This is a genomic window from Streptomyces sp. MJM8645, assembly GCF_001625365.1.
Classification (GTDB): domain Bacteria; phylum Actinomycetota; class Actinomycetes; order Streptomycetales; family Streptomycetaceae; genus Kitasatospora.
In genome coordinates this window covers 1-54,207 of the sequence record NZ_LJJF01000003.1, presented here as the reverse complement: position 1 = coordinate 54,207, position 54,207 = coordinate 1, and the positions used below count along the sequence as shown (strand labels likewise).

62 protein-coding genes (1 of these 62 only partly in view) are annotated in these 54,207 nt (G+C 73.8%); 27 read left to right on the top strand and 35 right to left on the bottom strand.

Translation table 11 applies throughout. From position 1 onward, the window contains the following. Nucleotides 1–246 carry the 5' portion of a helix-turn-helix domain-containing protein gene (locus A6F73_RS37215; RefSeq protein ID WP_063352883.1) on the bottom strand. It extends 201 nt beyond the left edge of the window, so 246 of the gene's 447 nt are visible here — the first part of the coding sequence; the start codon lies at nt 244–246; its stop codon lies beyond the left edge, outside the window. A gap of 357 nt (nt 247–603) precedes the next feature. Between A6F73_RS37215 and A6F73_RS37210 the strand changes: the two genes are divergently transcribed. The 5 genes from A6F73_RS37210 to A6F73_RS37190 all read left to right on the top strand — a co-directional run bounded on the left by A6F73_RS37210 (nt 604) and on the right by A6F73_RS37190 (nt 4,960). Next, nucleotides 604–1,257 carry a hypothetical protein gene (locus A6F73_RS37210; protein WP_063352882.1) on the top strand — a complete coding sequence of 218 codons (654 nt, stop codon included), beginning with the start codon at nt 604–606 and terminating at the stop codon, nt 1,255–1,257. Nucleotides 1,258–1,415: 158 nt separating this feature from the next. Beyond that, a complete protein-coding gene (locus A6F73_RS37205; RefSeq protein ID WP_063352881.1) occupies nt 1,416–1,964 on the top strand; it encodes a hypothetical protein in 549 nt (182 codons plus the stop codon). 121 nt (nt 1,965–2,085) lie between these two features. Next, entirely contained in the window at nt 2,086–2,916 is an 831-nt protein-coding gene (locus A6F73_RS37200; RefSeq protein WP_063352880.1) for a serine protease, read from the top strand. Nucleotides 2,917–3,059: 143 nt separating this feature from the next. After that, the gene (locus A6F73_RS37195) at nt 3,060–4,058 is read left to right on the top strand and encodes an aldo/keto reductase (RefSeq protein WP_063352879.1); all 999 of its coding nucleotides are present in this window, start codon (nt 3,060–3,062) and stop codon (nt 4,056–4,058) included. 89 nt (nt 4,059–4,147) lie between these two features. Then, entirely contained in the window at nt 4,148–4,960 is an 813-nt protein-coding gene (locus tag A6F73_RS37190; protein ID WP_063352878.1) for a DUF4253 domain-containing protein, read from the top strand. A 60-nt stretch (nt 4,961–5,020) separates the two neighbouring features. On the opposite strand, the gene A6F73_RS37185 is transcribed toward A6F73_RS37190, so the two are convergent. Both A6F73_RS37185 and A6F73_RS37180 read right to left on the bottom strand, forming a co-directional pair. Continuing rightward, nucleotides 5,021–5,905, bottom strand: coding sequence for a helix-turn-helix transcriptional regulator (locus A6F73_RS37185; protein WP_208869276.1), 885 nt, complete (start codon nt 5,903–5,905; stop codon nt 5,021–5,023). A 36-nt stretch (nt 5,906–5,941) separates the two neighbouring features. Further along, a complete protein-coding gene (locus tag A6F73_RS37180) occupies nt 5,942–6,748 on the bottom strand; it encodes an SDR family oxidoreductase (RefSeq protein WP_063352876.1) in 807 nt (268 codons plus the stop codon). 410 nt (nt 6,749–7,158) lie between these two features. On the opposite strand from A6F73_RS37180, the gene A6F73_RS40130 reads away from it, so the two are divergent. The 3 genes from A6F73_RS40130 (at nt 7,159) to A6F73_RS42705 (ending at nt 8,350) form a co-directional block, all read left to right on the top strand. Next, nucleotides 7,159–7,359, top strand: a complete 201-nt coding sequence (locus tag A6F73_RS40130; RefSeq protein ID WP_079136650.1) for a hypothetical protein — start codon at nt 7,159–7,161, stop codon at nt 7,357–7,359. A 121-nt stretch (nt 7,360–7,480) separates the two neighbouring features. After that, entirely contained in the window at nt 7,481–8,050 is a 570-nt protein-coding gene (locus A6F73_RS37175) for a GNAT family N-acetyltransferase (RefSeq protein ID WP_063352875.1), read from the top strand. Between the two features lie 126 nt (nt 8,051–8,176). After that, nucleotides 8,177–8,350: a hypothetical protein gene (locus tag A6F73_RS42705; protein WP_208869273.1), complete on the top strand. Its 174-nt coding sequence runs from the start codon at nt 8,177–8,179 to the stop codon at nt 8,348–8,350. A gap of 217 nt (nt 8,351–8,567) precedes the next feature. On the opposite strand, the gene A6F73_RS37170 is transcribed toward A6F73_RS42705, so the two are convergent. From A6F73_RS37170 to A6F73_RS37150, 7 genes are all read right to left on the bottom strand, one after another. Next, nucleotides 8,568–9,332, bottom strand: a complete 765-nt coding sequence (locus tag A6F73_RS37170; protein WP_063352874.1) for a maleylpyruvate isomerase family mycothiol-dependent enzyme — start codon at nt 9,330–9,332, stop codon at nt 8,568–8,570. A gap of 254 nt (nt 9,333–9,586) precedes the next feature. Then, nucleotides 9,587–10,393 carry a methyltransferase domain-containing protein gene (locus A6F73_RS37165; RefSeq protein ID WP_063353010.1) on the bottom strand — a complete coding sequence of 269 codons (807 nt, stop codon included), beginning with the start codon at nt 10,391–10,393 and terminating at the stop codon, nt 9,587–9,589. Nucleotides 10,394–10,746: 353 nt separating this feature from the next. After that, nucleotides 10,747–10,959, bottom strand: a complete 213-nt coding sequence (locus A6F73_RS37160; RefSeq protein WP_063352873.1) for a DUF397 domain-containing protein — start codon at nt 10,957–10,959, stop codon at nt 10,747–10,749. Between the two features lie 78 nt (nt 10,960–11,037). Further along, the gene (locus tag A6F73_RS40120) at nt 11,038–11,238 is read right to left on the bottom strand and encodes a DUF397 domain-containing protein (protein WP_244293870.1); all 201 of its coding nucleotides are present in this window, start codon (nt 11,236–11,238) and stop codon (nt 11,038–11,040) included. A 231-nt stretch (nt 11,239–11,469) separates the two neighbouring features. Beyond that, nucleotides 11,470–11,682 carry a DUF397 domain-containing protein gene (locus A6F73_RS37155; RefSeq protein ID WP_063352872.1) on the bottom strand — a complete coding sequence of 71 codons (213 nt, stop codon included), beginning with the start codon at nt 11,680–11,682 and terminating at the stop codon, nt 11,470–11,472. Between the two features lie 64 nt (nt 11,683–11,746). Continuing rightward, nucleotides 11,747–11,947: a DUF397 domain-containing protein gene (locus tag A6F73_RS40115; RefSeq protein WP_079136648.1), complete on the bottom strand. Its 201-nt coding sequence runs from the start codon at nt 11,945–11,947 to the stop codon at nt 11,747–11,749. After that, nucleotides 11,928–12,776 carry a helix-turn-helix transcriptional regulator gene (locus tag A6F73_RS37150; protein WP_063352871.1) on the bottom strand — a complete coding sequence of 283 codons (849 nt, stop codon included), beginning with the start codon at nt 12,774–12,776 and terminating at the stop codon, nt 11,928–11,930. Before A6F73_RS37150 ends, A6F73_RS40115 begins: the two co-directional genes overlap by 20 nt. A 147-nt stretch (nt 12,777–12,923) precedes the next feature. Here A6F73_RS37150 and A6F73_RS37145 point away from each other — a divergent pair, with 147 nt between their 5' ends. The 3 genes from A6F73_RS37145 to A6F73_RS37135 all read left to right on the top strand — a co-directional run bounded on the left by A6F73_RS37145 (nt 12,924) and on the right by A6F73_RS37135 (nt 13,921). Continuing rightward, complete coding sequence (locus A6F73_RS37145; RefSeq protein WP_063352870.1) at nt 12,924–13,127, top strand: hypothetical protein; 204 nt, start codon at nt 12,924–12,926, stop codon at nt 13,125–13,127. A 23-nt stretch (nt 13,128–13,150) separates the two neighbouring features. Then, the gene (locus A6F73_RS37140) at nt 13,151–13,378 is read left to right on the top strand and encodes a hypothetical protein (RefSeq protein ID WP_159398750.1); all 228 of its coding nucleotides are present in this window, start codon (nt 13,151–13,153) and stop codon (nt 13,376–13,378) included. 75 nt (nt 13,379–13,453) lie between these two features. After that, nucleotides 13,454–13,921, top strand: a complete 468-nt coding sequence (locus A6F73_RS37135; RefSeq protein ID WP_063352868.1) for an NUDIX domain-containing protein — start codon at nt 13,454–13,456, stop codon at nt 13,919–13,921. A 126-nt stretch (nt 13,922–14,047) separates the two neighbouring features. On the opposite strand, the gene A6F73_RS37130 is transcribed toward A6F73_RS37135, so the two are convergent. Further along, on the bottom strand, nt 14,048–15,001 hold the full coding sequence (locus A6F73_RS37130) for an RICIN domain-containing protein (RefSeq protein WP_063352867.1): 954 nt from the start codon (nt 14,999–15,001) through the stop codon (nt 14,048–14,050). A gap of 279 nt (nt 15,002–15,280) precedes the next feature. Here A6F73_RS37130 and A6F73_RS37125 point away from each other — a divergent pair, with 279 nt between their 5' ends. Then, complete coding sequence (locus A6F73_RS37125; RefSeq protein WP_063352866.1) at nt 15,281–15,604, top strand: DUF1330 domain-containing protein; 324 nt, start codon at nt 15,281–15,283, stop codon at nt 15,602–15,604. Between the two features lie 13 nt (nt 15,605–15,617). Here A6F73_RS37125 and A6F73_RS37120 read toward each other — a convergent pair whose 3' ends face one another. Beyond that, nucleotides 15,618–16,571, bottom strand: coding sequence for an NAD-dependent epimerase/dehydratase family protein (locus A6F73_RS37120; protein ID WP_063352865.1), 954 nt, complete (start codon nt 16,569–16,571; stop codon nt 15,618–15,620). Nucleotides 16,572–16,783: 212 nt separating this feature from the next. On the opposite strand from A6F73_RS37120, the gene A6F73_RS37115 reads away from it, so the two are divergent. Continuing rightward, nucleotides 16,784–18,133, top strand: coding sequence for an ALF repeat-containing protein (locus tag A6F73_RS37115; protein ID WP_063352864.1), 1,350 nt, complete (start codon nt 16,784–16,786; stop codon nt 18,131–18,133). Nucleotides 18,134–18,194: 61 nt separating this feature from the next. On the opposite strand, the gene A6F73_RS37110 is transcribed toward A6F73_RS37115, so the two are convergent. Beyond that, nucleotides 18,195–18,488: a hypothetical protein gene (locus A6F73_RS37110; protein ID WP_063352863.1), complete on the bottom strand. Its 294-nt coding sequence runs from the start codon at nt 18,486–18,488 to the stop codon at nt 18,195–18,197. Further along, nucleotides 18,478–18,732 (bottom strand): hypothetical protein, encoded by a 255-nt coding sequence (locus A6F73_RS37105; RefSeq protein WP_208869272.1) that lies wholly within the window; start codon nt 18,730–18,732, stop codon nt 18,478–18,480. The genes A6F73_RS37110 and A6F73_RS37105 overlap by 11 nt, the downstream gene beginning before the upstream one ends. Before the next feature lie 258 nt (nt 18,733–18,990). On the opposite strand from A6F73_RS37105, the gene A6F73_RS37100 reads away from it, so the two are divergent. After that, complete coding sequence (locus tag A6F73_RS37100; protein ID WP_063352861.1) at nt 18,991–19,824, top strand: hypothetical protein; 834 nt, start codon at nt 18,991–18,993, stop codon at nt 19,822–19,824. A gap of 23 nt (nt 19,825–19,847) precedes the next feature. Then, nucleotides 19,848–20,369 carry a peptidylprolyl isomerase gene (locus tag A6F73_RS37095; RefSeq protein WP_063352860.1) on the top strand — a complete coding sequence of 174 codons (522 nt, stop codon included), beginning with the start codon at nt 19,848–19,850 and terminating at the stop codon, nt 20,367–20,369. Between the two features lie 40 nt (nt 20,370–20,409). Here the strand turns inward: A6F73_RS37095 and A6F73_RS37090 are convergent, their stop codons facing one another. The 5 genes from A6F73_RS37090 to A6F73_RS37070 form a co-directional block, all read right to left on the bottom strand. Further along, complete coding sequence (locus A6F73_RS37090) at nt 20,410–21,018, bottom strand: response regulator transcription factor (RefSeq protein WP_063352859.1); 609 nt, start codon at nt 21,016–21,018, stop codon at nt 20,410–20,412. After that, nucleotides 21,015–22,238 (bottom strand): histidine kinase, encoded by a 1,224-nt coding sequence (locus A6F73_RS37085; RefSeq protein ID WP_244293869.1) that lies wholly within the window; start codon nt 22,236–22,238, stop codon nt 21,015–21,017. The genes A6F73_RS37090 and A6F73_RS37085 overlap by 4 nt, the downstream gene beginning before the upstream one ends. 11 nt (nt 22,239–22,249) lie before the next feature. Further along, nucleotides 22,250–22,672 carry a hypothetical protein gene (locus tag A6F73_RS37080; protein ID WP_063352858.1) on the bottom strand — a complete coding sequence of 141 codons (423 nt, stop codon included), beginning with the start codon at nt 22,670–22,672 and terminating at the stop codon, nt 22,250–22,252. Between the two features lie 188 nt (nt 22,673–22,860). Further along, complete coding sequence (locus A6F73_RS37075; RefSeq protein WP_063352857.1) at nt 22,861–23,964, bottom strand: RICIN domain-containing protein; 1,104 nt, start codon at nt 23,962–23,964, stop codon at nt 22,861–22,863. Between the two features lie 73 nt (nt 23,965–24,037). Then, a complete protein-coding gene (locus A6F73_RS37070) occupies nt 24,038–25,153 on the bottom strand; it encodes an alpha/beta hydrolase-fold protein (RefSeq protein WP_079136646.1) in 1,116 nt (371 codons plus the stop codon). Between the two features lie 276 nt (nt 25,154–25,429). On the opposite strand from A6F73_RS37070, the gene A6F73_RS37065 reads away from it, so the two are divergent. Further along, a complete protein-coding gene (locus A6F73_RS37065; protein ID WP_079136645.1) occupies nt 25,430–26,500 on the top strand; it encodes a LuxR C-terminal-related transcriptional regulator in 1,071 nt (356 codons plus the stop codon). A gap of 51 nt (nt 26,501–26,551) precedes the next feature. On the opposite strand, the gene A6F73_RS37060 is transcribed toward A6F73_RS37065, so the two are convergent. Then, nucleotides 26,552–29,299 (bottom strand): M4 family metallopeptidase, encoded by a 2,748-nt coding sequence (locus A6F73_RS37060; protein WP_063352856.1) that lies wholly within the window; start codon nt 29,297–29,299, stop codon nt 26,552–26,554. Nucleotides 29,300–29,548: 249 nt separating this feature from the next. Between A6F73_RS37060 and A6F73_RS37055 the strand changes: the two genes are divergently transcribed. Then, nucleotides 29,549–30,202, top strand: a complete 654-nt coding sequence (locus A6F73_RS37055) for a class I SAM-dependent methyltransferase (RefSeq protein ID WP_063352855.1) — start codon at nt 29,549–29,551, stop codon at nt 30,200–30,202. A gap of 107 nt (nt 30,203–30,309) precedes the next feature. Here the strand turns inward: A6F73_RS37055 and A6F73_RS37050 are convergent, their stop codons facing one another. The 5 genes from A6F73_RS37050 to A6F73_RS37025 form a co-directional block, all read right to left on the bottom strand. Next, a complete protein-coding gene (locus A6F73_RS37050) occupies nt 30,310–30,786 on the bottom strand; it encodes a hypothetical protein (RefSeq protein WP_159398749.1) in 477 nt (158 codons plus the stop codon). Between the two features lie 10 nt (nt 30,787–30,796). Next, on the bottom strand, nt 30,797–31,540 hold the full coding sequence (locus A6F73_RS37045; protein WP_063353006.1) for an AraC family transcriptional regulator: 744 nt from the start codon (nt 31,538–31,540) through the stop codon (nt 30,797–30,799). A 59-nt stretch (nt 31,541–31,599) separates the two neighbouring features. Beyond that, entirely contained in the window at nt 31,600–32,253 is a 654-nt protein-coding gene (locus tag A6F73_RS42045) for a hypothetical protein (protein WP_159398748.1), read from the bottom strand. A gap of 113 nt (nt 32,254–32,366) precedes the next feature. Beyond that, nucleotides 32,367–33,509: an ATP-grasp peptide maturase system methyltransferase gene (gene tgmC / locus A6F73_RS37030; RefSeq protein WP_063352851.1), complete on the bottom strand. Its 1,143-nt coding sequence runs from the start codon at nt 33,507–33,509 to the stop codon at nt 32,367–32,369. Then, nucleotides 33,506–33,838 (bottom strand): hypothetical protein, encoded by a 333-nt coding sequence (locus A6F73_RS37025; RefSeq protein WP_244293867.1) that lies wholly within the window; start codon nt 33,836–33,838, stop codon nt 33,506–33,508. The genes tgmC and A6F73_RS37025 overlap by 4 nt, the downstream gene beginning before the upstream one ends. 116 nt (nt 33,839–33,954) lie before the next feature. On the opposite strand from A6F73_RS37025, the gene A6F73_RS37020 reads away from it, so the two are divergent. Continuing rightward, complete coding sequence (locus A6F73_RS37020; protein ID WP_063352850.1) at nt 33,955–34,953, top strand: NAD(P)H-dependent glycerol-3-phosphate dehydrogenase; 999 nt, start codon at nt 33,955–33,957, stop codon at nt 34,951–34,953. A 126-nt stretch (nt 34,954–35,079) separates the two neighbouring features. Further along, on the top strand, nt 35,080–35,541 hold the full coding sequence (locus A6F73_RS37015) for an SRPBCC family protein (protein WP_063352849.1): 462 nt from the start codon (nt 35,080–35,082) through the stop codon (nt 35,539–35,541). 44 nt (nt 35,542–35,585) lie between these two features. Here A6F73_RS37015 and A6F73_RS37010 read toward each other — a convergent pair whose 3' ends face one another. The 4 genes from A6F73_RS37010 to A6F73_RS36995 all read right to left on the bottom strand — a co-directional run bounded on the left by A6F73_RS37010 (nt 35,586) and on the right by A6F73_RS36995 (nt 39,631). After that, nucleotides 35,586–36,263: a response regulator transcription factor gene (locus tag A6F73_RS37010; protein ID WP_063352848.1), complete on the bottom strand. Its 678-nt coding sequence runs from the start codon at nt 36,261–36,263 to the stop codon at nt 35,586–35,588. Continuing rightward, nucleotides 36,260–37,633 (bottom strand): histidine kinase, encoded by a 1,374-nt coding sequence (locus A6F73_RS37005; RefSeq protein ID WP_063352847.1) that lies wholly within the window; start codon nt 37,631–37,633, stop codon nt 36,260–36,262. Before A6F73_RS37005 ends, A6F73_RS37010 begins: the two co-directional genes overlap by 4 nt. 181 nt (nt 37,634–37,814) lie before the next feature. Beyond that, on the bottom strand, nt 37,815–38,666 hold the full coding sequence (locus tag A6F73_RS37000) for an ABC transporter permease (protein WP_063352846.1): 852 nt from the start codon (nt 38,664–38,666) through the stop codon (nt 37,815–37,817). Beyond that, a complete protein-coding gene (locus tag A6F73_RS36995) occupies nt 38,663–39,631 on the bottom strand; it encodes an ATP-binding cassette domain-containing protein (RefSeq protein ID WP_063352845.1) in 969 nt (322 codons plus the stop codon). Before A6F73_RS36995 ends, A6F73_RS37000 begins: the two co-directional genes overlap by 4 nt. 335 nt (nt 39,632–39,966) lie before the next feature. Between A6F73_RS36995 and A6F73_RS42040 the strand changes: the two genes are divergently transcribed. The 4 genes from A6F73_RS42040 to A6F73_RS36975 all read left to right on the top strand — a co-directional run bounded on the left by A6F73_RS42040 (nt 39,967) and on the right by A6F73_RS36975 (nt 43,802). Further along, a complete protein-coding gene (locus A6F73_RS42040; RefSeq protein WP_063352844.1) occupies nt 39,967–40,890 on the top strand; it encodes a hypothetical protein in 924 nt (307 codons plus the stop codon). A 97-nt stretch (nt 40,891–40,987) separates the two neighbouring features. After that, nucleotides 40,988–41,869, top strand: a complete 882-nt coding sequence (locus A6F73_RS36985) for a hypothetical protein (protein ID WP_063352843.1) — start codon at nt 40,988–40,990, stop codon at nt 41,867–41,869. Further along, entirely contained in the window at nt 41,866–42,753 is an 888-nt protein-coding gene (locus A6F73_RS42700) for a hypothetical protein (protein ID WP_063352842.1), read from the top strand. The genes A6F73_RS36985 and A6F73_RS42700 overlap by 4 nt, the downstream gene beginning before the upstream one ends. Further along, on the top strand, nt 42,750–43,802 hold the full coding sequence (locus A6F73_RS36975) for a hypothetical protein (RefSeq protein WP_063352841.1): 1,053 nt from the start codon (nt 42,750–42,752) through the stop codon (nt 43,800–43,802). Before A6F73_RS42700 ends, A6F73_RS36975 begins: the two co-directional genes overlap by 4 nt. Nucleotides 43,803–43,839: 37 nt before the next feature. Here the strand turns inward: A6F73_RS36975 and A6F73_RS36970 are convergent, their stop codons facing one another. Together A6F73_RS36970 and A6F73_RS36965 are read right to left on the bottom strand one after the other, a co-directional pair. After that, nucleotides 43,840–44,949 (bottom strand): endonuclease/exonuclease/phosphatase family protein, encoded by a 1,110-nt coding sequence (locus tag A6F73_RS36970; RefSeq protein WP_244293866.1) that lies wholly within the window; start codon nt 44,947–44,949, stop codon nt 43,840–43,842. A 9-nt stretch (nt 44,950–44,958) separates the two neighbouring features. Beyond that, nucleotides 44,959–45,609 (bottom strand): M15 family metallopeptidase, encoded by a 651-nt coding sequence (locus A6F73_RS36965; RefSeq protein WP_079136642.1) that lies wholly within the window; start codon nt 45,607–45,609, stop codon nt 44,959–44,961. 200 nt (nt 45,610–45,809) lie between these two features. Between A6F73_RS36965 and A6F73_RS36960 the strand changes: the two genes are divergently transcribed. Both A6F73_RS36960 and A6F73_RS36955 read left to right on the top strand, forming a co-directional pair. Then, nucleotides 45,810–46,481 (top strand): response regulator transcription factor, encoded by a 672-nt coding sequence (locus A6F73_RS36960; RefSeq protein WP_063353004.1) that lies wholly within the window; start codon nt 45,810–45,812, stop codon nt 46,479–46,481. Beyond that, complete coding sequence (locus A6F73_RS36955) at nt 46,478–47,611, top strand: HAMP domain-containing sensor histidine kinase (RefSeq protein ID WP_063352839.1); 1,134 nt, start codon at nt 46,478–46,480, stop codon at nt 47,609–47,611. Before A6F73_RS36960 ends, A6F73_RS36955 begins: the two co-directional genes overlap by 4 nt. A gap of 40 nt (nt 47,612–47,651) precedes the next feature. Here A6F73_RS36955 and A6F73_RS36950 read toward each other — a convergent pair whose 3' ends face one another. The 3 genes from A6F73_RS36950 to A6F73_RS36940 all read right to left on the bottom strand — a co-directional run bounded on the left by A6F73_RS36950 (nt 47,652) and on the right by A6F73_RS36940 (nt 50,415). Continuing rightward, nucleotides 47,652–48,374, bottom strand: coding sequence for a hypothetical protein (locus A6F73_RS36950; protein WP_159398747.1), 723 nt, complete (start codon nt 48,372–48,374; stop codon nt 47,652–47,654). Nucleotides 48,375–48,529: 155 nt separating this feature from the next. Further along, nucleotides 48,530–49,135: an SGNH/GDSL hydrolase family protein gene (locus A6F73_RS36945; protein ID WP_063352837.1), complete on the bottom strand. Its 606-nt coding sequence runs from the start codon at nt 49,133–49,135 to the stop codon at nt 48,530–48,532. 176 nt (nt 49,136–49,311) lie between these two features. After that, a complete protein-coding gene (locus tag A6F73_RS36940) occupies nt 49,312–50,415 on the bottom strand; it encodes an NADH:flavin oxidoreductase/NADH oxidase (protein WP_063352836.1) in 1,104 nt (367 codons plus the stop codon). Nucleotides 50,416–50,690: 275 nt separating this feature from the next. Here A6F73_RS36940 and A6F73_RS36935 point away from each other — a divergent pair, with 275 nt between their 5' ends. Further along, nucleotides 50,691–52,016, top strand: coding sequence for a cytochrome P450 (locus A6F73_RS36935; RefSeq protein WP_063352835.1), 1,326 nt, complete (start codon nt 50,691–50,693; stop codon nt 52,014–52,016). Between the two features lie 98 nt (nt 52,017–52,114). Here the strand turns inward: A6F73_RS36935 and A6F73_RS36930 are convergent, their stop codons facing one another. Beyond that, on the bottom strand, nt 52,115–52,390 hold the full coding sequence (locus A6F73_RS36930) for a hypothetical protein (protein ID WP_063352834.1): 276 nt from the start codon (nt 52,388–52,390) through the stop codon (nt 52,115–52,117). A gap of 318 nt (nt 52,391–52,708) precedes the next feature. Here A6F73_RS36930 and A6F73_RS36925 point away from each other — a divergent pair. Beyond that, nucleotides 52,709–54,207, top strand: a 1,499-nt coding sequence (locus A6F73_RS36925; RefSeq protein ID WP_159398746.1) for a BTAD domain-containing putative transcriptional regulator, incomplete at its 3' end; no start/stop codon positions are given.

Genomic DNA, 54,207 nt, shown 5'->3' with positions numbered 1-54,207 from the left:
GACCTGGAAGAACTGGGCGAGCGCCTCCAGGTGGCGCTTGGTCGGGTTGTCCCGGCGCCCGGTGCGCAGCTGCCACAGGTAGGTGGTGGAGAACGACTCCCCGGTCGCCTCGCGGCAGGCCCGGGCCACCTCTTCGTTGGTGTACTGCTCGCGGTCGGGCCTGCGGACGGTGTGGAACAGCGCCTCGATCCTGGCCGCGAGCCCGGACAGTTCCACCGGTCCGTCCTCCCGGTTCGATTCCGCCATGGCCCGCCCTCCTCACCGGGGCCCCGCGCGTCTCCTCCTGGCGGGCGGGCAGGGCCGGCCAGGTCACGATAACCCAACGGCATCAGCTGGCGTGGATCACAAGATACCGCCAATCAACGTCAGTTGACCCCTCCACCGGTGGCTGACATCCTGGACCGCAGGCCGGCCTGTCGAACTGACTGACCATCAAGTCCGTTCGCATTAAAGACATTTGACGTTTCCCCCGGATCATCCGAATGATCTCGGCAGGCCGGTAGTGTGACCGACTCCCCTGGGACCACCAGGCATCGACACCCGAGACGGGACCGGCCGGACCGGCCGGCCCCACCGACGGCACGACATGGGAAGGGAGCGCCCGTGAACACGGCGCCGCGACACCAGACGGTGCGGCTGGGCTTCCTGTGGCGAGCCGCCGGCGCCCCCGTCGGCTGCGTGCTCGCCCTGGCGATGGGCGTCGTGCTCGCCGACACCGGGGCCGCCGGCCGGATGGGCGCCGTCCCCGCGCTGCTGCTGTCGAGCGCGGCCGTCCTGGGCGTGGCCCTGCCCGTCCCGTACGGCTTCTGGCTGCGCGCCGACGACCACGGCCTCACCCTCGTCCGGGCGTTCGTCCCGCGCCGCTACCGGTGGCGCGACATCCAGGGCCTCACGATGGACGCCGGGCAGGACGCCGACTCCGGCGCCCACCGGCTCGTCCTGCTGCTGCGCCTGACCCCGGCACCCCGCCGGACCGCCCGCGCCGCTCGCATCGCCCGCGGCGCCCGCCTGTACGGGCCGGTCCTCGGCATCCTGGGCACCACCCGCGACGGGCTGCCGCGCGGCACCGAACACCGCCGCCTCGCCGAACTGTTCGACCTGCTCCGGCGCCACGGAGTCCCCTTCGACGACCGCCGCTACGCCGACCTCGTCCTCACCGCGCACGGCTACCCGGCGCTCGCCCACACCGCCCCCGGCGAGCGCGTCCCCGGCGAGCCCCTCCCCGCCCGGCCCGCCGCCCGCCCCGACGCCGCCTGAACCGGGCCCGAACCGCCCGAGCCGGGTCCGCGCCGCCCGCCCCGGCCGGCCCGGCCCTTTGAGCCGCCCACCGCTGAGCCGCCCACCGCCCCGCAGCCGTTGACCCCGACGGAAGCGCGCCCGCCCGGACGGCGCGCCAGGACGTCAGGAGTGCGGCGATGCTCAGGTTCCACGGCGCGTGGCGGATCACCGTGGTCGGCAAGAACGCCAGCTTCGACCAGCGCGCGGTGGTGCGCGGCCCCTACGGCACCCGGATTCTGCCCGGCCGGGTCGGCGCCACCCTGGAAGTCGACGAGGACAGCTGGACGTTGACCCTGGAACACCACCTGTGGGGCCGCAGCTGGCAGCCGAACCTGCGCGTCACCCCCGGACCCGTCACCGAACGCGATGGCGTCCGCAGCCGCCTGCTGACCAGCAACGACTGCCACTGGCCCGACAAGCCCCTGGACTACGTCAACTTCGTCGTCCGCCTCGACCAGAGCCTCGCCCCGGCCCCCGCCCTCGCCCCCGTCCGGGCCGTGCGCGCCGCCGACTCCCTGCAGCCCTCCGCGCCCCGGGCCATCCGCACCTCCTCCTCCGACGACGTCGGCGACTTCGGCGCCCCCGCCACCCGGCCCGCGCCCGCCTCCCGGCCCACAGCCAACCCCGCGCCCAGGCCGGCGCAGGCCCCGGGCACCAACGCCCGGCCCGCCGCGACCCCCTGGTAGCCCGCCGCCGCGCCCGGGGGACAGCCCCCGGGCACGGCGGCCCGCTGCCCGGATGTCCCGGCCGGGCGCCGCAGGGTTGGCTGGACGCATCCGAACCAACCGATCCGAAAGGCCGTCACCCGTGCTCCTGCGCAAGACCGTCCGCCGCCGCGCCGCCCGCGCCACCGCCGTCGCCGCCCTCGCCGCCGCCCTGGGCGCCACCGCCATGACCGGAAGCGCCCAGGCGATCGTCAACGGCCACGACTCCACCGAGCGCTACCCGTTCATGGCCACGATCCCGATGAGCGCCAAGCAGATAGCCGACGGCACCTGCGGCGCCACACTGATCGACCCCCAGTGGGTCCTCACCGCCGCCCACTGCGTCCAGGGCTACCCGGGCAGCGAGCTGACGCTCGACGGCACCGTGCGCATCGGCAGCGCGCACCGCAAGAGCGGCGGCACCGTCCGGGCCATCACCCGCACCGTCGTCCACCCCGGCTTCAGCTTCGGCGACGGCCAGACCCGCCCCAACTACGACGACCTCGCCCTGGTGCGCCTGGACCGCCCCGTCGCCCAGCGGCCCGCCCCCGTCGCCCAGCGCCCCGGCCCGCCCGGCACCCCGACCCGGCTGCTCGGCTTCGGCACCGTCCTCGACACCCCCAAGTACGAGGACATGGTCTTCCCGGACCGCCTCCAGGAACTCGACACCCGCCGCGCCGCCGCGGCCGACTGCGCCCCCGGCTTCGCCGGCCCCACCCGCCTGTGCACGACCAGCCCCACCCCGAAGGCCATGGCCTGCTTCGGCGACTCCGGCGGCCCGCAGATCCAGCGCGGCCGCGGCGGCCGCTGGGAGCTCATCGGCACCACCTCCGGCCCCGGCGCCCCGGGCGTGCCCTGCTCCGAAGGCCCGGGCCTGTACACCGACGTGCGCGCCTACGCCGACTGGATCCGGGCCACCATCGCCGCCGGCTGACCCGGCTGACCGGCCTTGGCCTGACTGACTGACCGGCCTGGCTGACCGGCGCATCCGACCGCCCGACCCCGGCGGCCGGATGCGCCGGCCGACCCGACGGTAAAGTCCCAGGTGAGCACCGTCGCGCCCGAGGAGACCCCGCCATGCCGACCGACCCCGCCACCGGAGCCGCCGCCGACCGCCCGCCGATCGCGCGGTACGGCCTGGGCACCGCAGCCGTCGGCCGGCCCGGCTACATCACCCTCGGCCGCGACGGCGACCTGCCCGCCGAACGCACCGTCGAGGCACTGCGCGACCGCACCCACGCCCTGCTCGACGCCGCCTACGCCGCCGGCGTGCGCTACCTCGACACCGCCCGCTCCTACGGCCGCGCCGAGGAGTTCGTCGCCCAGTGGCTCGCCGAACACCCCCAGGCCGCCGCCGAGGTGACGGTCGGCAGCAAGTGGGGCTACACCTACACGGCCGACTGGCAGACCACCGGCGTGGCCGCGCACGAGGTCAAGGAGCACTCCACAGCGGTGTTCGACCGCCAGATCCACGAGACCCGCTCCCTGCTGGGCCCGCACCTGGACGTCTACCTGGTCCACTCCGTCACCCCCGACAGCCCCGCCCTGACCGACACCGCCCTGCACGCCCGCCTGGCCGACCTGGCCGGACAGGGCGTGCGGGTCGGCCTGTCCACCAGCGGCCCGGCCCAGGCGGACACCATCCGTGCCGCCCTGGCCGTCACCGTGGACGGCCGCCCGCTGTTCACCGCCGTCCAGGCCACCTGGAACCTGCTCGAACCCTCCGCCGCCCCCGCCCTGGCCGAAGCCCACGCCGCCGGCTGGCTGGTCGTCGTCAAGGAGGCCATGGCCAACGGCCGCCTCGCCGGACGCAACGCCACCGGGAACGACACCGCCGCACTGCGCGCCCTCGCCGCCCGCACCGGCGCCCCCCTCGACGCCCTCGCCCTGGCCGCGGCCACCGCCCAGCCCTGGGCCGACCTCGTCCTGTCCGGCGCGGCGACCGTCGACCAGCTCGCCTCCAACCTCACCGCCGCCACCCTGCACCCCGACCCCGACGACCTGGCCGCCCTCGCCGCCCTGGCCGAACCCGCCCCGGCGTACTGGCGCACCCGCGCCGCCCTGCCCTGGGCCTGAACCGCCCCCGCCGCACCGAGGGCCCGAACCCCGCCGCCCGGCCCCCCTGCCCGAACTCCCTTGTCAGTGACCGCCCCTACGGTGGCCCCATGACCTCGGACCTGTCCCGTCTCCTGCCCGCCACCCTCCCGCCCGGCCGCCTGGTCGGCGGCGAGGACGGGCCGGAGCCGCTGCTGTGGATCAGCGACGCCCCCGCCCCCGCCGGCCTGTGGCAGCAACTCCACCGCGCCCACCCGCAGTCCGGCCTGTGGCCGCTGCTGCTCGTCCCCCTCGGCGACGGCGCCGACTACCGCCCCTGGCTGTCCGGCGAACTCTTCCCGGCCTCCGCCTCCGACCCCACCCTCTACGACCCCGACGCCCTGCTGCGCCGCTGGTGGCAGCAGCTCGGCGGCACCGACGAGGACGCGCCCGAGGGCCCGCTCGACACCGAGGACGCCGCCGAACTCCACGCCGCCCTGGCCCCCTTCGGCCCCGCCTGGCCCGGCACCGCCCCCGCCGCGGCCGTCCCCGACGGCGCCCCCGGCATCGAGGCCCGCGGCCTGGCCGACGTGCTGCTGTCCGTACGGGACGCGCGCCTGGGCCTGGTCGAGGCGGGCAGCGGCGCCGAGGCGCTGGCCGCCTGCGGCTGGAGCGGCCCGCTCAACCACGAGGACGACACCGCCAAGATCGCCGCCGTGCTCGCCGACTGGGAACGCCGCTTCGGCGCCCAGGTCGTCCAAGTCGGCTTCGACACCCTGGAGTTGAGCGTCGCCGTCCCGCCCGCCACGCTCGCCGAGGCCCTCCCGCTGGCCGCCGAGCACACCGCCCTCTGCCCCGACCTCGTCTTCCAGGGTACCGGCACCCTGACCGCCTACGCCGAAGGCCTCGTCGCCGCCCACCAGTGGTCGTTCTGGTGGGACTGACCCGGCACCCGCTCCCGCCACCGGGCCCGGGTCCACCGGACCAGTACTGAAGGGGCCGGACTATCCGTTGTGTGCTTCGAGCTCGGTCGCCGGCGCCTGCTGGGTGGCCGCCCACGACGCCAGGAGCGCCAGATTGTCAGCGGTCGGTGTGCCCGCGGGTGCGGTGTAGACGTTGAGGTGCAGGCCGGGTTCGGCGGGCAGTCCCAGGGACTCGACGTCCAAGTCGAGCCGGCCCACGATCGGATGGCGCACACGCTTGCGGCCGGACCGGTGCAGCCGCACGTCCTGAGATGCCCACCGCTGCCGGAACAGCTCACTGGACGTCGACAGTTCGCCGACCAGGGTGATCAGCTCCCCGTCGTGCGGATCGCGGCCGGCTTCCATGCGCAGCTTCGCGGCCACGCCGCCGGCAATGTGGTCGTAGTCGACAAAGAAATCCCTGGCCGCCTCGGGGTTCAGATAGACGAACCGCGCCGTGTTCGCGGGCCGTCGCGAGTCGGCCAGCACCGGCGAATACAGCGCGCGAGCGAGTCGGTTCGTGGCGAGCACGTCGTAGCGGCCGTTACCGATCCAGGCCGGCGCACCGGAGATCGCATCGAGCACCTGCTGCAGCGTCGAGCGCACCGTCACGGCAGGCCTGCGCCGGCGCGGGCCGCTGGGCGCCGTGGACTGGCGCGCGAGGTGGAACAGGTGGTCGCGCTCGGCCTCGTCGAGTTGCAAGGCAGAGGCCAACGCGTCGAGCACGCCATCGGAGGCACCGGCGAGCCTGCCGCGCTCCATGCGCACGTAGTAGTCGACCGATACCCCCGCCAGCAGCGCCACCTCCTCGCGGCGCAGACCCTTGACCCGACGGTTGCCGCCGTAAGCGGGAAGGCCCGCCTGCGCGGGTGCGACGCGGGCGCGACGCGAGCTGAGGAACTCCCGGATCTCGGTGCGCAGATCCATCGTGGCCATCCCCTCACCGTAAGCCGGTCCCGCAGTCTAAGGGGTGCCCGATGCGGTCGTCGCGATGCCGCCGTCCACCGGGATGACGGTGCCCGTGAGGTAGGACCCGGCCCGGCTGGCGAGAAACACGGCGATACCCGCCATGTCGTCGTCGCGGCCGATCCGGCGCAGAGGGGCCGCCGCCGCGATCGTGTCGCCGACGGCATCGAGCGTGGACGCCGTCATCCGGGACGGGAACATTCCCGGTGCCACCGCGTTCACCGTGACGTGCTGTGGGCCCAGCTCCCTGGCAAGCACCCTGGTGAGTTGATGGAGAGCCGCTTTGCTGCTGGCGTACGAGTAGTTGGGCGACTGGGCGACGTGGATGGCGGCGATACTGCCGATGTTGATGATCCGCGCGGGATCATCCGCGGTGCCCGCCCTGCGAAGTGCCGGGAGCAGCGCCTGCACCAGCCAGAACGGCGACTTGAGGTTGAGGTCGATCACCGCGTCCCAGGCCTCGTCCGGGAACGTCGCCAGCGGCTCGCGCCACATCGCCCCCGCGTTGTTGACAAGGATGTCCAGGCGTTCCGAGCCGGCCTGGACGAGATCGGCGAGGCGCTGACACTCGTCGTGCCTGGACAGGTCGGCGGGGATCGCTTGAACGTCGCCGAATTCGGACAGCAGATGCTGTGCCTCCGCGCACGCGTCCGCCTTGCGCGAGCTGATGACGACGCGGGCGCCCGCCTGGAGAAGGCCGCGCGCTATCATCAGCCCGATTCCCCTGGTGCCGCCGGTGACAAGGGCGTACTTCCCGCTCAGATCGAAAAGTTCCGCGTGAGCGGTGAATTGATTGTCCGCCATTGGTCTCCGTCCCTTCTGCCGTCGAAGAACGCGCCGATACGGTCGCGCATTCGGGGCAGCTGAATTGAACTGATGGGGGTGAAGCTGCAGCGTGTGTCCATGGTGACAGGCGTTTTGAACGTCCGGGAGACCCTGGTGATACAGGTACTGCGAGAGCCCCCCTTGCCTGATGCGCTGACCCCGGCACCCGTTCCCACCGCCGAGTTCGGGGCCGTCGGGGACGTCGAGCCACCGCAGGCCGTGCCTCGCCAGGCTCGCCCACCGTCTGGGCAGATGTGGTTCAGCGTCGGCTCGTCATCCAGAGCGACACCGTCAGGCGCCGCCGCCCCCGGACCGTCTGAAAGAGGCTCTGCCCGCGCTTTCGTGAATGATCTTCGAGGCGCTTGCTGCGGATTGAGTAGCCTCTCGCCATGACCGAGATCAAGCCGACCAGTCCTCAGACCGAAGCCGACCGTGGGCGCGTGGCACTCTGGCTGGATCCTGGCGATCTGGCCTGGCTGGCTCGGCACTGCTGCTGCCCGGACGACGCGACCGAGGAGGTGAAAGACCGCTGCGGCCGTATCCGCTTCCGCGCGAGCGCCGCGCTGCACAAGAGTGGTCGAACGAGCTGACCACAGCCCTCGCGGCCCACCTGAAGATCATTCACGGAACTGCGGTCAGAACGCCACCCGGTGACAGACGCGGCCCGAAAACTCCCTGGACCGTCCGACCCGTCTCGGCCATGATCCTCACGTGGCCACCTACCTCGAGTCCGAGCGCCTGACCCTCCGCCCCTTCGCCGCCGCCGACGCGGACCTGCTGATCGAGCTGGACAGCGACCCGGCGGTGATGCGCTACCTGAACGGCGGCGCTCCAACCCCGCCAGAGGAGGTCCGCGACCTCGCCATCCCCAGCATCCTCGCCGGCTACGAGCGCTGGAATCATGACCTCGGCCTGTTCGCCGCGCACGAGAAGGACGGCGGCGCGTTCGTCGGCTGGTTCTGCCTGCGTCCGCGGCGCAGCGGCCCGCGTGAGGAGGCCGAACTCGGCTATCGCCTGCGCCAGGCGGCCTGGGGCCGGGGCTACGCCACCGAAGTCTCGCAGGCGCTGCTGGCGAAGGGGTTCGCCGAGCTCGGCATCCGCATGGTCTGGGCCGAGACGATGACCGTGAACCGCCCTTCGCGTAACGTCATGGAGAAGCTCGGGATGACGCTCGCGGAGAACATCCCCACGCCGGACTACATGATGGCGGTCGAGGGTTCCGAGCACGGGGGTGTGCGGTACGAGATCACGAAGGAGCAGTGGGAGCGGCGGCAGGCGTAGGCGGCGCGAGGCGCGGCGCCCGTGGATGTGAAGTCATCGGCCCGCGCGGCCTTGTCTCATCACGCCCTATCGGGCATATCCCGGCAGCATCTTGCCGAGCAACTGCGCTGCCGCCCCGGCGTCAAGGTGCATGTCGACGAGGGCTACCGGGGCCTCGCCAACCAGTTCCCACGCCAGGTCACCGCCCCACCCCGCAAGCCGAAGAAGGACGCGACCCTCGGCGAGCAGCACGCCTGGCGGCACGAACGCCGAGCGCAGTCCTCCAACCGGATCTGCGTGGAACACGCCAACGCCGAGTAGAAGCAGTGGCGCAGCGCTACACCGGTCGCCGCGAATACTTCGCCGAGACCCAAGCCGCCATAGCCGGCTTGGTCTCCGACCGGTCAGCCCGCCGGGCCACCCGCAAGACGAGCAAAGAACTCGTCCTCGCCGCCGACGCCCGCCCGACGTCCTGCTGATCGATCCCAGGCGGATTGCTCAGCCGAGCCTGCCCGGATTCTTATCGCTCCCCAAGCCGTTAGCCCCCGTTCTGCAGCTGCTGGAGCAGGTCGGCGTCGCCCTCCATCCGCAGCGAGCCGTTCGGGATGCGCATGTACATGAGCAGGGCCATCTCGCTCGCCGTGCCGTAGATGGCGGCGGTGGGCTTGCTCTCGGCGGCCTCCGCCGCGGTGAGGCGGGTGAAGCGGGAACCGGCGGCGTCCACCGTCTGGCGCCAGGAGCCGGCCTCGGCTGCGTGGTAGTCCATGGTGGCGGGCTCGTGCGGCCACGGGACGGTGACGGTGCAGACGGTGGCCAGGAACTCCTCGATGGCGTCGACCGCCTCGGTCGTCGGCAGCTCCTGCGGCGTACCGGAGGCCAGCTGGGCGTCGTAGGTGTGGATCAGCGACTCGTGGACGCGGCGGCGGGCCACGGCGGCCCCCGTGTGCGGCGAGGCCAGCGGCTCCCACCAGGCCCAGCAGGCCCGGTCCGGGCCGGCCTCGCGCAGAGCGGCAAGCAGCTGCTCCGTCGAGTCGGCCAGCCAGGCTATGAGGGCCTCGCGCTCCCTGGGCGCCGCCAGCCCGTCCTTGCTCGGCCGCTCGTCGCCCGGCGCGGTGTTCAGCACGATGTAGGCCCAGAAGCGGTCCCCCTCACTGAGGTGGTTCGCCAGGTCGTACAGCGTCCAGCCCGGGCAGGACGGGACGTCGGCGTCGAGGCTGGGGGCAGCGGCGACGGCGGCGCGGAACGCGGCGGACCGCTCGTCGATCATCTGCAGCAGGGTGGGGAAGGAGAATTGCTCAGTCACGTAGACCTTGTATCACCCGGACCGGAACTCTCGCACTCGATTTAAAGGCCCCCAAATGAGATGTCCTCTTAACTCCACTGCCAGCATGGCCAATTCACGACAACCTAATACGCGATGCCATCAGTACACCTTGGGTAGCCTGAAGTTCTAACCTGGTTCGGTGTTCGAGGGCGCCGGGCCGGGCCGGCTGGGTTGCGGAAGTGCAAGGGCTGCGGGATCCGACTGAGGTCGGAAGGTTTGGCCGGGGTGGCACTTCAGCGTGCGGTGACCCAGTACGCCGCGAGCGGGCGGTTGCCATGCGGTGCGGCGACGGCCCGCAGGACGTCGCTCTGGCTGAGGACGAGTTGCCGTACCGGTTCGGGCAGCGCGGCCAACCGTTCTCCTCCGGTGATCAGGTCGAGACAGGCGGCGATCTCCCAGTCCGCGTCCTGGAGTGCGTCGGTGTCGACCGGCCCGTCGCCGTCCGCTGTCCAGCCCGCCTCGGGCAGGAGCCGCAGCAGCGCCTCGCGGGAGAAGGACGTGCGGATGTTGCCCTCGCCGTGTGAGCCTGCAGCCTCGATCTGGCCCTGGATCAATACTGCGAGCAGGTGCGCGAGCTGGTCGCCGCAGGAGGGCGTCAGGTCCCACTCGGTGAACCACAGCCGCCGCGCCCAGGGCCGCACCCGGGCCAGCGTGTCGCGCAGCTGCCCGAGCGAGGCGAAGTACCAGGAGCAGTGGGTGAGCACGACGTGGTCGAAGGTGTCGGAGGGGAAGTCGACCGACGGGTCGCGGACATCCGTGCTGAAGCGGAAGTCGATGCGCGGCCCGACCGGGCTCGCCGCGATCCGGGCCGCCGATTCCCCGAGCGTGACCGGCGCCCCGTAGGTCGGATCGGCGACATCGACGGCCACCACGCGTCCCTGGGGTCCGACAGCCTCCGCGAGGACGGCGGTCATATCGCCCTGCCCGCAACCCAGTTCGAGGACGGTGGATCCGGGCTCGATGTCCCAGCTCTCCACGAGTGAAGCGCGGTGGCGTGTCTGTGTCAGCTGAGCGTCCGGGCTGTGGTCGGCAGCGGCCATGGTCTTCACGAGCAACGGAATCCTGGCGTGGAGATCGAAGTGCTTCACACAATCCTCAGTGGCTATTCGGCGAACCGGTGAGGACGAGGGTACGAGACGCCCCTTGGCGGCGCCTGCGATTTCTCGCTCGAGTCCTGCTCACGACAACAGCAGATCCGATCAGACTTCAGTGAGAATCGGTCTACCTTCGGCGAGCGGGGACAGCGGCCGGCGAGCGGCAACACCCACTGCAGCCTCGATGAGTTCACCGCTCCGTGCCCCTTCTTCCCAACCAAGCAAAGGACTGCCGGATCCAGAGCGAGAGTGTCAGGTGCCGCCGCCCCGGCCCGGGTCGGCGGCACCGTCGAGCAGCATCAGTTGGTGCCGAATTCGCCTGCGCGGACGGCGGTGACGAAGGCCTGCCAGGCGTCGGCGGGGAAGACGAGGGCCGGGCCGTGAGGGTCCTTGGAGTCGCGCACGGGCATGACGCTCGGGAAGCCGGGCGCGATCTCGACGCACTGACCCCCGTCAGTGCTGTGGGAGGACTTGACCCAGTGGGCAGAGGACAGGTCGGGGCGGAAGCTCATGGTGCCAGTCCTTCCGGATGCTTGGGGTCCTGGGTTGTGCGGCGCAGCCATCCGCGATGGCTGCGCCGCGCAGGTGGATCAGTTGGTGCTGAACTCCCCGGCTCGGATGGCGGTGATGAATGCCTGCCAAGCGGTTGGTGGGAAGTTGAGGCGGGGCCCGTCGGGGTCCTTGCTGTCCCGCACGCGACCTGGCTGGGCATCGTCCACCTCAATGCACATGCCGCCGTCGTTGTTGCTGTGGCTACTCTTCCGCCATCTCTCCTGGTTCCCTGCTGGCACGACCGAACTCCTGTGAGATGCGCCTGATCATCGCCCTGGAGCCCCGGGGCGACCGGGCCGTGGCCCTGAGGAGATCGTATGACCTGCGGCGAGCGGCAACACCCTCTGCACCCTCGATGAGTTGACCGCTCCGTGCTCCTTCTTCCCATGCAAGCGAAGGGCTGCCGGATCCAGAGCGAGAGTGTCAGGTGCCGCCGCCCCGAGCCGGGTCGGCGGCACCATCGAGCAGCGTCAGCCGGTGCCGAATTCGCCGGTGCGAACGGCGGTGACGAAGGCCTGCCAGGCGTCGGCGGGGAAGACGAGGGCCGGGCCGTGAGGGTCCTTGGAGTCGCGCACGGGCATGACGCTCGGGAAGCCGGGCGCGACCTCGACGCACTGACCCCCGTCGGAGCTGTGGGAGGACTTGACCCAGTGGGCAGAGGACAGGTCGGGGCGGGAGCTCATGGTGCCAGTCCTTCCGGATGCTTGGGGTCCTGGGTTGCGCGGCGCAGCCATCCGCGCAGGTGGATCAGTTGGTGCTGAACTCCCCGGCTCGGATGGCGGTGATGAATGCCTGCCAAGCGGTTGGTGGGAAGTTGAGGCGGGGCCCGTCGGGGTCCTTGCTGTCCCGAACCCGACCAGGGTGCGCGTCATCCACTTCGACGCAGGCGCCACCATCGTTGTTGCTATGGCTGCTCTTTCGCCAGCTCTCATGATGGTTCGCTCGCACGGCCGTACTCCTTTGAGATGCGCCTGATCATCGCCCGGGAGTCCCGGGGCGACGGGGCCAGGGCCCTCAGCAGATCGTATGACCTCCGGCGGGTGGCCACACCCTCGACATCTTCGATGAGTTCGCCACTACGGGCCCCCTCTTCCCAAGCCACCATCGGACGGCCCGGTACCGAATAGAGAAAGAGCGACCCTCCCATCTCGGCATGGACTCCTGCTGCGAATGGCAGAACCTGCACGGTGATGTGCGACCTCTGGTCTGACGCGATGGCATCGAGTTGTCGTCTCATCACCGTTGCGTCCCCGACCGGCCGTCGGAGAGTCGACTCATCGAGGATGAACCAGCAATGCGGACGAGTCGGCGAGACCAACCGTTTCTGGCGGTTGAGGCGTGCTGACACCAGTGCGTCGAGTTCCTGCGGGGTGGCATGCGGATGACCCGCGAGAAGTGAGAGTCGTGCGACCTCAGGGGTCTGTAGGAGTCCTGGAATGGTGGCAGCAGAGAACTCTTCGATGGTTTCCGCCTTGGTCTCGATCTCGGACCAACGGCGGTACTTGCCGGGAAAGTTCTCCTTCTTGGCGAGTATGTAGATGCGGCCGAAGAGCCCGTTGGTGCCGAACGCGACATCGAGTTTGGCCGGCAGGTCCGGCGGCGGCATCGACTCGGCGCGCTCGATCCTGGCCAGGTGCCCCTTCGAGAAGCAGCCGAGGATCTCGGTCAGTTGATCAAGCGACATGGAGCCGGCGAGCTCTCGGTGATTGCGCATCTCCCAGCCGAACAGGTCGCGGGCCGAGCGCCCCGGATCCAACTTATTGGGTTTGAAGGCCATGGAGCCCCTCCAGTGTGTCCAACCACAACGTGGCACACGTCCACGCTGGTCAGCCTAGCTGCGGTGAGTAACGATTGGGGCGCAGAAAGTGAAGTCGATCGTGAATCGGCTCGCGGGACTGCAGATTCGCGTGGAAGGCGATCAGTCATGACCATGAAGTCACCCCAGCCTGCCAAGCTCCACGGCTATGGCGTGCGCTGGGACACCGGGGCCCGCCTCTACCGGGTCCGCAACGAGCTCACCGGGGAGTGGCTGCGCCAACCGGACGGTGAGCTCCGCGGGTTCAGGTCCTTCTCCGACGCCTGGAGTACCTGGCGTGTGTTCGAGGTCCACAAGCGGCCGGGGGAGTGAGCGTGTCCTCAATGCTCTCCCGCGTGACCGCCGAGCAGCGGCGGCAGGCGGCCGACGTTCTGGATGACCTGACGGCCGTCCTCGCCCTGGGCGGCGTCATGCTGCCGTCCGTCGAAGTCGACTGGGAGCACGGCCGGTTGACCGGGTGCTACCTGGTGAATCTGGGCTCGGCCAGCCCGTCCGCGCTCCTGCGGGTCGTCGACCTGCTCCGCAAGGGGCTGCGTTACGAGCGTCTGACGCGTGACGGCTGAACTCCTCGCCCGCCTCCTGTGGTTGGCGGGCTTCTCCCTCGTACTCCTCGCCGCCCTCAGAAGGTGAACCGCCCGATGCAAGACCCCCGTCTGCTCGCCAAGCCGCCGGTGTGCCGGCTCGGCTGCCTCGTCCTCGTGCGCAACCCGCGCGGTGACGTCCTGCTCGTCGACCCGGACTACATGGACGGGCTGATCCTGCCCGGCGGCGCCGCGAAGCCGAACGAGCCCCCGCACCTCGCCGCTGCCCGCAACCTGCACGCCGAGACCGGGCTCGACCTGCGCCTCGCCGACGTCCTCGCGGTCGACTTCACCCCCGCCGACCGCTACCTGGAACGCCTCAACCTGGTCTTCGACGGCGGCGCGGTGCGCGATGACACTCACCTCACCGTCCCGCCCCGGCACCGCAGCGGCCTGTTCGGCGCCCGCTTCGTCCCCGTCCGCCAACTCCACGACGTCATGGCGCCCTCCCAAGCCGCCCGTGCCGCCGAGGCGTTGGCGGGCCGCGCGCTGCCCGTCCTCCTCCACGGACAGCGCGCGACCTGACCGGCACTGCCGGGTTGGGGGGTGGTCAGTGCGCACATCGGCCCAGGCGGTGACGCGTTCGGCACTTCGGCAATGAGAAGGGGCGGGCGCCGGGATCGGCGCCCGCCCTCCCTCGTCCGGGTGCGGTCAGCTCCAGGGGTTGGCCGGCTGGTCGGTGATGGCGGTCCAGAAGCGGCCGCCGACGGGCAGGGTGCCGTTGGCCCACAGGCCCCAGCCCGAGGCGTCGTGGAACTCCGCCATCCGGAAGCCGGCGCCGAAGTAGCCGGCGCAGAGCTGGTCGGCGGCGGCCCGGCTGGTGAGCTGGCTGCCGGAGGTGGGGATGGTGGCCTTCACTTCGCCGCCGGCCCAACTGTGGAAGCCGCTGGTGGGCACACCGGCGGGGGCGGGGCGGCCGTCCTGCTTGAGGCACAGCACGGGCAGCTGCGCGGAGGCGGGGGTGTCGCCGCTGTACGCGTTGCTGCTGTTGTCGTTGCCGACGTGCACGACGTTGTCGGCGCGCTGCTCAAGGGCGGCCCAGGTCATGCCCTTGTGGGTGGCGACCCCGCCGAACAGGGCCTCGTAGGTGCTGCGGTAGATGTCCCACTCCTGGTACCCGCCGTCGTTGCAGTCGAACATGTAGAGCCGCCAGCCGCCGCCGATCCTGTGCTCGGTGTTGTCCAGGCACTGGGAGGTGGAGATGTTCTGCAGCCGTATCCCGAGCATGCCGTACCGCGAGACGCTGTCGGCCGCGGTCCACGGCGTGACCCGCCACATCTGCGAGGTGTTGTTGGCGTAGCACTGGACGCCGGAGGGGGTGCTGTCGACCGTCAGGCAGGAGCGCTGGTCGGCGGCGTTGTTGAGGGTGTAGACGCTCGGCAGGCCCGGGACGGGCTTGAACACCCACTGGCCCGGGTTGTCGGACGGCGCGCAGGGGTGCAGACCCTGCCCGCCCCATATCGCGCCGTTGGGACAGCGCTCGGACTTCTGGTTGAACAGGACCGTCGAGGGGGTGTCGGCCGAGGCCGAGCCGCCCGGGACCAGCACCAGGCCGGTCAGGGCCAGCGCGATGCCGAGGACGATACGCCGGACTAGCGAACGCACAGAGCTCTCCAAGAAGGGGAGACGACGAGGGGCGGCGGCCGGTCCGGAGGGCCCCCCGGGCCACCCGGTCCGTCCGCCGCCGTCAGCTTGTCAGCGTCCGATCAATCGCCGGTATCCCAGTTTTCTGGGGGGTCGTCCGACACCCCGCCTGGTCAGGGGCGCGGCCAGGGGCGGCCCAGACTACGTACCCCCTACCGATCCGCGACGGATTCGCCCCCTCCGCCCCCGCCCGTACCGTCGGAGACCACGGACACCGGACCAACCCCCAGGAGAACAGCGATGACCGCCTACGCGATGGCCCAGGTCCACTCGGTCGAGTTCGGCCCCGACATCGTCGAGTACCTCCAGCGCATCGACGCCACCCTGGACCCCTTCGACGGCCGCTTCCTCATCCACGGCGACCGGATCGAGACCGTCGAAGGCACCTGGGGACAGGACCTCATCCTCATCGAGTTCCCCGACCGCCAACGCCTGCGCGCCTGGTACGACTCGCCCGCCTACCAGGCGATCCTCCCGCTGCGCACCCGCCACATGACCGCCGACGTGGTCTTCGCCCAGGGCGTGCCCGCCGGCTACCGCGGCGCCGACGCCCTCAAGCACTGACCGGCCCGGGGGCTCAACGCCCCTGCGTCCGCTCGCGCCACCACCGCACCGTCGCCTCCACCTGCTCCTCCAGCGCGGTCGCGCGCACCGCGAACGCGGCCTCGTAGGCGGAGGCGTCCACCACGAACGGGCGGTCGAACTGGTAACGGACCTCCCGCAGTTCACGCAGCAGCGGGGAGAACAGCCCCGCCGCGCCCAGCAGCGCCTGCGGGAGCCGGCGCACCGCGACCGGTCCGACGCCCGCCTGCGCGGCCAGCCGTTCCACCATCGCGCGCACCGGCAGCGCGGGGGCCGTCGGCACGTGCCAGGCCCGCCCCCAGGCCCGCTCCTCGCCCGCGACCTCGGCCAACGCCCGCGCCACGTCCGGCAGGTACGTCCAGCTGTGCGGCGCGTCCGGGTCGCCGAGCACCGCGATGCTCCGGCCCTTCAACAGGCCCGGCATCACCCGCGAGGCCAGGTGCCCGCCGTCCGTCACCCCGGGGCCGAAGAAGTCCGAGGCCCGCACCTCGACCGCCCGGATCCGCCCGGCCCCGTGCAGCGCCCGAGCCTGCTCCCACGCCGCCGCCCGCACCCGCCCCTTGGGGCCGGCCGCGGCCAGCGGCAGGTCCTCGGTCATCGGACCGCGCACCGGACCGTAGCCGTAGAGGTTGCCGAGCATGACCAGCACCGCCCCGGTGGCCTCGGCCGCCGCGCACAGCGAGGAGGCCAGCGCCGGCCACCGCGCCGCCCACTGCGGCAGCGGCGGCGCCGCGCAGCCGTAGATCGCCGCTGCGCCGCGTGCGGCCTCCGTCAGTCGCGCGCGATCGCCCGCGTCCAGCGCCACGTGCTCGATGCCGGGCACCGGAGCCCCGCCCCGTGCGGGGCTCCCCGTCCTGGTGACGACCCGTACGGCGTGCCCCTGCCCGGCCAGCAGGCGGGCGGTGGCGGCCCCGGCGGGCCCGTATCCGACAACCACGTGGAAGCTCATCCGCCCCACCCTAGGGTCTGGGGCCGTGGGTGTTGCGGGTGCCGTGGGGTGTTACGGGTGTTGCGGATGCTGTGGGTGTTGCGGATGCTGTGGGTGTTGCGGGTGTTGTGGGGGTGCGGTGCGGGCGGCGGCAAATATTTGGTATGGCAACCGTAAAAGAAGATCTATGCTGACGGTCGTTCACAATCTCTCCGCACAACGCAAGGTGCTGAATGAAGCTGCCCCGGGTGTCCGCCGTCGTCGCGGCCGCCGTCCTGGCCCCCGCCGTCCTCTTCCCGTCGATGGCCTCCGCCGCCGACAACCCCCAGCCGGCCGGCGTCTCGGGCCCTGACACCGCGTCCAAGGGCGCCGAGGACCAGGGGACGGGCCAGGAGGAGCACGACCGCGCCGAGGTGCGGCGCATCCTGGCTGACAAGGAGACCGGCCCGGCCGTGCGTGCGGCGGGGGAGAAGGCCCTCGCGGGCACGGCCGCCGACGTGCGGCACTTCCTGGACGTCGAACTCGACGAGCGGCGCCAGCCCGACAACCGGCTGAAGGTCGTCTGGATCACCAACGGTGCCGGGCCGGTACTGAAGAAGGCGGCCGACAAGGCGCTGCGGGGCAGTTACCAGGACATCCTGGACTTCCTGAAGGAGGGCCAGTTCACGGCCCGCGCCGAGGACGAGGACCGCGCCAAGGTGCAGGGCATCCTGGCCGACAAGGAGACCGGCCCGGCTGTGCGCGCGGCGGGGGAGAAGGCCCTCGCGGGCACCGCCGCCGACGTGCGGCACTTCCTGGACGTCGAACTCGACGAGCGGCGTCAGACCGACAACCGGGTGATGGTCGCCCGGATCTTCGACGGCGCCGGGCCGGCGGTGAAGGCGGCCGCCCGGAAGGCGATATCCGGCAGCAACCAGGAAGTTCTGGCCTTCCTGAAGGAGGGCCAGTTCATCGCCCGCGCCGAGGACGAGGACCGCGCCAAGGTGCAGGGCATCCTCGACGACAAGGAGACCGGCCCGGGCGTGCGTGCGGCGGGGGAGAAGGCCCTCGCGGGCACCGCCGCCGACGTGCGGCACTTCCTGGACGTCGAACTCGGAGAGTGGAGTCAGACCGACAACCGGCTGAAGGTCGTCCGGATCTCCGACGGCGCCGGACCGGCACTGAGCAAGGCGGCCGACAAGGCGCTGCGGGGCAGCTACCAGGACATCCTGGACTTCCTGAAGGAGGGTCAGTTCACGGCCCGCGCCGAGGACGAGGCCGCGAACAAGCCGGCCCCGCAGCCGGCCCGGCCCGCCGAGCAGCCGCAGACCGCCACCGGCGCCCAGCCGGCCGTCCGGCCCGCCGCCCTGACCACCACGACGGACACGACCGCGACGGGCACGACCGCGGGCACGACCACGGCGGGCACCACCGCCGGGACGGCCACGGCCACCACGGGTACCACCACGGTCACCACCCGCCCCGGCCAGCTCGCCGCCACCGGCACCGAGGGCCTCGGCTGGGAGGCCGGCGGCGCCGCCGCAGCCCTGGCCGCGGGTGCGGCGCTCGTCGTCGCCTCCCGCCGCCGCTCCACCGAGAGCTGACGCCCCCGCGCGCCCCGGCCGCCCACGCGGCCGGGGCATGCGGACGTCCGGGGCCGCACGCTCAGCCGCGGGGGCGGCGCCCGGCGATCGCCCGGGCGGCGAGTTCCGCGCGCCAGCGGGCCGCGTTGCCGCCGTCCAACTGGCCGGCGAAGGCGCGCCGCGCGGCCTGCACCAGCTCGGCCGAAGCGTTCGGGTACGCCTCCCAGACCGCCCAGAGCGCGTTCTCGGTGTCCTCGTCCAGGCCCGTGCAGGTGAGCGGCCCGGTCCCGGACAGGGTCTCGGCCAGCACCGCCTCGAAGACCCGCCGCAGCCGCTCGTCGTCGTCGCGCCCGCGGGCGGGGCGCTCAGCCACCATCGCTGCTGCCACCACCACCGCCGCCGCCACCGCCATCCCCGCCGCCACCGTCGCCGCTGTCACCGCCGCTCAGGCTCCGGTTCCGGCGCCGGCTGCGCGCGGAGCGGCGCAGCACGGACCCCGAGACGAGCGTCGCGGACGCCACGGCGCGCACCCAGCGGGGGCCGCCGCGTTCGGCCCACACCACGCACACGCACCCGCCGACCGCGAGCACCAGGACACCGACCAGCACGGTACCGACCACGACCCACCCTCTCCCGTCCATCCCGTTTCCGGGCCGATCCTCTCAAGCCGAGCCCGCCGCCCGCGCCCCCGACCCGCCCGAAACCGGGATGATCCGCCATACAAGTGGACACCAGGCCTGTCCCGCAGGGAAGTTGGCGCCGCGCGGGATTCGCCCGACCCGCGCCCCCGACCTGCGCCCCGACCTGGCGCCGAGTGCGGTCACCAACCCGCCGTGTGCCAGGATGCCGACACCGATCCTCTCGACCGGAGACCTTTCTTGACGATTCGCCGCACCACCGCCCTGGCCGCCGCCGCGACCGTGCTCTCCCTCACCGCGCTGACGGGCTGCAACGACGACGCCCCCTCGGCGGCCCCGGCCCCCGCCGCCCCGCCTGCCACCACCCCGGCCGCGACGCCGACGACCCCCGACGCGGCCCCGACGTCCGCTCCGACGTCCGCCCCGGCATCGGGCCCGGCAGCGGCCTCGGCGTCCGCACCCGCGTCGGCCCCGGCCGAGGCGCCCGCCGGCGGGGTGATCGATCCCGAGCAGGCCCTCGCCCAGGCCGCCCGCACGCCCTACGCGGCCTCCCAGGACTTCCGCACCGAGGGCGGCCCACTGGTCGCGACCACCACCGGCCGGATCAACCTCAACGGCAAGGTGCGCACCGGCCGTCTCACCGAGTCCCTCGGCGCCGGCGGCGGTTCGGCGGGCGACCCGGTCGTCGTCACCGAGGACGCGACGTACGTCAAGTCCGGCAGCGGCTGGCGCAAGTCCCCGCTCGGCGACCGGATCGCCGACTACCACGGGTACGCGAAGGCCCTGCTGGCGCTCGGCCCGGCCGCCCGCAAGGGCATGGAGGAGCAGAACGGCGCGCCCGCCTTCCACCTCTCCGGCACGCTCGACCTGGAGAAGATGCGCGCCGTGGACGCCGAGCACTACCTCAACCTCAAGCGCATGGGCGTGACGTCCTTCCAGCTCGACCAGTGGATCGACGCCCAGGGCCGCACCGTGCGCTTCGACCAGCGCGTCGAGATCAGGGGCACCGCGACGCGCACCTACGGCACCTTCCGTGACTTCGGCCCCGTCGAGCCGGTCCCCGCCCCCAACTGACCATCCGAGCAAAGGAGTCCGCCATGGCCAAGGGCCTGTTCGCGACCCTGTACACCACCCTGGGCCCGATCCGGCTGGAGCTGTTCCAGTTCCACGCGCCGAAGACGGTCCGCAACTTCGTCGAACTCGCCGAGGGCGCCCGGGAGTACACCGACCCGCGCACCGGCGAGCCGGGCAGCGGCCCGTACTACGACGGCACGCTCTTCCACCGCGTGGTGGCCGGCTTCATGGTCCAGGGCGGCGACCCCACCGGCAGCGGCACCGGCGGCCCGGGCTACGCCTTCGCCGACGAGTTCCACCCCGAACTGCACTTCACCAAGCCGTACCTGCTCGCCATGGCCAATTCCGGCCCGGGCACCAACGGCTCGCAGTTCTTCATCACGGTCGGCACGCCGGCCCACCTGAACCGCCGGCACACCATCTTCGGCCAGGTCGCCGACGCCGACTCCCGGGCCGTCGTCGACGCCCTCGCGGCCGTCCCCACGGACGGCGAACGCCCCGTCGACGACGTCGTGATCACCCAGGTCACCGTCGAGCGGCTCTGACGCCCGTCCCGGGCAGCCCTGCGCCCGTCGTCCGGCGGTGTCAGAGCCAGCCGCGGTCATCGGCGGTGCGCAGGGCCTCGGTGCGGTTGCGGGTGGCGGTCTTGGCGATGGCGGAGGAGAAGTAGTTGCGCACGGTGCCCTCCGAGAGGTAGAGCTTGCCGGCGATCTCGGCGACGCCGGCCCCGGAGCGGGAGGCGTTCAGCACGTCGCGTTCGCGGGCGGTGAGCGGGGAGGCGCCGGCCGCCAGGGTGGCCGCGGCCAGTTCCGGATCCACCACGCGTTCGCCCGCCGCGACCCGGCGGATGGCGTCGGCGAGGACTTCGGCCGGCGCGTCCTTGACGACGAAGCCGACCGCGCCCGCCTCCATCGCCCGGCGCAGGTAGCCGGCGCGTCCGAAGGTGGTGAGGATGACGACCCGGCAGCCGGGCACCTGCTGGGCCAGGACGGCGGCGGCGGCCAGGCCGTCGAGGCCGGGCATCTCGATGTCCAGGAGGGCCACGTCGGGCCGGTGTTCGCGGGCCGCGTCGACGACCTGGTCGCCGCGCCCGACGGTGGCGACCACCTCGAAGCCGTCCTCCAGGTCGAGCAGGGCGCACAGCGCGGTGCGGACCAGTTCCTGGTCCTCGGCGAGCAGCAGGCGGATCGTCATGTCGTCCCTTTCCGGGCGGGGGCGCGCCGGTGGCGGGCGCCCGGCGGGACGGTGACCAGCAGCCGCCACCCGCGCGGGCTCAGCGGGCCGGCTTCGACGGTACCGCCGGCCGCCGCGACCCGTTCCCGCAGCCCCCTCAGGCCCTTCCCGATCCCGCTGCCCTCGCCGGTCCCGCCGCCCCCGCCGGTCCCGCCGGTCCTGCCGTCCGCGCCCGTCCCGTCGTCGCGGATCTCCACGGAGGAGCCGGTGACGGTGACGGTGCAGCGGTCGGCCCGGGCGTGCCGGACCACGTTGGTCAGGCCCTCGCGCACCACCCAGCCGAACAGTTCCCCGTCCTGCGTGGCGACGGGGTCGGTGGACGTCGGCAGGTCGGCGACCACCCCGGCGGCGCGCAGCAGTTCGCGTCCGCGCGCCAGTTCGCCGGCCAGCGTGACGTCGCGGTAGCCGGTGACCGCGGCCCGGACGTCGGCCAGCGCCTGCCGGGACAGCGACTCCACCGCGGCCATCTCCGCCAGCGACTGGTCGAGGTCCTTGGCGGCGAGGCGCTGGGCCAGGCGGGACTTGACGGTGATCGCGGTGAGCGAGTGCCCGAGTAGGTCGTGCAGGTCGCGCGCGATCCGGTTGCGTTCGGCCTCCGAGGCCAGCCGCGCCACCTCGGCCCGGGCGGCCACCAGGGCCTGGTTGGTGGTGGCGATCTCCGCGAACGCCCCCGTGGTGAGCACGGTGAACAGCAGCGCCAGCGCCTGGAAGGTGCCGGGCCCGGTGTGCCAGGCGGGCACCGCCCACGGCACCAGCAGGGCGGCCAGGGTGGCGGCGGCGGTCACCCGGGTGGCGTGGCGGCGCCGCAGCACGGCAACGAAGGAGACCACGACGGTGGCGAGGTAGAACGCGTTCTCGTGGGCGAACGGCAGCGCGGCCAGGAACAGCGCGCTCATCACCGCCAGCAGCAGGAGCACCTGCCGCCGCCGGCCGCGGACCATCGCGGTGGCGGTGAGGACGAAGCAGAGGCAGAACGCGCCGACGACCGCGTACCCGGCGACCAGGGCCGCCCCGGACACGTTGTCGTTCACGGCGACGGCGGTCAGGCACGGGTAGACCAGCATCCCGGCGCCCAGCATGATCCGCCGCCAGCCCTGCACCCACCGCTGCGGGGCGCGCTCCCCTGTGGCGCGCTCCGCGGCGGCGTGCCCGGGGAGGGGCGCCTGCGTGTCCTCGTCCACCCTCGCCTGCCTCACGTCGCGTCGGATCGCGCGAACAGGGTACGCAGGTGGCGTCCGTTGATCACGGCGGCCACCCCCGCCAGCACCAGCCCGCACAGGGCCTGCTCGGCCTTCATCCAGAACGGGAAGGTCCCCGGCACGCAGATGATCACGACGATCGCGGCGATCATGACGGCCGAGATGATCCGCAGCCGCCGGTACGCCGCGCGCGAGCCGCGGGCGGCCCGGGTGGTGAACAGGGACGTGACCACGGCGCTGGCCACGACGAGGCTGCCGCGGATCCACACGGCCGGGTTCACCAGGTCGGGGTGGTCGCGCAGGGCGTAGGCGGCCGCCAGGGTGACGACGCTGAGGCCCAGGTAGGCGAACACCAGCCGCCTGATGGTGCGGAAGGCCCGAACGGTGTCGGGGTGGTTCACATCGGTGGAGGTCATGCCCCCATGCTGTCCGCGCCGCGCCCCCGCCCGGCAGTGTGCTGGCGCACCGGCCGACCGTGACAATTGTCAGCAGGTCAGGGCAGGGAAGGGCGGGGTCAGGTCAGGGCGGGGGAAGGGCCGGGGGAAAGCGGGGCCGCCGCCCGGCGGGGCCGGGCGGCGGCTGGCTGTCGGTCGTGCGGTGGGGCTCAGGAGCAGCTGGTGAAGGTGGGGCTGGTGTTGGCGATGTAGAGGGTGGCGCCGCCGCTGGGGTCGGAGGTGAGCGGGACGGTGACGGTGTCCTCGGCGGTCCACGGGAAGCCGCGGGCGTCGAACGTCCAGCTTCCGGTGACCTTGCGGGCGAGTTCGGCCAGCGTCACCCAGCCGTACTGCTGGGGCGGGACGTTGACGGTGACGGCGTTGTTGACGGTGGTCGAGCCCTGCCAGACGTTGCTGTAGTTGACGGCGGTCTTGACCGCGGTGGTGAAGACGCCGCCGGGGGCGCCGCCGGAGATCTCCGCCCCGATCTCGCCGCCGAGGGTGCTGGACCAGCCGGTCATGTTGGTGACCGCGAAGTTCTGCTGGGCGGCGCTGCTGGTGTTGTTGAACCAGATCGAGGAGACGCAGATCTTGGGCAGCGGTGCCGCGGGGGCCTCGCTCTTGACGGCCCAGGAGCAGGAGGAGACGTCCTTCTGGCACTGCTTGGCGGCGTGGTCGACGGCGAGGCTGCGGGCGGCCTGCGGGAAGCCGGTGGACCACTGCTGGTTGGCGGTGCCGTTGCAGGTGTACTGGTCGGTCCAGGCGTCGTCGTACTGGGCGCCGAGCAGCAGGTCCAGGCAGGTGTTGTCGCCCAGGTGGCGGATCATGAACGCGTCGGCGGCCCCGGCGACCGGCTGCAGGAACCACCGCTGGCTGGACTGCCCGGCGCAGGTCTGCTGGCGCAGGGCCGGGGTGAAGAAGGCCAGGTCGATGCACTTGCCGGTGTCGTTGTTGACGATGGTGAAGGAGAAGTCGGAGGGGTCGACGCTCAGCCGCCAGGACTGGTGGTAGCCGGGCGCCGAGTTGGTGACGATGTAGGCGCCGTCGCCCATGGTGCCGTTCTGGACGTCGAGTTGGCGCCCGTTGCTGAGGGACTTGATGGTCAGGCACTGCTGCGGGGAGGCGCAGGCGGCGGCCGGCGCCGTGGCGGCGTGGGCCCGCGCGGTCGCGAACGGGGAGGCGGTGAAGCCCAGGGCGGCGCAACAGGCCACCAGGACGGCCGCGATCAGGCGCAGCCAGGGAGCCGGTCGGCTCGGGGTCGTGGCGGAGAGCACGGGGTCGGGTCCTTTCGTCGGGAACAGGGAGAGGGAGAAGGGAGAGGGAGCGGAAAGAAGGAGGGCGGGCCGGTCAGGCGGCGGCGAAGGCCGCTTCCAGGCGCGGGACGTAGTCCACGAGGTCCTGCGCCCAGCAGCCCGCGCTGTGGCCGCCGTTGCAGGCGGTGCCCCAGCCGGCGCCGTTGCCGTAGTCGACGTAGTGGTAGCGGTAACCGAGGGCGTCCAGGCGGTCCTTGAGGCGCTTGGCGGTGCCCTCGGCCCAGAACTCCATGTCGGAGGCGCTGCCGTTGCCGTTGCCGGTGTAGACCGCGATGCCGGTGTCGGTGAGCGCGCCCAGGCGGGAGACCGGGTCCGCGGCGTTCCAGCGCCAGTCGGCGTTGAACACCGGGTACGGCGAGCCGAAGATCGCGTCGCTGGAGACCGTGGGGCCGAAGTCGAGGCCGCAGGGCTTCCCGTCGCTGGGCCCGCACAGCACGGTGCCGGCGTTGGTCAGGGTGGCGACCACGGCCCCGCGGATGATCATCTCGTTCACGGAGAGGTCGTTCGCGCCGGACATGGTGAGGACCTGGCCGAACAGCTGGGGCCGGTCCTGCGCGTAGTGCAGCGCGCCGAAGCCGCCCATCGACAGGCCGCCGACGGCCCGGCTCTTACGGCCCGTCAGGGTGCGCAGGTTGGCGTCGATGAACGGGACCACCTGGTCGAGGTGGAAGGTCTCCCAGTTCTGCGCCCCGGCGGCGGTGTTCTGGTCGAGCCAGTCGGTGTACCAGCCGCGCAGGCCGCCGTCCGGGATGACGGTGATCATCGACTGCGCGGCGGTGAGGGCGGGGTAGGCCAGGGCCGGGTCGCTCGGGTTGTCCGAGGCGCCGTGCAGGAAGTACAGGACCGGGTAGCGCTTGGCCGGGCTGGCCGCGTAGTCGGCGGGCAGCAGGATCCGGATGGTGTGCTCCCCGGCGACCTGGGGTGTGGTGACGGTGAGCACGAAGTTGGTGGCGCTGCCGGTGGCGGCGCCGACCTGGGTGAGCCCGAAGCCGTCCTTCATCGGCGGCGGGGCGGGGGCCTCGGCGTGCGCGGCGGGCACGCCCAGCAGCAGGAGGCAGGCGGCCAGGGCGGCGACGGCCGCCTTGGCGTGCCGGAGCCGGGCGCGCAGGGGCCGTACGGGCGGGCGCCGGGCGGGCTGGGCTGGTGTCATGGGTTGTCCTTGGCCGTGAGGGTGCCGCCGTTCCCGGGGGGAACCGCTGGAGCTGTCTGAACACCGACAACTCTTGCGAGATCACCTCGCGGTCCGCCAGAGCGCCCTGCGGCGCACCTGGGCCACTGGCGCATGTGCGCCACCGGCGTGGGTAGCCTCCGACGGCCCGTCCGGGCGACACCGGTACAACGACAAGCCGACAAACCGACGAGCGGACGGGCCGACACACCGGCAGACGGACACACCGATACGCCGACACACCGATACACCGACACGATGACGGGGGACGTCGTGCACGACGTGCTGGATCCCGACTCCGAACGCGGCCGGGTCTACCGCTGCCTGGTCGGCCGTCCGCAGGCGCGGGCGGCGGAGCTGGCGGCCGGGGTCGGCCTCGGCGAGGGCGCCGTCCTGGCCGTGCTCAGGGAACTCGCCGACGAGGGCGTCGTCGTGGCCTGCAACGGCGAGGGCCCGCGCGACGACGGTCACCGCGACGACGGCCATTGCGGTGACGGCCACTTCGACGACGGCCCGCGTGGCAACGGCCACCGCGACCGCGACCGCGCCTGGGAGGCGCTCCCGCCCGGCCGGGTGGTCGAGGCGGTGCTGCAGAGCGACGCCGTCCGGCAGGCCACGGCGCGCCGGGCCGGGGCGGAACTGGAGCGCCTCTACCGCTTCGCCCGGCGCGACGCCGGCACCTACGGCGCCCTGGAGGTGGTCGAGGACGCCGCCCAGGTGCTGGCGGCCAGCCGGCGCCTCCAGCTCGCCGCCCGCCACCAGGTGCGGGTCATCGACGTGCCGCCCTACTCCGGCAGTTCGGCCTACTACCTCGACCAGGAGGTGCTGCAGCGCCAGCGGATGGCCGCCGGGGTCGTCTACCGCTCGATCTACCACGGCTGCGCCTTCGACGACCCGGTCGCGGGCCCCAACATGGCGCGCATGGTCGAGGCGGGGGAGCAGGCCCGCACGCTGGACGAGCCGCCGCTCAAGCTGGCCCTGGGCGACGACGACCTGGCGATCGTCACGCTGGCGGCCGACGGGCGCCCGGGCGTCGTCTCGCTGCTGATCCGGCCCTCGGGCCTGCTGCGGGCGCTGGCCGCGGTGTTCGAGACGCTCTGGCGGCTGGCCGTCCCGGCGTCGGTGTCCGCCGTCGACCTGCAGATCGGTGAGCGGGACCGCCGCATCCTGACCCTGATGGCCAGTGGTGCCACGGACGACGCCATCGCCCGGCGGCTGGGGCTGGGGCGGCGCACGGTGGTGCGCCGGGTCTCGGCGCTGCTGGCCCAGCTGGGGGCCACCACGCGTTTCCAGGCGGGCGTGCAGGCGGCCCGGCGCGGCTGGCTGTGAGCCGTCCGCGCCGGGCCGGACCCCTGGGGGGTGGGGGTCAGGGAAGGGTGGTCAGCAGGTGCCCGCCGCGCGGTCGCGCACGACCAGGTCGGTGCGGCCGGGGGTGGAGTCCAGCCAGACCACCCGGGTGCCCTGGTCGGCCGCGGGCTGGTCCTGGCCGCCCCGGTCGCAGGAGAGGCGCTGCGGGGTGCCGCCGCCGGTCGGGAGCTGCCAGAGCTTGGGCAGCGCGGCGTTGGTCCAGCCGCCGGCGGGCTTGGTGCTCTCGACCTTGTAGGTGACGGCCTGGTCGGAGGCGGTGAGGTCGCTGCCGCGCGTCGGGGCGTTCGGCGAGTCGGCGGCCATCACCTCGGTCACGCCGGAGCCGTCCAGGGCGCCGGAGCGGATGGAGGCGCGGGCGGTCGCGCCGGCGGGGGTGTCCAGCCACAGCAGCCGTCCGCCGGCGAGCCGGGCGGAGGAGGCGGTGCTCGCGGCGGCGCCGGGGGCGGCGTGCGCGGTGTACTGCGCGGTGACCTTGCCGGCGGCGATCGAGTAGACGGTCGGCGCGGTGACGTACTGCTGCCCGTCCTGCCAGGACTCGGTCCAGGCGAGGTAGCCGTCCTTGAGGGTGAGGTCGTCCGGGTGGTGCCCGTCGGCCAGCGGCAGTTCGACCGCGGGGGCCCCGTCGTGGGACAGCCACAGGCTGGTGCGGCCGGCGGCGAAGTCGTGCACGGTGAAGGCGATGTCGCCGCCGGAGACCTGCGGGTTGCCGGGCTCCTTCCCGTCGGCGCGGAACAGGCTGCGGACCGGGCCGGCGCCGGACAGCGGTGCGGTCAGCAGCTCCCGGCTGTGGTCCTTGGCGGTGGTGCCGATGGCCTTCCACACGGCGTTGGTGCCGTCGGTGGAGGGCCAGCTGTGGTAGCGGCCGTCGTCGGGGCTGAGCCGGACGGGGGCGCCGCGCCCGGTGGTGGAGCCGGTGTACAGCGCGGTGGTGCCGGGCAGGGTGCCGCCCGTGCCCTTGACCGGGTCGGGGGCGGGGGCCATCGCCACCCAGTGCCCGCCGCCGGCGGCCGGGGGCGCCATCGAGTAGGAGAGGTTGCGGGCCAGCGTGCGGCTGTCCATGCCGATCCGGCTCTCCCAGCCGGCCTTGATCCCGTGCGCGTCGAACGCGGCTGCCACGGTGCGCAGTTGGGCGTGGCTGAGGCCGAGGTCGCGGCCGGCCGCCAGTGCCGCGTTGCGCCCGGCCACGAAGTCGTCGAGCGGGGTGAGGTAGGCGGTGAGCGCCCGGTAGACCACCCGGTCGGCGGTGAGCGGGTCGAGGGTGCGCCGGATGTCCCACAGGGCGCCGCTGAAGATGGTGGCGTTGAGGTGCTGTCCGCCGTTGTCGACCGTGCCGCCGAGGTAGTCGTTCACGGTGGTGCGGTGGTCGTCCATCCGCCGGTCCGCGCAGGCCTGCGGGGTGCCGGTGCGGCACTTGCTCTCGCCGAGCAGCGCCGCCGCCGGGTCGTTCATGGACATGCCGCGGGCGGTGACCTCGATGGCGTTGCCGAAGTAGTCGGCGAGCCCCTCGTTCATCGCGCCGGCCTGGCCCATGCCGGCCAGGTCGGCGGTGTTCGATATGACGCCGTGGGTCATCTCGTGCCCGGCGATGTCGAGGGCGGCGGAGAACGGGTAGTAGTTGGGGCCCCCGCTGCCGTAGACCATCTTCTTCCCGTCCCAGTACGCGTTGGCGTAGGGGGCGCCGTCCTGGGTCACGTTGACGACGGAGGTGATCGCGCCGCCCTTGCCGTCCAGGCCGTTGCGGCCGAAGCGGTCGTGGTAGAAGTCGTACACGATACCGGCGTTGACACTGGCGTCGGTGGCGCCGCTGGTGCCGGCGGAGGCCGGGAAGTCCGGGCCGGGGGAGTGGGCCGGGGGGAGGTCGGCGGGGATGCCGCCGCCGAAGTCCATCTCGTCCCGGCCGCCCGCGTCGTAGGTGGTGATGGTGGCGGGCCGGGTGAGGTCGGTGAGCTGGTAACTGCCGTCCGGCAGGCGGGCGATGTTCACCTTGGCGGAGTTGCCGCGGGCGTCCGGCGCGGTCCCGGTGGCGGGTTCGAGGCCGGCCGCGGCGCTCCCGGCGGGAGGCGCCGCCGCCGGGAGCGGGGCGCGGGTGTCGTAGGCGAGGGCGACCACGCCGACGTTGGCGTCCACGAAGACCTCGCGGGCCGCCGGCCCCCCGGTCGCCGGGTCGGCGGCGTGCACGGTGAAGCGCTGGGCGAGCCGTCCGGCGCCGTCCGGCAGGACGACCAGGCCGTGGTCCTCGGCGGTGGCCGCGGCCCGGGCCTTCGGGTCCTGGACGGAGCCGAGCGCCAGGTCCCGCAGGGCGGCGGCCGGGACGGTGGCGGTGGTCGGCACGGTCAGGCCGGTGAAGTACTTGCCGCCGACCGACTCGACGCGCTGCCCGGCGCCCTCGCCCGTCAGGTGCACCAGGTACTGCGCGCCGAACACGGGCACGCCGTCGTGGCGCTGCTCGAACCTGACGGTGCGCCGGCCGTCGGGGGTGCTCTCGGAGCCGACCTCGGCCAGCTCGCCGGGGTCGACGTGGTAGCGGTCGGCGTGGGCCGCGAGGTGGGCGCGGGCGGCGTCGGCGGGGCTGCCGACGGCCGGCTCGGCCAGGCCGGTGACCAGCTGCGGGGCGGCGGTGTCCTGACCGGCCACCAGGGAGGGCACCGGGTCGGGGGCGGTCGCGGGCCCGGCCAGCGCGGGCGGCGCGGCCAGGGCCAGCGCCACCACGGCGGTGGCGCTGATGCCGAGTGCTGTGGACGTGCGGGAACGACGGGGCACGGAGGTCCTCTCGCAGGGCCGAACGGTGGTCGCGGCGGGCCGGTCGCGCCGACCACCGCGACGATCACGATAAGTCATCCAACGTCATATGTCGATAGACTTTCTATGTGCCCCCGGAGGGCCGGAACCCGACCCCCGCAACCAGCCCCGCAACCAGCCCGCAACCGGCCCCGGAAACCCCCAACCCGCCCCGCCCGGCGAGCGATTCGTTCAAGACGCCACCACACCCCCCGACCGACACTGACCCCCATGACCGATCGCGCCTTCACCCCCGCCGCCGGCCGCCTCGGCCCCGTACGCCTCTACGACCCCATCGTCTCCCTCACCCGCGAACGCCTGTGGCGCAGCCTGCTCGCCATGCACGTGGCCCCCCGCCCCGACGACGTGATCCTCGACGTCGGCTGCGGCACCGGCTCCCTGGCCGTCCTCCTCGGCCGCGTCGAACCACGCGCCCGCGTCATCGGCGTCGACCCCGACCCCACCACCCTCGAAGTGGCCCGCCGCAAGGCCGCCGCCGCCGGCGTGACCCCCGAATGGCACATCGGCATGGGCGACGCCGTCGCCGACCTCGTGGGCGCCGAAACGGCCGACACCGTCGTCTCCAGCCTCGTCCTCCACCAGTGCCCCATCCCCATGAAACAGGCCGTCCTCGCCTCCATGCACACGGCGCTGCGCCCCGGCGGCAAGCTCGTCATCGCCGACTTCGGGCGCCAGCGCACGGCCGCCATGCGCCTGGCGTTCCGCATCGTGCAACTGGCGGACGGCAAGGAGGACACCCAGCCCAACGCCGACGGCATCCTGCCCCGGCTGATCACCGAGGCCGGCTTCCACGGCGTGCGCGAGACCGAGACCGTCTCCACGCTCACCGGCTCGCTGTCGTTCTACGTCGCCCGCCGCGCGTAGGCCGCGCCCGCGCCGCCCGCCGGGTTCCCCGCCCGCCGGGTTCCCCGCCCGTCGGGTTCCCCGTGCGACCGGGGGAGATGACGCGCCGACAGGCCCGCACCTCCTGCTCAGCCGAGCGCCGTGTACTTCACCCGCTCCTGGAGCGGAGTCAAGCACTCCGTCAGCCGGCGTGCCTCGATGCTCTCCACGCGGTCGGGCGGTTCGTCCTCGTCCCCGGCCCAGCACATGTAGATGTCGACCGTCCCGTGCAAAAGGGCCGCGGACACCAGCGCCGCCAGGAACTCCCGTGAGTGCTTCTGCGCGAGGAACTCCTCGCGCTCCTCGTCCCGCATCGCGTCGACGAGCGCCATCGCGTCGGCCGTGTCGGTGAACCCCTCCCACTCGAACCGGGAGCTGTTGAACCCGCAGCCGCAGCCCTCGTGCGAGCCGACGCAGGTCACGTGCGGTGAAGTGAAGCGGGCTCGAACGGGCGCGTCGGCGGCAGTCTCGCGAACCCCGCAGTAGCAGGTCCCGAGCTGCGGACCGGCGGCGCAGGGGATCGGCAGCACGGGCTGTTCGGTTCCGATCCACACCATCAGACACATGCGGACGAGGCTACGCCCGGCCCGAGGCACCCGCCGGACTGCCTGCCCGGCCCGGGCCGCCCGCCGGGCCCGAGGCGCGCAGCACCGGGAGCACCGCCGACGGCGTCAGCCCCGTCATCTCCCGCATCTGGCGGCTGAAGTGCGCCTGGTCGGCGAAGCCGCCCGCCAGCGCCGCCTCGGCGAGCGTGCGTCCCTCGCCCAGCGCGTCGGCGGCGCGGGCCAGCCGCCGCCAGATCCGCCAGCGCGCCAGCGGCACCCCCAACTGCCGCCGTGCCAGCGCCCGCAGGCGCTGCGGCGACAGCCCCACCCGGGCCGCCAGCCCCGGCAGCGCGACCCGGTGGTCCGTCAGCGCCTCCATCGCCGCCCACAGCCGCACGTCCACCTCGGCCGACGGCAGCACCCCGGACGGACACAGGTCCTCCTCCACCAGGTCCCGCCACTGGGGCGCCACGGTGACACCGTCACCGCACCCCGCCCGCAGCCGGTCCGCGAACGCGCAGTGCGGATCGACGAAGAACGCCGACACCCCCCGGACCGGCGCCATCCGGTGCCACACCATCGGCGCCACCACCACCGCCGCGCCCCGGTGGCGGACCCCGGCCCCGTCCACGATCGTCACCTCGCCGCCCGCCGCCGCGACGGCGACCTGGAACGCGGCGTGCCGATGTGACGTACTGTCCGCCAACGGCCCCCGGTACAGCGCGTACCCCGCGCCCACGACGAAGCGCCGCCCGATCCCCTCCCACTGCCCCATCCGCCCGATGCTGCCAGAGCACCGCACCCGCCACCCCGGATTCCGGCCACCCCCTACTGCTACTGCCTCAGGCCCACGTCGCGGGCCTTCCAGGCCAGGAACGCCGAGAACCGGACCGCGCCCGCCAGCCCGGCCAGGGCGAGCACGATCCACAGCGGGATCCCGAGCAGGCTCGGCCGGCTCGTGATCATCCGCTCGCCGGCGAGCCACACCCTGGTCTCGTGGCCGTCCGGATACAGCTTCCCGGTGGGCCGCTCCTCGCCGAACTCCCGGCCGCCGGCGCTCCAGTGGTACGTGCAGTCGTAGACGTCGTGGCCCTGGTTCTGGTCGTCCAGCTCCCGGCCCGTCGTCCGGCAGCCCGTCACGGTGGCCGTGACGTGGGGCGGCTCGTGCAGCCGGGTGCGGACGGCGTAGGCGGCCTGCGCCGCCGCGAACACCGTGCCCAGGGCGAGCACCAGCAGCAGCACCAGCGCCACACAGGAGACGACGTAGTCGGTGGTGGAGACCCGGCGCAGCAGCGGCAGCGAGGCGCCGACGGCCGCCACCAGCGCGACCCCGCACACCACCAGCCACCACCGCCGATCGCCCGGCAGGTCCTGCGACCCCGCCCACACCACCGGCCCGGCCGCGCCCCCCAGCACCACCACCCCCGCCACCACACCCACCGCACACCGCCGGTGCAGCGCCCCCCACGCCACGGAAGCCTCGCGCACCACCCCGCCCCCTCCCCGCCGCCCGCCCGACCTCGCCACCCCCGAGGACGCCCCCACCCGACACCACGGTTTCGGTCCGGTGCGACACGGCTCGGTGCGGGGCTGAGCCAGGCCTATACGGGCAGATCCCATCCGGGCCCGTCCTCGGTGCCGAGCCAGACCCGCTGTCCGGCCGCCGACACGGTGATCCCGAAGCGGTCCTGGTGCGGCTCACCGGCCGCCTGCCAGGTCTCAACCGTCTGCTCGACCTGGTCCCACAGGGAGACGGGCCCGCGCTGGGTCACGGTCCACCCGCCGGTGGGGTCGGGCGCCGTCCGGGCCTGCGATCCGGTGGCCAGGTCCCAGAGGATCTGTTGAGCCCCCACACCCATGCGGATTGCCCCGGGTGCGGCAAGCTGGGCCACCCAAGCGCCCGTCCAACTGTCCAGCTTCGCCGGGTCGATGCGGGTCGGACGCTCCTTGCCGGGCAGGAGGTCCAGCGTCGGGCGGGGCGGTCGGTCGTGGGTGCGGGCGATCATGAAACCGGTTTGGCCGGTCAGGAACCGGCCAGTGGCCTCGCCAGGTCCGGTCACGTCGAGCAGCACGAGGGCGTTCGCGTAGCTCCACCCGGAGAGGGTGACCAGGATTCGACCGCCGGGCTTGACCTGGTGGAGCCAGGAGAGAGGGATGTACCGGACAGAACAGGTGGCGATGAGCCGGTCGTATTGCCCGCCGTCCGGGTCGCCGCGCAGCCCGTCACCGATGATCAGCCGGGGGGAGAATCCCGCAGTCCTGATCGCCGCCGCCGCTGCCGCGCCGACTGCGGGGTCGTACTCGATGCTGGTGAGGCCGGCGTCCCCGAGGCGGTGCGCGCCGAGGGCGGTCGAGTACCCGGTGCCCATACCGATCTCCAGTACCCGGTGCCCGGTCTCGGCGCCCAGCTGCTGCCACATGCGCAGTACGACGGACGGGAGGGTGGACGACGATGACGGGATACCTGTCACGGTCTCCCCGGCGGTGTCCTCGGGCCCGATGCGGCCGTCGAGTTGGGTCACCAGCGTCTGGTCGTCGTAGATCCCCGCCAGCCACCCGGGCTCGCCCTGACGGACGGGTCGGTAGCTGGTCGGAACGCTGCCGGCGACCGGAGCGAAGTAGGTTCCGACGAAGAGCTCTCGCGGAACGGCCCTCGCCGCGCTGTCCCACTCGCGTTCGGTCAGCGTGCCGTCCTCGGCGAGCCTGTCGGCCAGAGCGGTGCGGAGTTCAGCCGGCGTGCTCATGCGTCACGGCCTTTCTGTAGCTGGTCGGCGAGGGCGCGGGCAATCGCCTCGGTGGTCTCGGCCGGCTGCCATGCCCACTGGCCGTTCGGGTTGCATTCAAGGAAGTACCAGTCGCCCGAGGCGGCCACGGCGAAGTCGAACGCGCCGTAGACCAGACGAAGTTCTCCGAGGTAGGCGGCGACCGAACGTGCGACCGGCTCGGGTACGCCGATCGGGGTGCACGTCATCCGGTCCTGGCGGCGCCGCCAGTCAAGGTCGGGGCTGTCGACCCGGACGCCGAACAGGCGGTTGCCGACGGCCGTCACCCTTGCGTCGAACAGCTTCGGCACCTTCGCCTGGAAGAGGTGCGGGCAGGCGGATACGGCGCCTCCGCTGACCGGCGCCTCCGCCCCCAAGGCGCCAGTACGCTGCCCCTCAGCTCCCCACCAGCACGCGGAGGTAGAGGATGGCCCGGGTCGCCGTACTGTCGGCAGGATCGTGGGGGACCGCCTTCGCGCTGGTTCTCGCCGACGCCGGATGCGATGTCGTCCTGCACGCGCGCCGCCCCGAGGTCGCCGACGGCATCAACACCCGGGGAGTCAACCCCGGCTACCTGCCCGGCGTCACGCTGCCCGGCACGGTGAAGGCCACCACCGAAGCCGACGTCGCCCTGGCCGGAGCCGATGTCGCCGTCCTGTCCATCCCCTCCCAGACCCTGCGGGCCAACCTGGCCGCGTGGGCGCCCCTGATCGAGCCGGACACCCTGGTCGTCAGCCTCATGAAGGGCATCGAGCTCGGCACCGGCCGGCGCATGAGCGAGGTCATCGCCCAGGGCGCAGCCCTCGAACCCGCCCGTGTCGCCGTCCTGTCCGGCCCGAACCTGGCCCGCGAGATCGCCGCCCGCCAGCCCGCCGCCAGCGTCATCGCCTGCACCGACCACGACGCGGCCCGCCGACTCCAAGTGGCCTGCCGTACCCCGTACTTCCGCCCCTACACCCACACCGACGTCATCGGCTGCGAACTCGGCGGCGCGGTCAAGAACGTCATCGCGCTCGCTGTCGGCCTGGCCGCCGGACTCGGCCTCGGCGACAACGCCAAGGCCACCCTCCTGACCCGCGGACTCGCCGAAACCGCCCGCCTGGGAACCGCGCTCGGCGCCGAACCCGCCACCTTCGCCGGCTTGGCCGGCCTCGGCGACCTCACCGCGACCTGCCTCTCCCCGCTCTCCCGCAACCGCACCTTCGGCGAACACCTCGCCCGCGGCCTGACCATCGACCAGGCCGCCACCGCCACCGGCCAGACCGCCGAAGGGGCCAAGTCCGCCTACGCCGTCCTCGACCTCGCCCGACGACACCAGGTCGAGATGCCCATCACCGCACTCGTCGTCGCCATCCTCGACGGCACCGTCACCATCGACCGCGCCGTCGACCTGCTCATGGCCCGCACGCCCAAGGCCGAACGGTAGGCAGGCGGCATCGCCACCCCCGGGCCCGCCCCGCCCGATGTCACGGTTTCGGGCCGCGTCCGGTCTTCATCGGTGAACAGGGCGCGGCCGATATCCGCGCTCCCCGCTGCAGGAGAGGGACGAGCCATGGAAACCGTGACCGTGCGACGGGTCGTCGCGGCGCCGATCGCCGAGGTGTTCGACTGGTGCGCCACGAGCACCAACTACACCCGCTCCCCGTTCGTGCTCAGGGCGCGCCTGGCCCGGCCCGGGGTGGGCGCGCCCTACGGGGTGGGCGCCGTGCGGCTGCACACCTGGCTGATCGGCTGGTTCAACGAGCGGATCACCGCCTACAACGCCCCGCACGGCTTCGACTACACCGTCGACCGCAGCTTCCCGCCGGCCCGGCACGAGTTCGGCCGGATGACGTTCGAGGAGGTCCCCGAGGGCACCCTGGTCGTCTGGGCGACCGGCTTCGCGATCCCCGTCCCCCTGGTCGGCGCGGCCCTGGCCCGCAGGGTCGGCAAGCCCGTCATCGCCCACGTCTTCGGCGCCATCCTGGCCGCCGCCGCCACCGACCTCGAAGCCGCCCCGAAGAAGCGCCCCTGACACCGCGGCGCCAGGGGCGCCCCCCGCGGCAGGAGGGGGACGGCTCAGGCCGGCGGGTTCGGCCGGTTCAGGCCGCGGTCGTAGGCGAAGATCACGGCCTGCACCCGGTCCCGGGCGCCGATCTTCGCCAGCACCCGGCTGACGTGCGTCTTGACGGTCGACTCCGCGAGCACCAGGCGCTGGGCGATCTCCCCGTTGGTCCAGCCCCGGCCGACCGCGACCAGGATCTCGCGCTCGCGCTCGGTCAGGGCGTTCAGCCGCGGGTCGTCCTCGGCGGCCGCGCCGGGCGGGCGCACGGGCAGGTGGTGGGCGTAGGCGTCCAGGAGGCGCCGGGTGATGGCGGGGGCGACGACGGCGTCGCCCTCGGAGACGGCGCGGATCCCGGCCAGGAGGTCCTCCGGGCGGGCGTCCTTGAGGAGGAAGCCGCTGGCGCCGGCGCGCAGCGCGGCGTGGGCGTACTCGTCGAGGTCGAAGGTGGTCAGGACGAGGATGCGCGAGCGCCCGCCGGTGGCGACGATGCGGCGGGTGGCCTCGATGCCGTCCATGCCGGGCATCCGGATGTCCATCAGGACGACGTCGGGCCGCAGGTCGGCCGCCAGGCGTACGGCCTCGGCGCCGTGCGCGGCCTCGCCGACGACCTCCGTGCCGGGCTGGCTCTCCAGCAGCATCCGGAAGCCGTACCGCTGGAGCGGCTGGTCGTCGACGATGAGGACCGTGGTCACGTCAGGCCGCCTGTCGGGTCGGGGTCGGGATCGGAGGTGAAGGCGCCGGGTCCGCCGAGGCCGTCGGGTCCGTCGGGCCCGTCGGGGGTGAGGTCGAGGACGGCCTCCACGGTCCATCCTGCCCCGGGCCCGGGCCCGGCGGTGACGGTGCCCCCGTACAGGGCCGCGCGTTCGCGCATGCCCGTGAGACCGTGCCCCTCCTCGCCCGCCGCACCGCCCCGCACCGCCCCGCCGGGCGGACCGCCGTCCCGCACCCGCACCCGCAGCCGGCCGCCCTCGGCGGCCAGCGTCACGTGCGCCCGGGTGTCGGGCCCGGCGTGCTTGAGGGTGTTGGTGAGCGCCTCCTGGACGATGCGGTACGCCATCAGCTGCACCCCGCGGTCCAGCCGCCCCACCTCGCCGCGCGCGGTGTACACGACCTGCGGCCCGGCGGCCCGGATGCGCGCGCACAGCCCGTCGAGGTCGGCGATGCCCGGCTGCGGCGTGAACTCGGGGCCCTGCTCGCCGCCCTGGTCGCGCAGGACGCCGAGCATGCGCCGCAGCTCGCCCAGCGCCTGGCGGCTGGTCTCCCCGATCAGCAGCAGCGCCTCCCGGCCCCGCTCGGGGGAGGCCTCGGTCGCGTACGCGCCGCCGTCCGCCAGGGTGATGATCACGGACAGGTTGTGGCCGATGATGTCGTGCATCTCCCGGGCCACCCGGGTGCGCTCGGTGGCGGTGGCCAGCCGGCTGCGCTGGTCGCGCTCGACCTCCAGCCGCGCCGCCCGCTCGCGCAGCCCGGCGAGCTGGGCCCGGCGGATGCGCACCGCGATGCCGACGGCCACCGCCGCCGTCGCCGCGCTGAACAGGAAGAACAGCGCGTCCCCGACCGGCAGCCCGCCGGACAGCTCCACCGCGACCAGCGCCGACGCGCCGGCCATCGCCGTGCACGCCCACGCCAGGTGCCGCAGGCTCCCGTGCAGGGCCAGGCTGTAGAGGGCGACGAGCAGCGCGACGTCCGCGCGCAGCGCCACCCCCAGCGACCACTGCAGGACGAACACCGCCGCGACCGCCGCGAACGCCGCCGCCGGTCGCCGCCGGCGCCACAGCAGCGGCAGCAGCAGCCCCGCCTGCAAGGCCAGCATCGCCGCCAGCGGCGGGCGGGCGAAGACGATCCGGTGCTCGCGCGCCCGCTCCCCGCCGTCGTGGAAGGGCAGCAGGTCCGGCAGGCAGAACAGCAGGAAGACCGCGGCCACCACCGCGGTGTCCAGCACCCACGGGTGGTCGCGGTCCGCCTGCCGCGCCCGCTGCCCCAGCCGGGCCAGGCGCGCGAACACCGGGTGCCCCGACAGCGGGTCGCCTCCCGCCCCCGCGGCGGTGTCGTGCTCGCTCACGGCGTCACCTTCGTCCAGCTCATCCGCAACGGTCGTCACCTTCGTCCAGCCTCATCCCGGAACGGATACGAAAACGGACACGAAAACGGATACGGAAACGGAAACGGATACGAAACGCGCCCGGTGCGGCACCCGACTCGAACGGGCACCGCACCGGGACGTCCACGCAGTCTCCCAGCCCTCAGGCGTCGCTGCGCACCAGCCGCACGGCCGCGCCCGCCAGGGCGAGCACCGTCCACAGCAGGAAGACCGCCAGCCCCGCAGCGGGCGACAGTGTGGTCGCGTCGTGGTGCAGGGCGAACATCGCCTCGCCCGCGTGGCTGGGCAGGTAGGGGCTGATGTGGTCCTGCCAGGACGAGGGCAGCAGCGAGATCAGGCCGGGGACCAGCATCAGCGAGGCCACCAGCACCGAGATGCCGCCCGCCACCGACCGCAGCAGCGCGCCCAGCGCGACACCGATCACGCCCACCAGGGCGAGGTAGAGCCCGGCCCCCAGCAGGCCGCGCAGGACGCCGGCGTCGGAGAACGTCATCGCCGCGCGGGTGCCGGAGAGGATGCCGCTGTCGGCCGCGAAGGCGACGAACACCCCGACGGTGCCCAGCAGCAGCACCACCACGCCGTACACCGCCGCCTTGGACCACAGCACCGGCAGCCGGCGCGGCACCGCGGCCAGGGTGGAGCGGATCATGCCGGTGGAGTACTCGCCCGCGGCGACCAGCACGCCCAGGACGCCGAACGCCAGCTGCGCGAAGTTGGTGCCGAACAGCGACAGGCTCAGGGCACTGGCGTCGGCGAAGTCCCCCCGGTCCATCGGGCGCCCCGAGGTGATCCTCGACTTGAACTGGAACGCGGCGATCAGCCCGAACGCGACCAGGAACAGCAGGCCCAGGCCCAGCGTGATCCAGGTCGAGCGCAGCGACCACAGCTTGGCCCACTCCGAGCGCAGCACGCGCACGGGCGTCACCCGGTAGGCGGGGCGCGCGGGGCGCCGGTCGGCGGCCGCGGACGTCTGGTTCGGTGCGATGGTGCTCATGCCGCGCTCCTCGGGGACTCGGCGCCGGCACCCGCACTGGCGGCGGGCCCGGTCGCGGTGGTGGTGCCGTGGTACTCCACGGCGTCCCTGGTCAGCTCCATGAACGCCTCCTCCAGGGAGACCGTGCGGGTGGTGAGCTCGAACAGGGCGATGCCCTGCTCGGCGGCCCGCAGGCCGATCTCCCGCGCGGCCAGGCCGGTGACGAGGAGCTCCTCCGAGCCGGAACGGCCGGTGACCTCCACCCCGGGCCCGGCCAGCGCCGTGCGCAGCCGGGCCGGATCGGCGCTGGCCACCTTCACCACGTCGCCGCCGGCCTGGCGGACCAGGTCCTGCACGGTGGTGTCGGCCAGCAGCCGGCCCCGCCCGACGATGATCAGGTGGTCGGCGACCAGCGCGACCTCACTCATCAGGTGCGAGGACACGAAGACGGTGCGGCCCTCGGCGGCCAGCGAGGTGAGGAGGTTGCGGATCCACAGCACGCCCTCCGGGTCGAGGCCGTTGACCGGTTCGTCCAGCATCACCGTCGCCGGGTCGCCCAGCAGCGCCGCCGCGATCCCCAGCCGCTGGCCCATGCCCAGCGAGAACGCCCCGGCACGCTTCCTGGCCACCGACTGCAGCCCGGTCAGCTCGACGACCTCCTCCACCCGCGAGCGCGGGATGCCGTGGGTGTGCGCCTGGGCCATGAGGTGGTTGAACGCGGAGCGCCCCGGGTGGATCGACTTGGCCTCCAGCAGCGCCCCGACCTCCTGCAACGGCGCCGCGTGAGCCGCGTAACGGCGCCCGTTGACGCGCACCGAGCCGCTGGTGGGCGCGTCCAGTCCGACGATCATCCGCATGGTGGTGGACTTCCCGGCGCCGTTGGGCCCGAGGAAGCCGGTGACCGTGCCGGGCTTGACCGTGAAGTCGAGCCGGTCGACGGCGGTCTTCTCCCCGTACCGCTTCGTCAGCTGGTGCGCCTCGATCATCGCTCACCCCTACGCTCCGGGGCCGGACCGTCCCGGCCTCCCTCACACTCCACGCTAGGTGCGGCGCCGGCGCGATCCGTGGTACCCCGGACCGATCATCGGAAGGGGCACGGTACCGCGGTACCGTGCCCGGATCGCCTGTTGCGGTTACATCACGACGTGTCCGATTCATCGAGTATTGGACCGGAGTGCGGCGATTAACTTTGTTGGCAGCGGTGCGAACGGTCTCTCATAATGCCTGCTGAGACGCGTGATGGACGGTCCGGAGAACCGCCGGGGGAGCGGTTTGCGAGGGAGTCCGCGCGCGAGATCCCACATTCTCCCGGGGGAGTTCCTTGTCCGCGCCCGAAAACGAGACAGCCGCCGTTCCTGAGCAGCCCGACGCTGCGCCGCAACCGGCCGCCGTACCGCAGCACCCCGCTGCGCCGCAGCACCCCGCCGTACCGGAGCACGCCTCCGTACCGCAGCCCGACGCCGTACCGCAGCACGCCGTCGCACCCGAACCGGCCGCGCGCCGGCTGCTGCCGCGCGCCGTCGGCGTCGTACTGGCCACCGCCGGCCTGCTCGCCGTCACGGCGACCAGCGCCGCGGTGACCGTCGCCGTCGGCAGGCCGGACACCCGCCCGGCCGCCGCCGCACCCGCGCCGGCCACCACCACCGCCAGCCCGAGTCCGACGCCCTCCGCCACCCCGGTACCGGTGCCGACGCCCACCGCCGCCCCGACCACCCCCAAACCGGCCAGCACCGTCAAGGGGACCGTCAACGGCGGCAAGCACGAGGGCGACCTGCGCTACTTCCTGCTCCCGATCCCGGACGGCGGCGAGTCGTACGGGCCCGCGGACGGGATGACCATGACCAACGACGACGTCGCCGACCTGTTCGGCAAGCAGGACGGCATCATGGACATCCTCGGCTCGTACGGCTACCAGTCGGGCGCCACCCGGATGTACCGGACGGCCGACGGCAAGGCCGAGGTCACCGTCACCCTGCTGCGCTTCGGCTCCACCTCGATGGCGCGCGAGTTCGTCCAGGGATACACCCTCAAGTCGCAGGACCCGATCGACATCGACGGCGACCCGAACGCCCACGGCTACCTGCACAAGCCCAAGCAGCAGGCGTACACCGGCTCGATGACCGGCATCTCCAGCCAGGGCGACGTCCAGTACACGATCGACGTCGAGGTGAAGGGGACACCGGACAAGGCGCTGCTGAGCGGGCTGATGAAGCGCCAGCGCGAGTGGCTCGCCTCCGGCGGCTGAACGCAGCTGAACGCAGCTGAACGCGGCTGAACGCGGTTGAACCCGCGCCGCCGCCCGCCCCGACGCCGTCCTCCCCACCCTCCTCTGGAGCCATCCCGTGACCACCGAACCCGCGCTGCCCCCGCCCGGCACCGCGCCGGCGCCCGCCGCCCCGCCGCGGCCCGCCGCCATGCCCGCCGAACCGTCTTCCGCTGAACTTCCTTTCGCTGCACCGCAGTTCGCCACTGAAGTGCCGTCCGACGCGCCGGGCCCCGAGCTCCTGTCGGCCGGCCCCGAGCGGGCGCCCCGCGCCCCGCGCCGCCCGCGCCCGGTGCTGCTGGCGGTGTCCGGCCTGGTGCTGGGCACCCTGGTCGGCGGCGGCGTCGGCTACGCCGTCCAGGCCCAGCGCCCGCCGACGCCGCTGCCGCCGATCCAGGTCGCGCGCCCGTCCTACCCGGCCGCGGCGGTCGACCCGACCGCCTTCGCCGCCCAGCAGCCCAAGCCGCTGGCCATCGACGGCGACCTGCTCAAGCTGCTGATCGGTGCCCCGGACGGCAGCGCCGCCTGGGGAGAATTCCCGGACAAGCCGAGCTGGGTGTCGGTCGGCGAGCTCGCCGAGCACAGCGACAGCGCGGTCCGCGACTTCAAGGACCTGAACTCCCGGGGCTTCCGGCGCGCGGCCGAGGTGAACTGGAAGAAGGGCGACACCAGGTACCGCGTGTCGCTGGTCCAGTACGCGCCGGACCGCGCCAACGAAGCCGCCACGCACGCCGTCGGCACCACCCGCAACCTGAAGCCGTTCGCCGACGGCGCCAACGGCGGCTACCGGGTGGACGAGACACCCAGGTACTGGGCCGACAGCGCCGATCGGTACTACTACGGCCAGGCCGTGGCCCAACGCGGCACGGTGGCGATGGTGGTCGAGGTCTTCGACCCCAAGCCGGTGAACCCCGACGTCGTGAAGGACCTCGCCAAGCAGCAATGGGAGCGGCTGGTATGACCGACAACAGCATGACCGGGACCCCGGCCGCCACGCCGGCCCCGGCCGCCGCCGAACAGCCCGCCGCCGAACAGCAGTTCGCCGCCGAGCCCGCCGCGCCGACCGCCGCCGCGCCCACCGCTCCCGCCGCGCCCACCGCCCCGCGCCCCGCCTCCCGCCGCCTGCTGCGCGCGGGCGCCGCGACGGCCGCGGCGGCGCTGGCCGGGGTGGCCATCGGCGTCGGCATCATCAAGACCCAGTACGACGACCCTGCCCCGGCCGTCGCCGCCGGGCCGTCCGCCGCGCCCGTCCCGACCGCGACCGCCACGCCGTTCGGCGCCAAGTCCAACGGCAACCACTTCGGTTCGCTGCGCGACCTGCTGCTGCCCGTCCCGGCCGGCTACGAACCCGGCCCGGACGAGGGCGGCTACGGCAACGACACCGAACTCGGCGCCGAGTTCCTGTCCGCCGAACTGGACGACGAACTCCAGCAGATCCCCAAGGACAAGCGCGACAAGCTGCGCTCCTACTGGGAGGGCCTGCACGTCAAGGCCACCGGCGTGCGGACGTACCGGACCAGCGAGGACGACCTGGTGGTCGGCCTGAAGCTGCGCCAGTTCAACCAGCAGGAAGTGCAGAAGCTCAACGAGTACACCGCGGTCTTCACCGGCGACACCGGCCTGTTCCGGATCGGCCCGGAGATCCCGGGCCACCCCGAGGCGCACTGCTACCTGATGCCGGCGCCGCCGTCCGCGCCGATCGACTACCTGGAGTGCTCGGCCGCCGAGGGCGACCTGCTGGTGGTCATGAACGTCGAGGGCGTGGCACCGCTGCCCAAGGACCGGATCGTCGCCCTCTTCACCCTGCAGCTCGACCGCCTCGCCCGCCCGGGAGCGTCCGCATGACCGACCACGCCACCCCGCACGAGCCCGCCGCCCTCGCCGAGACCCCCGCGGGCACCCCCGCCGAGGCCGCCACGGAGACCTTCGCCGAGACCCCCACGGGCACCCCCGCCGAGTTCCCCGCCGCTCCCGCCGCGGAGACCCCCGAGGAGCACGAGGCCCGCCTCGCCCGGCGCAGCGCCCGCCGCAGGGCGGCCGCACGCTGGGCCACCGCCACCCTGGTGTTCGCCCTCGCGGGCACCGGCGCCGCGCTGGCCGTCACCGCCCCCGAGCGCACCGACCTGCCCGGCCTGGCCACCCCGGGCGACGGCCGCTACACCTTCCCGCCGCTGACGCTGCCGCCGCTGCCCTCGGGCAGCAGCGCGCCGGACCGTACGGGCGGCAAGAACGCCCTGCACGCCGCGGACCTGCGCTACCTGCTGCTGCCCGCCCCCAAGGAGGCCGGCGGCAGCCTCACCCCGGCGCTCTACCCGGTTCCCACCGCCTCGGCCACCGGCACCCCGTCGGCGAGCGCGACCCCGACCCCGAGCCCGACCGCCTCCGCCTCGGCCTCGGCGTCGGCCTCGGCGGGCGCGAGCCCGTCCACGGCCCCCGCCGGCCAGGCCCCGGCCGACTGGGTCACCTGCGACGCGATCCTCGCCGACCAGCGGGACCCGGCCGAGCTCCGCGCACTGCTCCTGCAGGACGCCTGCCGGGCGGCCACCGTCCGGGAGTGGACGGCCTCCGACGGCACCCGCACCCAGATCCGGCTGCTGCGCTTCGGTGCCTCCTTCGAGTCCTGGAACGTCTTCTCCTCCCTGCGTTCCGACGCCAGGCCCAATGCCCTGCCCGGTGCGAAGAGCACCTCCCACAGCGCCTGGGACACCGTCGAGGGCGTCCACCTGGACGCCCAGGAGAGCACGGCGAAGGGCGCCAAGGGCACGCCGAACGCCCGCGTCGCCTACCTCTGCGCCTCCGACCTCGTCGCCGTCGTCACCATGACCAACCCCGACGGCGTCCCGGACGCGGCCTTCCGCCAGGTGGTCACCCTCCAGTCCGACCTCCTCGCCTGACACCGGCAGCCCCCCGCCCCCGCCGCCCGCACGCCCCTCACGGCGTCAGCCGGGCGGCGGCGGGCAGGTGGTCGCTGGAGGTGGCGGGCAGGGTCCAGGCGGCGGTCGCGGACAGGCCCCGGGTCATGACGTGATCGATCCGGGCCAGCGGGAAGACCGCCGGCCAGGTGAACCCGAAGCCGCCGCCCGCGCTGTCCTGCGCGGAGCTCAGCCGGCTGGTGACCGGGGCGAGCGCGTGGTCCCCGGCGGCGGTGTTGAGGTCGCCCAGCAGCAGCACCCGGCGCAGGGGCTCCTCGTCCAGCGCGGCGCCGAGCGCGGCGAGGTTGCGGTCGCGGTGAGTGGTGGCGAAGCCGGTGACGTTGAGCCGGACGGAGGCGAGATGGACCACGTACACGGCCAACGGCCCACCGGGGGCCTGGACTTCGGCCCGCAGCGAGCGGCTCCAGCCCGGGTCGATGGTCAGCCGCCGTGCGTCGGTCAGCGGGTAGCGGCTCCACAGCGCGACGGTGCCGATCCGCGTGCGGTGCGGCAGTTCGGCGTCCAGCACGTGCTGGTAGACGGGCAGCGCGGCGTCGGTGACCTCCTCCAGGGCGACCAGGTCGGGGCGGGCGGCGAGCAGCGCCCGGGCCGTGCCGGCGGGGTCCGGGTTCTGCGCGCTCACGTTGTGGGTGACCGCGGTCAGGCCCGCACCGCCGGCCGGGCCCGCACCGCCCCCCGGCGGCGGGCCGCCGCCGGCGAGCACCGGCCCGAGCACGACGGCCCACACTGCGGCCAGCATCACCGCGGCGCACGCCGGCACCGGCGCGCGGCGCAGCGCGGCGACGAGCAGGACGGCGGGCACCACGACGCCGGCCCAGGGCAGGGCGCTCTCCCACAGGCTCCCCAAGTGGACGCCCAGGCTCGGCACCCGCCGGTGACCGGCCAGGGCGAGGGCGGTCAGCAGGGCCACGGCGGCGGCCACGCGGCCGCGCCGCCAGCGCCCGACCTGCGGGCGCCGCTGCCGACGGCGTCGACGGCCGGCCGGGCGGGCGACACCCGCCGAGGCGCCCCCCGCCTCCGGGCCCGCCTCCGCCTTCGCCACCGGCCCCGCCTCCGGCCTTGAGACCGCCCCCGCCCCCGGCGCGAGCCCCTCCTGCGATCGGGTCACGAACGCCCCCTACCCGGCCGCGTCGGGCAACTGGGCCGGACAGGTCCCGCCAGGGCTGGTCAGCAGCTCGAAGTGCCAGATCTCGTTGGCGTACACCTGGCAGAGCCCGTACCGCGCGCCGTGCTGGATCAGCCAGTAGTCGGCATTGGTCGGGCCGATGTCGATGGCCTTGCCCGAGACGTGCGCCGACTTCTCCGGAGTGTTCACGAACTGCCTGGCCCGCTCCAGACTCCCGTACCTGGCCACCCCCTTGTCGAGCAGCCGCTGCTGGTACTCCTTGCTGCGCCAGCCCGAGGTGACGGTCATCTCGATGCCCTGGGCGCGCGCGTCCCGGGCGGCCTGCTGGACGGCTTCCAGCAGCGGCCCGTCCAGGTTGCCCACCGCCGGTGCCCCGGTGTCGAACGGGGTCAGCGTCGTGCCGTCGGGAATGTCGCCGTCCGTCCCCGCCGAGGGGCCGGAGCCCGGAGCGAGGGAGGAGGAGAACGGCGCGACGGTGGCCGCCAGGGTCCGCAGCGCCGCCTCGGTCGCCGGCGGGTCGGCGGCCGCGCAGGCGCCGGCCAGCGCCAGCACCACCACCGCCCCGGTGCCCACGGCCACCGCCCGCCGGCCACCTCCCGCCGTCCGCCACCGCGTCGCCTCCTGGCGCGTCGTCCCGTCCATCGCTGCCTCCCGGCGCTCGTCATCTCGCCGCGACGGGGAAACCCGGCGGCCACACCATGGGAGGAAATGCGGTGTTACCAGGACGTCTGCACTAACCGATACGTTTTCGATAGGCCCGTTCGTGTCCAATGGACACCGACGGCAACGGCAACGACAACGACAACGGCAACGACAGCAAGAGCGGGACGGGAGAACAGCGCGTGCGGGTCCTGGTGGTGGAGGACGAGATCTACCTCGCCGAGGCGGTCCAGGCGGGCCTGCGCCTGGAGGCGATCGCCTGCGACATCGTCACGGACGGCGACGCCGCCCTCGAACGCCTCGCCGTCCACACCTACGACGTCGTCGTCCTGGACCGCGACATCCCCGGCACCCACGGCGACGACGTCTGCCGCACCATCGTCGAGCACCGCCTGGGCTGCCGCGTCCTCATGCTCACCGCCGCCGCCCGCCTCAACGAGAAGGTCGCCGGCTTCGAACTCGGCGCCGACGACTACCTGACCAAACCCTTCGACCTCGCCGAACTCGTCGTCCGGCTGCGCTCCCTGGCCCGCCGCCCCGCCCAGGCCGCGCCCCCCGTCCTCGAATACGCCGGACTGCGCCTGGACCCCTTCCGCCGCGAGGTCTACCGCGACGGCCGCTACGTCGCCCTCTCCCGCAAGCAGTTCGCCGTCCTGGAGGTCCTGATGACCGCACGCGGCGGCGTCATCAGCGCCGAGAACCTCCTCGAACGCGCCTGGGACGAGAACGCCGACCCGTTCACCAACGCCGTCCGCATCACCATCTCCGGCCTGCGCAAACGACTCGGCGAACCCTGGGTGATCCAGACCGTGCCCGGCGTCGGCTACCGCCTCACCGACGGCACCCCCACGTGAGCGCCCCGCCCCGCACCCGCCCCGCGCCGCGGCCGCGCCGCCTGACCGCCCGCCTGCGGCTCACCCTCAGCTACACCCTCTTCGCCGTCATCACCGGCACCCTCTGCCTGGCCGTCGTCTACATCGGCATGCGCTACATCCCCAACTACCCGCTCACCTCCTCCAACCCCCGCGACCGCCTCTCCGCCCCCTCCCGCCAGGAGATCCTCCGCTCCCTGCTCACCATCTCCGGCTACGCCCTGGCCCTGCTCACCGCCGTCGGCACGATCGGCGGCTGGTTCATCGCCGGCCGCGTCCTGCGCCCCCTCCAGGACATCACCAGTGCCGCCCACCGCGCCGCGAGCGGAGCACTCGAACACCGCATCGCCCTCGCCGGCCCCCGCGACGAGTTCACCGACCTCTCCGACGCCTTCGACGAGATGCTCGAACGCCTCCAGCGCTCCTTCGACGCCCAGCAGCGCTTCGCCGCCAACGCCTCCCACGAACTGCGCACCCCCCTGGCCATCACCCGCACCATGCTCCAGGTCGCCGCCGCCGACCCGGCCCGCCAGGACTGGACCACCCTCGTCACCCGCCTCCAGGACACCAACCAGCGCGGCATCGAGATCAGCGAGGCCCTCCTCCAACTCGCCGACCTCGGCCACACCGCCCCCGAACTCGAACCCCTCGACCTCGCCCGCACCACCCGCGACGCCCTCGCCGCCGTCCAGGAGGAGGCCGCCGCCCTGGGCGTCGCCGTCACCACGGACTGCCGGCCCGCCCCCGCCACCGGCAACCCGGTCCTGCTGCGCCAGGCCGCCGTCAACCTGCTGCAGAACGCGCTGCGCCACAACCTGCCGACCGGCGGATCCGTCACCGTCACCACCGGGGCGGACCCCGCCGACCCCGGCCGGGTCCGGCTCACCGTCACCAACACCGGCCCCCGCCTGGCCCCCGAGACGGTCCCCACCCTCACCGAGCCCTTCCTGCGGGGCCGCGGCCGCACCGCGCAGTCCGACCCCGCCCGCCGCGGTCACGGCCTCGGCCTGGCCATCGTCGCGGCCATCACCGACGCCCACCACGGCGACCTCGGCCTCACCCCCGCCCCCGGCGGCGGCCTGCGCGCCACCCTCAGCCTCCCGGCCCGCTGAGCCCCGGCGACTAAACCGCCGAGCCGCCGAGCCCCCGGCCTCACCCCGTGGGCTGCCCCGGCCGGCCCGGCACCCACAGCGGTACCGGGCCGCCGAGCGCCATGTACCGGGCCGCGTCCTCCTCCAGCCACCCGTCCACCCGGCCCGGATCGCCGCCGCACGACTCCACCAGGGCGGCGGCCGCGATCCGGGCACAGGCCAGCATCAGCGCCAGGGTGTCCCGGCGGTGGTGCCGCTCGCGGACGTAGGCCTCGCCCCGCTCGTCGATGCGCCGGCCGTGCGCCTCCCGGCCCTCGGCCGCCGAAACGCCCCCGCCCCCGTACCCGCCCCCGCCCCCGCCCCCGCCCCCGCCGTCGGCGTCGGCGGTGACCGCCTGGACGCCGTGCCACACCAGGGCGAGCGCGGCCGGTTCGGCCGGGTGCGTCACCTCCGCCCGGCCCGCCTGCTCACGGGCCTCCGCCGACCGCCGGCCCAGCCACTCCAGCACCGCCGGCACATCCCCCTCGCGGGCCTGGAGCACCAGCTCCGCCGCCCGGTACGCGAGCGCCCGCAGGACCTCCCCGGCCGGCACCCGCAGCCCCGGCGCCGGCGGCTCGCCGAACGCCAGCCAGGCGTCCGCGAACGACGCCGCCCGCATCCGCCCCAGCCACGCCGGAGCCCCGGCCGCGTCGCCCACCCACTCCTGCGCACCCAGCCGGACCAGGCCCGCCGCGGCAAGCCGCGCCGCGTCCCCGTCCAGCCCGCACAGCCGTCCACCCCTCACCGCGCACCCCCGTCAGCGCCCTCAAATCCCGTGACGGGCACATCCCACCACACCAGGACGCAAGCGAACTAGACAGGGACCCGACAAAAATTTCCGACGCCGCCCAGCCCCCGATCAGCGGCAACCGCCCCGACGGCCCGCCCGGCGCGGCCCGCTCACAGGGCGGTGAGTTCGCCCAGCCCCAGTGTGCGCAGCGTGTGGTCGGCCAGGTGCAGGTGGCCGACGCCGTTGGGGTGTGTGGGGTCGTCCAGCCACGGGATCGCCTCGCCGTCGGGGAACTCGGCGAGCCAGTACGCCTCGTGGTCGACGAGCAACGCGCCCGTCTCCGCGGCGAGTTCGCGCACGGCCCGGCAGTACGCGGGCAGCTCGGGGCGGGCGGCGCGCCCGGCGTGGCTGGCCACGAGCGGCGTGTGCAGCACGATCTGCGCGCCGGTGGACCGGGCGACGATCTCGCGCATGGCGTCGCGGAACTCCCCGAGCCCCTCCAACCCGGCGGGGGCGTCGTTGGTCCCCAGCGAGAGCGACAGCACGTCCGGTGCGAACCGCCCGATGACGAAGTCGTACGCCCCGAGGACGTCGGTGGCCCGCCAGCCGGACACGCCGGTGTTGACCACGACGTCCGTCAGCCGGCCGAGCTGCCAGCAGAGGCGTTCCTGCACGTGCTCCACCCAGCCGCGCGCGCCGTGGGTGTGGAGGGCGGCCCGGGTGATGCTGTCCCCGGCCGCCACCCAGGTCATCGCACCGTTCGACAGTTCGACCATGTGACCATCCCCCTTTGATGGTTCGTCCTGTGCCGCGGTCCCCGCCGCGGTACCCGAAGAGTTGATCACAGGTACGCGGGACCGGCGGGCGGCGGGGCGGGCCTCCACCGGGAACCGCACCGCCGGAACCGGGCCGCCGCAACCGCAGGGCCCCCACCGCCCGTACCGGGGCGCCGCTACGCGAGGTGGTACTGCACGGGGGTGGGGACCCGGGTGCCCAGTTCGGCGGCGGCGCGGCGCGCCCAGTACGGGTCGCGCAGCAGCTCGCGGCCGAGCAGGACGGCGTCGGCCTTACCGGCGGCGAGGATGTCCTGGGCCTGGACGGGGTCGGTGATCAGGCCGACGGCCGCCACGGGCATGCCGGCCCCGCTGCGCACCGCCTCGGCGAAGGGCACCTGGTAGCCCGGTCCGGCGTCGATCGTGGCGTCGGGGACGAGGCCTCCGGTGGAGATGTCCATCAGGTCCACGCCGTGGGCCAGGAGTTCCTTGGCGAGGCGGACGGTGTCCTGGGAGGTCCACCCGGTGCGGCCGTCCTGCGGGTTCTCGGTGAGCCAGTCGGTCGCGGAGACGCGGAAGAGGACGGGCAGGTCCTCGGGCCACGCCGAGCGGACGGCGTCGACGACCTCCAGGGCGAAGCGGATGCGGCCCTCGAAGGAGCCGCCGTACGCGTCGGTGCGGTGGTTGCTGTGGGGGGAGAGGAACTGGTGGATCAGGTAGCCGTGGGCGCCGTGGATCTCGACGGCCCGGAAGCCGGCGTCGAGCGCGCGCCGGGCGGCGTCGGCGAACTGCCGGACGATCCCGCGGATCTGCTCCTCGGTGAGTTCGTCGGGCCTGGTCCGGGCGGGGGCGAAGGGCAGGGCGCTGGGGGCGAGCGGCGTCCATCCGTGGGCTTCGTCCGGGGCGAGGGCGCGGCCGCGGTCGATCCAGGTGCGCTCGGTGGACGCCTTGCGGCCGGCGTGGGCGAGCTGGAGGGCCGGCACGGTGCCCTGCGCCGTCAGGAAGGAGGTGATCCGCCGGAAGGCCGCGACCTGGGTGTCGTTCCAGATCCCGAGGTCGTAGGGGGTGATGCGGCCTTCGGGGCTGACGGCGGTGGCCTCCATGATGATCATCCCCGTGCCGCCGGTGGCGCGTGCCGCGACGTGGGCGAAGTGCCAGTCCGTCGGGGCGCCGGCCGCGTCGCCGTCCGGAGCGGCGCTGTACTGGCACATCGCCGCCATCCAGACGCGGTTGGGGACGGTCAGGGTCCTCAGGGTGTAGGGGGTGAAGAGGGTGGTGCTCATGGGCGGACTCCTGTCGGCGGAGGCGGGGCCGGGGGCGAGGGGGAAACCTTCTCGAATGATTGCAGGTGCACTTTGTGTGACACCACAATAGTTGTGTGCGCCGATTGCTTGCAAGCGCTGGAAATCTCGCCCGGGCCCGGCCCGGCGTCACCCGGCGTCGCCACTGCCGGCCGGACGCGCTCCCGCGCGATCCTGGTCCCCACGGCCGTCGGCGCTGCGCCGCCCGCGTTCACCGTCCGGGCGGCGGATCCGACCATGCGTCACCAGGAGGTCCGATGAAGATCCCCGGTCCCGACCCCCGGCCGGACGGCGGGGTCGGCGCCATCGCGCAGGCGGGCGGGCTGCACGCCTACCAGCTGCGGCTGCACGCCGAGTACGGCCCCGTGGCACGGTTCCAGCTGCCCGGCGCCGAGACGGCCGTGTCGGTCGCCGACCCGGTGCTGCTGGAGGCCACCGCGCACCTGGACCGCCGCCCCGAGCGCCTGTTCTCCTTCCTGGACCCGCTGTTCGAGGCCGGCAACCTGCAAGTGCTCCCGGCGGACGAACACGCCCCGTGGCGCCGCACCCTGCTCTCGGTCCTGGCCGGCCGCCCCTCGCACGAGCAGGCCTTCGACCGCTTCACCGCGCTCGCGACCGGCCTCGCGGACCGCTGGGCCGCGCGGGGCGCGCGGGGCGAGGCCGTCGCGCTGCAGCAGGACCTGACCGCCCTGTCCCTGCGGATGATCTGCGCGTACGCCCTGGGCGGCGAGGTCGAGGGCCCGGACGTCGTCGCCGCCGCCTTCGAGGAGGTGCTCGCCGACTACCTGGAACGGCTCTACCAGGTGCCCCCCGCCGTCGACCCGCAGGAGCGCGCCGAGCGGACCGCGCGGGCGCTCGCCCTCCTGCGCGCGACGGTCGACCGGGTGATCGCGGCCCACCGCAACGGCGGCCGCGCCGACCGCAGCGACCTGGTCGGCGCACTGGTCGAGGCCGGCGAGCGCCCCGCCCGGATCCGCGACACCGTCCTCGCGACGATGCTCGCCGCCCACCACACCACCGGCGTGGCCGTCTCCTGGACCCTGCACCTGCTGGGCCGCCACCCCGAGGCGGCCGAACGCGTCACCGGGGAACTGGACCGCGTGCTCGGCGACCGCCCGGCCCCCGGGTACGCCGACCTGCGGCGCCTGCCGTACCTGCGGACGGTCCTCCAGGAGTCGATGCGCCTCTACCCGCCCGGTCCCTACGGCGCTCGCCAGACCGCCGAAGCGCTCACCCTCGGCGCGTACACGGTCCCGGCCGGGGCGGTGGTCTTCTACCCGTTCTGGGCCGTCCACCTGAACCCCGACCACTGGCCCGAGCCCGAACGGTTTCGCCCCGAGCGCTTCACCCCGGAGCAGGCGGCCGGACGTGCGCGGCTGGCCTGGGTCCCCTTCGGGTTCGGCCCGCGCAGCTGCGAGGGCGCCGCCCTGGCCATGGTCGAGTGCGAACTGCTGCTGGCCGTCCTCCTCAAGCGCCTGCGCTTTCGGCCCGTGCCGGGCCACCGGGTGGTCCCGGCCGAACGGTTCGTCCTCTGGGCGGCCGACGACATCCGCATGCTCGTCAGCCCGCGCCGGGCCGGGTGAGCGCCGCAGGGCCGGCGGCGCGCCCGGCCCGGCCCCGGGCGTGCGGGTGCCCCGGGACGAACCGTCCCGGGGCACCCGGCATGGGGGAGTGGCGGGGATCAGCCCGCGAGGCCGATGCCGGTCTCGGTGGCGTAGCCGGCGACACCGTTGGGGCCCACCGCGACGGCGGCGTCGAGGAACGAGGCACCGTCAGGACCGAACTGGACATCGGTGATGTGCAGGGCACTGCCGTTCGGGCCGACGGAGAACGCCCCGTGGTCGTAGTTCAGGGAGGGGATGTTGTTGGGCGTGTCGGCGGAGGCGATGGTCGCCCCGCCGAGAACGAGCGGGAGGCAGAGGGCGGAGACGGTCAGGACGCGGCGCGCAGTACGCATGGGGGAAGAGCCCTTCCAGATAAGGGTGGTGATGGTCGATCGGACTGCCACGAAATGGCGTCCTGTCACCATCCACACACATGCGTATGCGGAGCGCTACCGGGGATGGCTGTCCGGGGCTACCGGTTCACCCGGGCCCCCCATCGCCGCCCCGAGGACGTGACGGGCGGGCCCGCCCGGGGCGGGGGAGCGCCCCGCCCACGCGCCGCCGCAGCCCCGCCGGGCCACCGCCCCGGACGCCGCCCACGGCCGGGGCGGGCGCGCGGGCGCCGGCCGGCGACTTGACGCTCGAACCGGTGCTGCTGCGATAGTGACCCGGTGCGCGTCGGCCTGCTTGGACCCCTGGTACTGGACGCCGGAGCGGGCCCGCTGCCGATCGGCGGCGCGCGGCTGCGGGCGCTGCTGGCCTACCTCGCGCTGGACGCCGGCCGCGCCGTCCGGCCCCAGGCCCTGGTGGACGCGCTGTGGGCCGAGGCGCCACCGGTCGACCAGACGAACGCCCTGCAGTCACTGGTGTCCCGCCTGCGGGGCGTCCTGGGCGACCCCGCGCTGCTCACCTTCGGACCGGCCGGGTACCGGCTGGCCGTCGAGGCCGGTGCGGTGGACACCGCCCGGTTCGAGCAACTGGCCCGCTCCGGCAGGCACTTGCACGCACAGGGCCGGCCGGCCGAGGCCGCCGCCGCCCTGCGGGAGGCCCTGGCCCTGTGGCGTGGCCCCGCGCTGGCGGACGTGCGCGAGGCGCCGTTCGCCGACACCGAGGCCCGGCGGCTGGAGCGGGCGCGGCTGGCCGCCCTGGAGGACCGGTTCGAGGCCGACCTCGCGCTGGGCGCCGGACCGGAGCTGATCGCCGAACTCGAATCGCTGACCGCGCGGCACCCGCTGCACGAACGGCTGCACGCCCAGCTGATCCGGGCCCTGGCCGCCGGCGGCCGGGGCGCCGAGGCACTGGCCGCCTACCAGCGGCTGCGCGCCCGGCTGGCCGACACCTTCGGCAGTGACCCCGGACCGCAGCTGCGGGCGGCCCATCTCGCGGTCCTGCGCGGCGAGCTCCCGGCACCCCCCGGCCGCCGGCCGCCCCCCGGTCACCGCACGCCCGACGACCAGCCGCCACCCCAACAGCCGCCACCCCAACGGCCGGAGCCCCAACGGCCGGAACCCCGCCGACCACGGCCGCCCGGCAACCCGGACGCGCCGCTGACCAGCTTCGTGGGCCGCGAGGACGACATCCGCCGGGTGGCCGAGCTGCTCGGCCGAGCCCGCCTGGTCACCCTGGTCGGCCCCGGCGGGTCCGGCAAGACCCGGCTGGCCACCACCGCCGGCCGCCGGCTCACACCGCCCGGCGGGGTGTGGTTCGTCGCCCTGGCCCCGGCCGGCCCGGCGGACGTGCCCCGCGCGGTGCTCGACGCCCTGCGCACGCGCGAGGCCGACCTGCCCAAGAACGCCGCGGCCCCGACCCGCCGCCCCGGCACCCCAGAGGAGATCCTGGACCGCCTGACCGAGGTGCTCAGGCACGACGACCCGGTCCTGGTGCTGGACAACTGCGAGCACGTGATCGACGCGGCGGCCACGCTGGCCGAGACCCTGCTCGGCCGGTGCCCCGGGCTGCGGGTCCTGGCCACCAGCCGGGAGCCGCTGCGGATCGACGGCGAGAACCTGCACCCGGTACTCCCCCTGGAACTGCCCGAACCCGGCTCGACGCCCGAACAGGCCCGTGCCTGCGCGGCGGTCCGGCTGTTCCACGACCGGGCCACCGCCGTGTGCCCCGGCTTCGCCGAGGAGGACGGCTCGCTGGCGGCGGCGGTCGAGATCTGCCGCCG

Coding starts and splice junctions, on each gene's coding strand:
- A6F73_RS37205 (WP_063352881.1), top strand. CDS start 1,416: ATGCTCAGGTTCCACGGCGCGTGGCGGATCACCGTGGTCGGCAAGAAC.
- A6F73_RS37195 (WP_063352879.1), top strand. CDS start 3,060: ATGCCGACCGACCCCGCCACCGGAGCCGCCGCCGACCGCCCGCCGATC.
- A6F73_RS37190 (WP_063352878.1), top strand. CDS start 4,148: ATGACCTCGGACCTGTCCCGTCTCCTGCCCGCCACCCTCCCGCCCGGC.
- A6F73_RS37185 (WP_208869276.1), bottom strand. CDS start 5,905: ATGGATCTGCGCACCGAGATCCGGGAGTTCCTCAGCTCGCGTCGCGCC.
- A6F73_RS37180 (WP_063352876.1), bottom strand. CDS start 6,748: ATGGCGGACAATCAATTCACCGCTCACGCGGAACTTTTCGATCTGAGC.
- A6F73_RS40130 (WP_079136650.1), top strand. CDS start 7,159: ATGACCGAGATCAAGCCGACCAGTCCTCAGACCGAAGCCGACCGTGGG.
- A6F73_RS37165 (WP_063353010.1), bottom strand. CDS start 10,393: ATGGCCGCTGCCGACCACAGCCCGGACGCTCAGCTGACACAGACACGC.
- A6F73_RS37160 (WP_063352873.1), bottom strand. CDS start 10,959: ATGAGCTTCCGCCCCGACCTGTCCTCTGCCCACTGGGTCAAGTCCTCC.
- A6F73_RS37155 (WP_063352872.1), bottom strand. CDS start 11,682: ATGAGCTCCCGCCCCGACCTGTCCTCTGCCCACTGGGTCAAGTCCTCC.
- A6F73_RS37150 (WP_063352871.1), bottom strand. CDS start 12,776: ATGGCCTTCAAACCCAATAAGTTGGATCCGGGGCGCTCGGCCCGCGAC.
- A6F73_RS37145 (WP_063352870.1), top strand. CDS start 12,924: ATGACCATGAAGTCACCCCAGCCTGCCAAGCTCCACGGCTATGGCGTG.
- A6F73_RS37135 (WP_063352868.1), top strand. CDS start 13,454: ATGCAAGACCCCCGTCTGCTCGCCAAGCCGCCGGTGTGCCGGCTCGGC.
- A6F73_RS37125 (WP_063352866.1), top strand. CDS start 15,281: ATGACCGCCTACGCGATGGCCCAGGTCCACTCGGTCGAGTTCGGCCCC.
- A6F73_RS37120 (WP_063352865.1), bottom strand. CDS start 16,571: ATGAGCTTCCACGTGGTTGTCGGATACGGGCCCGCCGGGGCCGCCACC.
- A6F73_RS37115 (WP_063352864.1), top strand. CDS start 16,784: ATGAAGCTGCCCCGGGTGTCCGCCGTCGTCGCGGCCGCCGTCCTGGCC.
- A6F73_RS37110 (WP_063352863.1), bottom strand. CDS start 18,488: ATGGTGGCTGAGCGCCCCGCCCGCGGGCGCGACGACGACGAGCGGCTG.
- A6F73_RS37095 (WP_063352860.1), top strand. CDS start 19,848: ATGGCCAAGGGCCTGTTCGCGACCCTGTACACCACCCTGGGCCCGATC.
- A6F73_RS37090 (WP_063352859.1), bottom strand. CDS start 21,018: ATGACGATCCGCCTGCTGCTCGCCGAGGACCAGGAACTGGTCCGCACC.
- A6F73_RS37080 (WP_063352858.1), bottom strand. CDS start 22,672: ATGACCTCCACCGATGTGAACCACCCCGACACCGTTCGGGCCTTCCGC.
- A6F73_RS37070 (WP_079136646.1), bottom strand. CDS start 25,153: ATGACACCAGCCCAGCCCGCCCGGCGCCCGCCCGTACGGCCCCTGCGC.
- A6F73_RS37065 (WP_079136645.1), top strand. CDS start 25,430: ATGACGGGGGACGTCGTGCACGACGTGCTGGATCCCGACTCCGAACGC.
- A6F73_RS37055 (WP_063352855.1), top strand. CDS start 29,549: ATGACCGATCGCGCCTTCACCCCCGCCGCCGGCCGCCTCGGCCCCGTA.
- A6F73_RS37050 (WP_159398749.1), bottom strand. CDS start 30,786: ATGTGTCTGATGGTGTGGATCGGAACCGAACAGCCCGTGCTGCCGATC.
- A6F73_RS37045 (WP_063353006.1), bottom strand. CDS start 31,540: ATGGGGCAGTGGGAGGGGATCGGGCGGCGCTTCGTCGTGGGCGCGGGG.
- tgmC (WP_063352851.1), bottom strand. CDS start 33,509: ATGAGCACGCCGGCTGAACTCCGCACCGCTCTGGCCGACAGGCTCGCC.
- A6F73_RS37020 (WP_063352850.1), top strand. CDS start 33,955: ATGGCCCGGGTCGCCGTACTGTCGGCAGGATCGTGGGGGACCGCCTTC.
- A6F73_RS37015 (WP_063352849.1), top strand. CDS start 35,080: ATGGAAACCGTGACCGTGCGACGGGTCGTCGCGGCGCCGATCGCCGAG.
- A6F73_RS37000 (WP_063352846.1), bottom strand. CDS start 38,666: ATGAGCACCATCGCACCGAACCAGACGTCCGCGGCCGCCGACCGGCGC.
- A6F73_RS36995 (WP_063352845.1), bottom strand. CDS start 39,631: ATGATCGAGGCGCACCAGCTGACGAAGCGGTACGGGGAGAAGACCGCC.
- A6F73_RS42700 (WP_063352842.1), top strand. CDS start 41,866: ATGACCGACAACAGCATGACCGGGACCCCGGCCGCCACGCCGGCCCCG.
- A6F73_RS36975 (WP_063352841.1), top strand. CDS start 42,750: ATGACCGACCACGCCACCCCGCACGAGCCCGCCGCCCTCGCCGAGACC.
- A6F73_RS36965 (WP_079136642.1), bottom strand. CDS start 45,609: ATGGACGGGACGACGCGCCAGGAGGCGACGCGGTGGCGGACGGCGGGA.
- A6F73_RS36945 (WP_063352837.1), bottom strand. CDS start 49,135: ATGGTCGAACTGTCGAACGGTGCGATGACCTGGGTGGCGGCCGGGGAC.
- A6F73_RS36940 (WP_063352836.1), bottom strand. CDS start 50,415: ATGAGCACCACCCTCTTCACCCCCTACACCCTGAGGACCCTGACCGTC.
- A6F73_RS36935 (WP_063352835.1), top strand. CDS start 50,691: ATGAAGATCCCCGGTCCCGACCCCCGGCCGGACGGCGGGGTCGGCGCC.
- A6F73_RS36930 (WP_063352834.1), bottom strand. CDS start 52,390: ATGCGTACTGCGCGCCGCGTCCTGACCGTCTCCGCCCTCTGCCTCCCG.